Origin of the sequence: Kitasatospora sp. NPDC059646, assembly GCF_042734615.1 — a bacterium.
Classification (GTDB): domain Bacteria; phylum Actinomycetota; class Actinomycetes; order Streptomycetales; family Streptomycetaceae; genus Kitasatospora.
Genome location: NZ_JBHWDS010000065.1, coordinates 1 through 44,415 on the forward strand (window position 1 = coordinate 1; position 44,415 = coordinate 44,415).

General features: G+C 74.9%; 33 protein-coding genes and 1 pseudogene. 14 read left to right on the forward strand and 20 right to left on the reverse strand.

Translation table 11 applies throughout. The annotated features are described in order from the left end of the window. Positions 1 to 62: 62 nt before the first annotated feature. Positions 63 to 884 carry an alpha/beta fold hydrolase gene (locus ACFV1L_RS31980; RefSeq protein ID WP_380372640.1) on the reverse strand — a complete coding sequence of 274 codons (822 nt, stop codon included), beginning with the start codon at positions 882 to 884 and terminating at the stop codon, positions 63 to 65. A gap of 117 nt (positions 885 to 1,001) precedes the next feature. Next, positions 1,002 to 1,589 carry a helix-turn-helix domain-containing protein gene (locus tag ACFV1L_RS31985; protein WP_380372642.1) on the reverse strand — a complete coding sequence of 196 codons (588 nt, stop codon included), beginning with the start codon at positions 1,587 to 1,589 and terminating at the stop codon, positions 1,002 to 1,004. An 81-nt stretch (positions 1,590 to 1,670) separates the two neighbouring features. On the opposite strand from ACFV1L_RS31985, the gene ACFV1L_RS31990 reads away from it, so the two are divergent. Beyond that, positions 1,671 to 2,153 (forward strand): YbaK/EbsC family protein, encoded by a 483-nt coding sequence (locus ACFV1L_RS31990; RefSeq protein WP_380372644.1) that lies wholly within the window; start codon positions 1,671 to 1,673, stop codon positions 2,151 to 2,153. Positions 2,154 to 2,540: 387 nt separating this feature from the next. Here the strand turns inward: ACFV1L_RS31990 and ACFV1L_RS31995 are convergent, their stop codons facing one another. Both ACFV1L_RS31995 and ACFV1L_RS32000 read right to left on the reverse strand, forming a co-directional pair. Further along, positions 2,541 to 3,185: a response regulator transcription factor gene (locus ACFV1L_RS31995; RefSeq protein ID WP_380372647.1), complete on the reverse strand. Its 645-nt coding sequence runs from the start codon at positions 3,183 to 3,185 to the stop codon at positions 2,541 to 2,543. Beyond that, complete coding sequence (locus ACFV1L_RS32000) at positions 3,173 to 4,327, reverse strand: sensor histidine kinase (RefSeq protein ID WP_380372648.1); 1,155 nt, start codon at positions 4,325 to 4,327, stop codon at positions 3,173 to 3,175. Before ACFV1L_RS32000 ends, ACFV1L_RS31995 begins: the two co-directional genes overlap by 13 nt. Before the next feature lie 112 nt (positions 4,328 to 4,439). On the opposite strand from ACFV1L_RS32000, the gene ACFV1L_RS32005 reads away from it, so the two are divergent. Together ACFV1L_RS32005 and ACFV1L_RS32010 are read left to right on the forward strand one after the other, a co-directional pair. Next, positions 4,440 to 5,681 carry a serine hydrolase domain-containing protein gene (locus ACFV1L_RS32005; RefSeq protein WP_380372651.1) on the forward strand — a complete coding sequence of 414 codons (1,242 nt, stop codon included), beginning with the start codon at positions 4,440 to 4,442 and terminating at the stop codon, positions 5,679 to 5,681. A gap of 562 nt (positions 5,682 to 6,243) precedes the next feature. After that, a complete protein-coding gene (locus ACFV1L_RS32010) occupies positions 6,244 to 7,296 on the forward strand; it encodes a TIGR03617 family F420-dependent LLM class oxidoreductase (RefSeq protein WP_380372654.1) in 1,053 nt (350 codons plus the stop codon). 133 nt (positions 7,297 to 7,429) lie between these two features. Here the strand turns inward: ACFV1L_RS32010 and ACFV1L_RS32015 are convergent, their stop codons facing one another. Continuing rightward, positions 7,430 to 10,528, reverse strand: coding sequence for a tetratricopeptide repeat protein (locus ACFV1L_RS32015; protein ID WP_380372656.1), 3,099 nt, complete (start codon positions 10,526 to 10,528; stop codon positions 7,430 to 7,432). Positions 10,529 to 10,630: 102 nt separating this feature from the next. Between ACFV1L_RS32015 and ACFV1L_RS32020 the strand changes: the two genes are divergently transcribed. After that, positions 10,631 to 11,977 (forward strand): DUF2254 domain-containing protein, encoded by a 1,347-nt coding sequence (locus ACFV1L_RS32020; protein ID WP_380372659.1) that lies wholly within the window; start codon positions 10,631 to 10,633, stop codon positions 11,975 to 11,977. Between the two features lie 101 nt (positions 11,978 to 12,078). Here ACFV1L_RS32020 and ACFV1L_RS32025 read toward each other — a convergent pair whose 3' ends face one another. Beyond that, positions 12,079 to 13,026, reverse strand: a complete 948-nt coding sequence (locus ACFV1L_RS32025) for a cytochrome c oxidase assembly protein (protein ID WP_380372717.1) — start codon at positions 13,024 to 13,026, stop codon at positions 12,079 to 12,081. Between the two features lie 291 nt (positions 13,027 to 13,317). On the opposite strand from ACFV1L_RS32025, the gene ACFV1L_RS32030 reads away from it, so the two are divergent. Next, positions 13,318 to 16,644, forward strand: a complete 3,327-nt coding sequence (locus ACFV1L_RS32030; protein ID WP_380372661.1) for a hypothetical protein — start codon at positions 13,318 to 13,320, stop codon at positions 16,642 to 16,644. Between the two features lie 84 nt (positions 16,645 to 16,728). Here ACFV1L_RS32030 and ACFV1L_RS32035 read toward each other — a convergent pair whose 3' ends face one another. From ACFV1L_RS32035 to ACFV1L_RS32060, 6 genes are all read right to left on the reverse strand, one after another. Next, positions 16,729 to 17,724, reverse strand: a complete 996-nt coding sequence (locus ACFV1L_RS32035; protein WP_380372663.1) for a 2-hydroxyacid dehydrogenase — start codon at positions 17,722 to 17,724, stop codon at positions 16,729 to 16,731. Positions 17,725 to 17,855: 131 nt separating this feature from the next. Further along, positions 17,856 to 18,881, reverse strand: coding sequence for a 6-phosphofructokinase (locus ACFV1L_RS32040; protein WP_380372665.1), 1,026 nt, complete (start codon positions 18,879 to 18,881; stop codon positions 17,856 to 17,858). 314 nt (positions 18,882 to 19,195) lie between these two features. Further along, positions 19,196 to 19,924 carry a type 1 glutamine amidotransferase gene (locus ACFV1L_RS32045; protein WP_380372720.1) on the reverse strand — a complete coding sequence of 243 codons (729 nt, stop codon included), beginning with the start codon at positions 19,922 to 19,924 and terminating at the stop codon, positions 19,196 to 19,198. A 221-nt stretch (positions 19,925 to 20,145) separates the two neighbouring features. Beyond that, entirely contained in the window at positions 20,146 to 21,402 is a 1,257-nt protein-coding gene (locus ACFV1L_RS32050) for a MurT ligase domain-containing protein (protein WP_380372667.1), read from the reverse strand. 187 nt (positions 21,403 to 21,589) lie between these two features. After that, a complete protein-coding gene (locus tag ACFV1L_RS32055) occupies positions 21,590 to 22,933 on the reverse strand; it encodes a GNAT family N-acetyltransferase (protein ID WP_380372669.1) in 1,344 nt (447 codons plus the stop codon). Between the two features lie 106 nt (positions 22,934 to 23,039). Further along, the gene (locus ACFV1L_RS32060; RefSeq protein WP_380372671.1) at positions 23,040 to 24,479 is read right to left on the reverse strand and encodes a pyridoxal phosphate-dependent decarboxylase family protein; all 1,440 of its coding nucleotides are present in this window, start codon (positions 24,477 to 24,479) and stop codon (positions 23,040 to 23,042) included. A 102-nt stretch (positions 24,480 to 24,581) separates the two neighbouring features. Between ACFV1L_RS32060 and ACFV1L_RS32065 the strand changes: the two genes are divergently transcribed. Further along, positions 24,582 to 24,968, forward strand: coding sequence for a hypothetical protein (locus ACFV1L_RS32065; RefSeq protein ID WP_380372674.1), 387 nt, complete (start codon positions 24,582 to 24,584; stop codon positions 24,966 to 24,968). A 36-nt stretch (positions 24,969 to 25,004) separates the two neighbouring features. Here the strand turns inward: ACFV1L_RS32065 and ACFV1L_RS32070 are convergent, their stop codons facing one another. Continuing rightward, entirely contained in the window at positions 25,005 to 26,117 is a 1,113-nt protein-coding gene (locus tag ACFV1L_RS32070; protein ID WP_380372676.1) for a hypothetical protein, read from the reverse strand. Positions 26,118 to 26,435: 318 nt separating this feature from the next. Next, the gene (locus ACFV1L_RS32075) at positions 26,436 to 27,518 is read right to left on the reverse strand and encodes a winged helix DNA-binding domain-containing protein (RefSeq protein WP_380372677.1); all 1,083 of its coding nucleotides are present in this window, start codon (positions 27,516 to 27,518) and stop codon (positions 26,436 to 26,438) included. A gap of 78 nt (positions 27,519 to 27,596) precedes the next feature. Between ACFV1L_RS32075 and ACFV1L_RS32080 the strand changes: the two genes are divergently transcribed. Both ACFV1L_RS32080 and glmS read left to right on the forward strand, forming a co-directional pair. Then, entirely contained in the window at positions 27,597 to 27,902 is a 306-nt protein-coding gene (locus tag ACFV1L_RS32080; RefSeq protein ID WP_380372680.1) for a hypothetical protein, read from the forward strand. A 56-nt stretch (positions 27,903 to 27,958) separates the two neighbouring features. Beyond that, positions 27,959 to 29,800, forward strand: a complete 1,842-nt coding sequence (gene glmS / locus ACFV1L_RS32085) for a glutamine--fructose-6-phosphate transaminase (isomerizing) (protein WP_380372683.1) — start codon at positions 27,959 to 27,961, stop codon at positions 29,798 to 29,800. Positions 29,801 to 29,868: 68 nt separating this feature from the next. On the opposite strand, the gene ACFV1L_RS32090 is transcribed toward glmS, so the two are convergent. Further along, positions 29,869 to 30,129 (reverse strand): GlsB/YeaQ/YmgE family stress response membrane protein, encoded by a 261-nt coding sequence (locus ACFV1L_RS32090; protein ID WP_380372686.1) that lies wholly within the window; start codon positions 30,127 to 30,129, stop codon positions 29,869 to 29,871. A 130-nt stretch (positions 30,130 to 30,259) separates the two neighbouring features. After that, positions 30,260 to 31,363, reverse strand: coding sequence for a calcium:proton antiporter (locus ACFV1L_RS32095; RefSeq protein WP_380372688.1), 1,104 nt, complete (start codon positions 31,361 to 31,363; stop codon positions 30,260 to 30,262). A 371-nt stretch (positions 31,364 to 31,734) separates the two neighbouring features. Between ACFV1L_RS32095 and ACFV1L_RS32100 the strand changes: the two genes are divergently transcribed. Next, positions 31,735 to 32,352 (forward strand): polysaccharide deacetylase family protein, encoded by a 618-nt coding sequence (locus ACFV1L_RS32100; RefSeq protein ID WP_380372690.1) that lies wholly within the window; start codon positions 31,735 to 31,737, stop codon positions 32,350 to 32,352. A gap of 18 nt (positions 32,353 to 32,370) precedes the next feature. Here ACFV1L_RS32100 and ACFV1L_RS32105 read toward each other — a convergent pair whose 3' ends face one another. Further along, complete coding sequence (locus ACFV1L_RS32105; RefSeq protein ID WP_380372693.1) at positions 32,371 to 33,654, reverse strand: MFS transporter; 1,284 nt, start codon at positions 33,652 to 33,654, stop codon at positions 32,371 to 32,373. Between the two features lie 122 nt (positions 33,655 to 33,776). On the opposite strand from ACFV1L_RS32105, the gene ACFV1L_RS32110 reads away from it, so the two are divergent. Then, positions 33,777 to 34,673 carry a winged helix-turn-helix transcriptional regulator gene (locus ACFV1L_RS32110; protein ID WP_380372696.1) on the forward strand — a complete coding sequence of 299 codons (897 nt, stop codon included), beginning with the start codon at positions 33,777 to 33,779 and terminating at the stop codon, positions 34,671 to 34,673. 63 nt (positions 34,674 to 34,736) lie between these two features. On the opposite strand, the gene ACFV1L_RS32115 is transcribed toward ACFV1L_RS32110, so the two are convergent. Next, positions 34,737 to 35,330, reverse strand: coding sequence for a DUF6629 family protein (locus ACFV1L_RS32115; RefSeq protein WP_380372699.1), 594 nt, complete (start codon positions 35,328 to 35,330; stop codon positions 34,737 to 34,739). Positions 35,331 to 35,359: 29 nt separating this feature from the next. After that, positions 35,360 to 35,764, reverse strand: coding sequence for a VOC family protein (locus ACFV1L_RS32120; RefSeq protein WP_380372702.1), 405 nt, complete (start codon positions 35,762 to 35,764; stop codon positions 35,360 to 35,362). A gap of 66 nt (positions 35,765 to 35,830) precedes the next feature. On the opposite strand from ACFV1L_RS32120, the gene ACFV1L_RS32125 reads away from it, so the two are divergent. After that, a complete protein-coding gene (locus ACFV1L_RS32125) occupies positions 35,831 to 36,265 on the forward strand; it encodes a MarR family transcriptional regulator (protein ID WP_380372705.1) in 435 nt (144 codons plus the stop codon). Between the two features lie 225 nt (positions 36,266 to 36,490). Here the strand turns inward: ACFV1L_RS32125 and ACFV1L_RS32130 are convergent. Continuing rightward, positions 36,491 to 37,195 (reverse strand): annotated as a pseudogene (locus ACFV1L_RS32130) (ATP-binding cassette domain-containing protein). Positions 37,196 to 37,366: 171 nt separating this feature from the next. Between ACFV1L_RS32130 and ACFV1L_RS32135 the strand changes: the two are divergent. From ACFV1L_RS32135 to ACFV1L_RS32145, 3 genes are all read left to right on the forward strand, one after another. After that, entirely contained in the window at positions 37,367 to 40,594 is a 3,228-nt protein-coding gene (locus ACFV1L_RS32135; protein WP_380372708.1) for an FtsX-like permease family protein, read from the forward strand. Beyond that, the gene (locus tag ACFV1L_RS32140; RefSeq protein ID WP_380372711.1) at positions 40,591 to 43,332 is read left to right on the forward strand and encodes a hypothetical protein; all 2,742 of its coding nucleotides are present in this window, start codon (positions 40,591 to 40,593) and stop codon (positions 43,330 to 43,332) included. Before ACFV1L_RS32135 ends, ACFV1L_RS32140 begins: the two co-directional genes overlap by 4 nt. Before the next feature lie 94 nt (positions 43,333 to 43,426). After that, positions 43,427 to 44,377: an ABC transporter ATP-binding protein gene (locus tag ACFV1L_RS32145; protein ID WP_380372714.1), complete on the forward strand. Its 951-nt coding sequence runs from the start codon at positions 43,427 to 43,429 to the stop codon at positions 44,375 to 44,377. Positions 44,378 to 44,415: the final 38 nt, after the last annotated feature.

Genomic DNA, 44,415 nt, shown 5'->3' on the forward strand with positions numbered 1-44,415 from the left:
CCCCCCCCCCCCCCCCCCGCGGGGGCCCCCCCCCCGCCCCCCCGCCACCGGCGCGTTCCGCCTCAGTCCGGCAGGCCCCGCAGGAACTCGGCCACCAGCCGGTGCAGTTCCGCCGGGCGCTCCAGGTGGACGTCATGGCCGGCACCGGGCAGGCTCGCCGCGTGCGCGTCCGGACGCAGCGTCAGCATCCGGTCCACGTCGGCCCCCGGGACGACGCCGTGCTGGCCGAGCAGCAGCAGTGCCGGGCAGTGCGCCGCGCCCGCCCAGTCCTCCCAGCGGTCCCGCACCGCGTTCTCGGCCAGCGCCGCCACCATCACCTCCGCGTCGAACCGCGGCCACCAGCCGTCGGCGCGCCGCTCCAGGCCGTCCGCCCACGCCTCGCCGAGCGGGCCGCCGCCGAAGAACCGCACCGCCGAGGACCGCTCCGGGAACGGCAGCGGCCAGGCCGCCAGCATCGACCCGACCTCCTCCGGCGCGCCCGGCGACACCCCGGCCGCCGCCTCCACCAGCACCACCCCGGCGAACCGCCCCGGATGCGCGGCCGCGGCCAGCAGCGCGGTGTGCCCGCCCAGCGACTGCCCCACCAGCAGGGGGCGCTCCAGACCGAGGCCGTCCGCGACCGCCAGCACGTCCGCCACGAACGCCGCCCGCCCGAGGTCCGCCGGGCGGCGGGTGGAACGGCCGTGGCCGCGCTGGTCCACGGCGACCACCCGGTGCGCCGGGGCGAGCGCCGACGCCAGCGCGTCCCACTCGCCCGCGTGCCCGGCCAACCCGTGCAGCAGCAGCACCGGCCGCGCGGAGTCCGCGCCGGCCCAGTCCCGGCAGTGCAGTTCGACGCCGGCACCGCCCACCGTGCGGGCCGTCCACGGACTCTGCGTGCTCATGCGATCGTCTCCCAACGCGCTGCGGGGCCGGCCGGCCACGGATGTGAGAGGCGACAATGCCACGCGGCGCGATGTCGATCAATGCCGCTCGCCCCCCGCCCCCGACAATCCGCGCGGTCAGGACTTGGGGTGACGGACCATCAGGAACGCCTCCACGTCCGCCCCCACCGCCTCGTACGAGTGCGGGACGTCCGCCGCCCAGGTGTGGTGCCCGCCCGGGCCGACCGTCACGCCGCCCGCCCGGGCCGTGCCGGACAGCACCACCAGGTGCTCGACGGTACCCGGAGGGTGCGCCGCCGAACGCTGCACCGCGCCCGGCCGGATCCGGATCCGGTACGTCTCGGACACCGCCGCCGCGTCCTCGAACCGCTCCAGCAGCACGGCGTCCAGCACCCGCCCCGAGACGGCCGCCGCGGCCGCCCGGCCCAACTCCGCGTCCCGGGCCGCCGCCTCCGGCTCGTGCAGCGCCGCACTGAGCGGCAGCCCCAAGGCGGTGGTCAGCGCGTACAGCGTCTCCAGCGTCGGATTGCGCAGACCCGACTCCAACCCCGACAGGGTGGCCTTGCCGACGCCCGAACGGCGCGCCAGCTCCGAGAGGGAGAGGCCGCGGGCCGTGCGCAGCTCGCGCAGGCGCAGGCCGATGCGCGCCGAGAGATCCGGGGCGGCGCGGTGGACGGCCCGGGCGGGTTGATCAGGTGCTTGCACGAGGGCTATCGTTCCACATACGGAACGTTCCGTAAATGGAACGGCCGACCGACTGCCCTGCGCCGCGCCCCAGGAGAGTTCATGGAACCGACCGCACTGCCGACCCGCAGCACCCTCGTCGCCGACGCGCTCGCCGCCGCCGGCCTCCCCGGCGCCGTCCGGGTCCTCGACGACTCGGCCCGCACCGCGGCCGAGGCCGCCGCCGCACTCGGCTGCGAGGTCGGAGCGATCGCCAACAGCCTGGTGTTCCACTCCGACGGCGAAGCGGTCCTCGTCCTCACCAGCGGACGGCACCGGGTCGACACCGCCGCACTCGCCGCCCGCTGGGGCCGCGGACCGCTGCGGCGGGCCACGCCCGAGCAGGTCCGCGAGGCCACCGGCCAGGCGATCGGCGGCGTCGCCCCCACCGGCCACCCCCGCCCGCTCCCCACCGTCGTCGACCAGGCCCTCACCGAATACCCCCAGGTCTGGGCCGCCGCCGGCACCCCGCACACCGTCTTCCCCACCACCGCCGCCGAACTCCTCCACCTCACCGGAGGCGTGCTCCTGCCGGTGGGCCCCTGACAGGCGGGGGTGCGCTGCGCGGCTCGGAGCGGGCTACAGCGAGGGGGTGGGTGCTTCTGCCGGTCGGGGTGTGACGGGTGGGGGTGCGCTGCGCGCGGCTGGGGGCAGGTTTCGGGGAGGGTGGCGTGCTCCTGCCGGTGGGCCCCTGACAGGCGGGGGTGCGCTGCGCGCGGCTGGGGGGGCGGGTTTTGGGGAGGTGGAGTGCTCCTGCCGGTCGGCCGCTGACGGACGGATGTGCTGCGCGGCTCGGAGCGGGCTATGAAAGGGGGGCGTGCTCCTGCCGGACGGGCTTTGACAGGTGGGGGTGCGCTGCGCGCGGCTGGGGAGCGGGTGTTGGGAGGGGGCGTGCTGCTGCCGGTCGGGGTTTGGCGGGTGGGGGTGGCGGGGCTACTCGTGGCTGAGGTAGCTGAGGACGGCGAGGACTCGGCGGTGGCCGCTGTCGGTGGGGGAGAGGCCGAGCTTGGTGAAGATGTTGCCGATGTGCTTGTGGACCGCGTTGTCGGTGATCACCAGGCGGGTGCCGATGGTGGTGTTGTCGTGTCCCTCTGCCATCAGGGCGAGGACTTCCCGTTCGCGGGGCGTCAGCGCGGCGATCGGGTCGTGGGCGGGCCGGGTCAGGAGTTGGCCGATGACCTCCGGGTCCATCACGGTGCCGCCCGCCGCGACCCGTCGCAGCGCGTCCACGAATTCGCTGACCCGGCCGACCCGGTCCTTGAGGAGGTAGCCCACGCCGCCGCGCCCGTCGGAGACCAACTCGCCCGCGTACTGCCGCTCCACGTACTGCGACAGGACCAGCACCGGCAGGCCCGGGCTGCGCCGGCGGGCCCGGATGGCCGCGCGGATGCCCTCGTCGCGGAAGGACGGCGGCAGGCGCACGTCGACGATGGTGACGTCCGGCCGGTGTTCGGCGACGGCCGCGAGGAAGCCCGGTGCGTCCCCGGCGACCGCCGCCACCTCGAACCCCTTTGCGGCCAGCAGGAGTTCGAGCCCGCTGGAGAGCAGCACGTTGTCCTCGGCGATCACGACCCGCACGGCAGCCCCACCTCGATCCGGGTCGGTCCGCCCACCGGGCTGTGCACCTCGACGGTGCCGTCCAGCGCCCGCACCCGGTGCCGGATCCCGGCCAGCCCGGTGCCGCGCGTCGCGTCCGCGCCGCCCACCCCGTCGTCCGCGACCGTGACCGTCAACCAGTCGCCGTCCCGGGCCAGTCGCACGCCGGCCCGGGACGCCCCGCTGTGCTTGGCCGCGTTGGTGAGCGCCTCGGCGACGGCGAAGTACGCCACCGCCTCCACCGCCGCCGGGACCGGCCCGAGCGGGCCGACCTCCAGGTCCGCGTCGATCGCCGCCCCGGCCGTCAACGCGGCCAGCGCCCCGGCGAGTCCGCGGTCGGCGAGGATCGGCGGGTAGATCGTCCGGATCACCGCCCGCAGTTCCGCCATCGCGTCCTCGGTGCCCTGCTGCGCCTCCGCCAGCAGCTTCGCCACCAGGTGCGGCTCCTCGTCGAGCAGTTCGCGCGCCACGCCCAGCCGCATCGCGATCGCCACCAGGCGGGCCTGCGCGCCGTCGTGCAGGTCCCGTTCGATCCGGCGCAGTTCGGCGCCGTGCGCGTTCATCGCGTCGGCCCGGGTCTCGGTCAGCGCCGCCACCTGCCGGGCCAGCCGCTCGGCCGCCGACGGCGACAGCAACGCCGTGCACATCCGGGCGTGCTGACGCGCCAGCGGCGGCACCAGCCAGTACGTCGCCGCGGCGAACGCCGCCAACTGGGCCGTCCCCGCCGTCAGCGCGTCGCCCCATCCCGACAGCGGCGCGCCCCAGCCGAACCCGCCCGCCCGGGTGCCCGCCGGGAGGGCCCGCCACAGCGGAATCGTCACGGCCGTGGTCACCGTGTTGCCCGCGCACAGCACCGCGAACGCGCCTCCCGCCAGGCCGCCGGCGGTGCCCGCGACCAGCCAGGCCGCCACCCGCCACCCGCCGACCCGCACCGGGCCGGCCGGCCCGGCGCCCAACAGCCGTTCCGCGCGCGCCCGTTGCAGATCCGCCCAGCCGCGCGCTGCCCGCGGGACGAGCAGCACCGGCAGCGCGACCACGGTGGCCACGGCCGTCCCGAGCGCGCCCAGCAGGTACCCGAGGCCGCGCCACGGGGCCGACCGGCGGTGGTGTCCGAGGAGTTCCATTCGGCACAGTCTGAGCCATCGTCATCGGGGCCCGCACTACAGCCTGCTGCACCCTTTTCCCACCAGTTCGGGGTACCGACCGGGTGCCGCCGCCGCCCCTAGCGTCAACGGCATGACGAGTTCACCGACCGACACTCCCCGACGCACCGGCCGCTCCCGCCGGCGCACCCTGCTGCTCGCCGTCCTCGCGGCCGGTGCGCTGACCGCCGGCCTGCTGGGCGCGACCGCCGCCCAGCGGCACGGAAGCGGGCCGAACGGAGGCCGGCCGCCCGGGGACCGCCGGCAGGCCGCGCTCCAGCGGAACGCCGACGCGCTCCTCGCCCTCGGCGTGACCGGAGTGCAGGCCCGCCTCAGCACCGCCGACGGCCCGGACCTGACCGCCGTCAGCGGCGTCGCCGACCTGGCGGGCCGTCAACCCGTGCCGGCGGACGGTCACTTCCGGATCGCCAGTGTCACCAAGGCCTTCGTCGCCACCGTCGTCCTGCAACTCGTCGCCGAGGGCAGGCTGGCGCTGGACGACTCGGTGGAGAGCCGGCTGCCCGGCGTGGTCGCCGGCAACGGCAACGACGGCCGGGCGATCACCGTCCGCGACCTGCTCCAGCACCGCAGCGGCCTGCACGACGACTACCCCGACCCCGCTTCCGCCGAGGACTTCCAGCAGCACCGCAACGACAGCACCACCGCCGCGCAGACCGTCGCCCGTGCCACGGCCCACCGGCCGGACTTCGCGCCCGGCACGGACTGGGGCTACAACAACACCGGCTACGTCCTGCTCGGCATGATCGTCGAACGGGTCACCGGACACCCCTGGCACCAGGAGGTGCAGGACCGGATCGCCCGTCCGCTCGGCCTGACCCACACCTCCTGGCCGGGCGCCACGCCCACGCTGCCGCAGCCGCACGCCGCGACGTACCAGCGGTTCGGGGACGGGCCGCTGGTGGACGTCACCGAACAGGTCGGCGCGGGCACCAACGGCGAGGCCGGGTTGATCTCCACCACCGCCGACCTCGACCGGTTCTTCCGGGCCCTGCTCGGCGGCCGGCTGCTGCCGCCCGACCAACTCGCCCGGATGCAGCAGACCGTGCCCGTCGGCAAGGACTTCGAGGCGCTGATGCCGGGCGCCCGCGACGGCCTCGGCCTGTTCGCCCGCCCGCTGTCCTGCGGCGGCACGTACTGGGGCCACGAGGGCGGCGACTCCGGCTGGATCACCGCCACCGGCGTCACCGCCGACGGCCGACGCGCCGTCACCGTCTCGCTGTCCGGCGTGCAGATCGCCTCCCCGGACGACGTGCCGAAGATCGCCCAGGCCGAGAACACGCTGGTCGACGACGCGCTGTGCAACGCCGGCCGATGAGCCGTCAGGCAGGCCGCGCGGATCGTCCTTCGCGCCGATGACCCGCCGTCGGGTCGGCGGGCCGGCGCGGGGGACGGTCCGGGGGAGGACCGCGAAGGTGCGGAGCAAGTCGACGGCGCGGGGCGGGTCCCCGGCGATCGGGGCGGGGTTCATCGGCGCCGCGTCCTCCGGCACGGCGGACGGCGGACCCCGAGCCAGGACCGGCCGGTGCACGCCGTGCTGCACTGAAGCCCGGTCAGGTCGCCCTCCTGCTCGCCCGCCGCGCCGGTCGCGCCCACGAGCGCACCCGCCTCCGCTGCGGAGGTGCCGGTGTCCGAGCAGAGCGCGGCGGTCTCCTTCGAGCCGGCCGGCGACACCGCGTGATCAGCTGCGTCGGCCCGGACGAGGTGCACCGGAAGCCGACACCCAGGGGCCACCTCCCTGGTCACCCGCCGTCGTTCACGCCGCCGTTCACGTCGCCCTCCTGAGACCGCCGTCCTGACGGCCCGTCGGCGGGGCCGGGCCGTCCGCGGCATAGCATCGGGTGCGTTCCGACCCGCACTGCCCGCAGGAGCGTCCGTCCATGCGCATCGATCTCGCCGCGCCGCCGTTGCCCGCCACCGCACCCGACCTGGCGCGGGCCGCCGAGGAGCGCGGGGCCGACCGGTTCGTGCTGTCGGAGACCTCGCACAACCCGTTCCTGCAACTGGCCCGCGCCGCCGACCGGACCGGGCGGATCGGCCTCGCCACCGGCGTGGCGATCGCCTTCGCCCGCACCCCGATGACGCTCGCGTACGAGGCGTGGGGACTGCACGAGAGCTCCGGCGGCCGGGCCGCGATCGGACTCGGCACGCAGATCAAGCCGCACGTCGTCCGCCGCTTCGGCATGCCGTGGGACCGCCCGGCGGCCCGCATGCAGGAGTACCTGGCCGCCGTCCGGGCGATCTGGCACACCTGGCAGACCGGCGAACGCCTCGCGTTCCGGGGCGAGTTCTACCGGCACACCCTGATGACGCCGGTCTTCGCGCCCGAGCCGCTCCCGTACGAGCCGCCGCCGCTGCTGCTGGCCGGCGTCGGCCCGTTGATGACCGCCACCGCCGGGGCCGCCGCCGACGGCTTCCTCGCCCACCCGTTCGGCTCGCCGCAGCACCTCGCCACCGCGGTCCTGCCGGCCGTCCGCGCCGCCCGCGCCAAGTCCGAGGCGGACCGGGCCCCGTGGACCGCCCGCCCGTTCGAGGTGGTCGCCAACGTGCTGGTCGCCACCGGCCGCGACGAGGACGAGTACCGGACCAACCTGCGCCTGGTCCGCGAACGCCTCGCCTTCTACGCCTCCACGCCCGCCTACCGCCCCGTCCTGGAGACCCACGGCTGGGGCGCCCTGCAGGACGAGTTGCATCCGCTCTCGGTCCGCGGCCGCTGGGAGGAGATGGGCCGGCTGATCGACGACACCGTCCTCAACACCCTCGCCGTCACCGGCGAGCCCGCCGCCGTCGCCCGCGAACTCCACCGCCGCTACGGCGGATCGGCCGACCGCCTGTGCCTGAGCGGACCGGACGGCTCGGACGCCGCACCCCTGCTCGACGTCCTGTCGGCGGCCGCCGACCGCTTCCGGCAGGAGCCAGGGACGGTGCGCTGACACGACAGCCGGAGCGGGGGCGCGTTCCTGGGCCGAGGACGTCCCCGCGCCGGGCAGAGCCGACCTGCTCACCGCCCGCCCGCCCGGTCCGCGACCGGCGCGGCTGACCGGCCGCGAGCCGGACCCGGCGGCGTCAGCCGGACCCGCGGTGGAGCCGGTCGGCGATCGCCAGGGCCCTGGCGAGGACGGGGCCGAGGACGGCGGGGTCCTGCCGAGCGAGGCCGTCGACGACCGCGACGACCTGGTCGAAGCCGGCCAGCGCCTCGGCCCGGCGGCCGAGGTGGACGAGCCGGTCGGCGCGGTTGGACGCGACGGTGACGAGGTCCGGCAGGTGGGCGGCGGGAGCGAGGTCCGCGACGGCGCGGTAGTGCCCCACGGCCTCCTCGATCGCCGCCAACGCCTCGGTGTGGCGGTCGAGCCGGGCCAGCCGGAGCGAGAGGCTGTTCAACGACGCGGCGAGATGGGGCAGATCGGTGTCGGGACTGCCGGCGGCCAGGGCGCGGCGCAGGGCGACGGCCTCCTGCACGGTGGCGAGCGCTTCGTCCGGGCGCCCGGAGGCGGCCAGGCAGATCGAGTGGAGGTTCAACGAGGACGCCAGCGTGGACAGATAGGTGTCGGGGTCGCGCTCCGCGCGGAGCCGGTAGTGGGCCACCGCCTCCGCGCTCCGGGCGAGCGCCTCGTCGTGCCGGCCGTGGTGGCCGAGCAGCGTCGCGAAGATGGTCAGGGACGCCGCGAGGTCGGTTTCGTGGGCGGCCCGGTCGGCCCGGGCGAGGGCACGGCGGAGCGCGACGGCCCGCTCGGCGCTGGCCAACGCCTCGTCGTCGCGCCCGAGTTCGTTGAGATGGACGGCGATGTTGCTGTGCGCGAGGGCGAGTTCGGCGCGGTGGGCGTCGGGGTCGGTGTCCGCGAGGGCACGGTAGTGGGTGGCGGCCTCTTCGGCCGCGGCCAGCGCGTCGGCGGGCCGGCCCTGCCAGGACAGCCGGTTGGCGAGGTTGTTCAACGTATCCGCCAGGGCGGGGAGATGGGTGTCCGGGTCGGCCTGCGCAAGCTCCCGGAGCAGGTCCACCGCGCGCTCGATCGCGGCCAGCGCCTCGGTGTGCCGGCCGAGTTCGCCGAGCCGGATGGACCATTGGTTCAACGCCCAGGCGAGATCGGGTCGGTAGGTCTCCGGGTCGTCGGCCGCCAGCTCGTCGAACAGCTCGACGAGCCGCCGCGCCACGACCGAGGAGACGGGGCTCAGCCGCCGGCTGAAGTAGGGCAGCACCCGGTACAGCGACGTCAGGTCGTCGAGCGCGGCCGCCGGATCCTCGGCGAGGACGCGCAGCGCGGCGACGAACGGGGCGCCGTGCGCGGCACTGGTCGCCGAAGCCACCAACTCCTCGGCGAGGCGGCCGTGGTGGCGGACGCACAGGGCGGTCAGCTCCGCGTCCAGGCGTTCGCCGAACGCGGGGTGCGCGGCGGCCCGGCCGTAGACGGTGAGCAGGTGCGCGGCCCAGCCCGGGCCGGGGTCGGCGAGCAGCCGGTCGGCGAGCGCCGGATCGGCCATCAGCTCGCGCCCGGCGTGCCGTTCGGCCAGCCGGTCGGGCTGGAGGGACCCCCACGGCCGGCCGGCGGCCGGCCCCGGCGGGTAGAGCGCGGCCAGCCAGGCGGTGACGCGGTCGCGCTGGTCGCGCGGCTGATCGGCCAGCGCGGGCAGCAGTCGCCACAGCCGGTCGGCGTCCTCGCGGTCCGTGACGGTCGTCAAGTGTGCTGCGGCGAGCGCGGTTTCCAGCGTCGCACGACTCAGCGCGGGCACCCGGAACGCCGCGCTGCGGTGCCAGTGCCGGCGCTCGTGGTTCAGCAGGCGGTCCTCGACCTCCTCCGGCTGCCGCCCGTCCGCGCCGGCGGCGTCGAGCAGGTCGGCGAGCGCCGTCATGTGCAGGGTCAGCGCGTTGCCGTACGCGTCGTCCGTCAGCTCGCGCTCCGCGGAACGCCCCAGCGGGGGAGTGCGGTCGGCCCCGGGGAGGGCTGCCGCCAGGGCCCGCAGCGCCGCCCGGTAGTGGGCGGACCGCCGGGCCGGATCGTCCTCCAGCGGGGCCAGCAGGCGGGTGCGGGCGGCGGCCAAGTAGTCCTCGGCGAGCCGGGATTCGGTGCGGGCCTGCCGCCACCAGTCGCCGTCCGTCCGGGCCAGCAGCAGGAGCTTCAGCGGGCTGCCGCCCGGATGGTCGGCCGCCGCCCGCAGCAGCGCGGCGAGCTGACCGGACCGGGCCTCCGCGTAGTCCAGCACCACCAGCAACGGCCGCTCCGCGTACCGCAGTTCGGTCAGCTGCTCGGCCGTGGCGTCGGCGTGCGGCCACAGCACCGTCCAGCCGTCGGCGGTCAGCAGCCGGCCCAGCTCGTGGGCGAGCCGGGTCTTCCCCTGGCCGCCGGGCCCGTGCAGCAGCCAGGCGCCGAACCCGTCCGGCCCGCACCAGGCGCGCAGCTCGGCCAGCAGGCCGTCCCGCCCGTAGAACGGCACCGTCTGCCGCCCGGCCTCCAGCAGCGCCGCCGGCGTGACCGGCGCCGGACGGCCCGCGAACTCCTGGGCGCGGTCCCCGAGTTCCTGGAACTCCACGGCCGTCGGACCCACCCCCGGCCCGGCCCCGTGCGCCTCCAGCACGGCCCGGAACGACGCGTCGTGCAGCAGCACGTACCCGGGCACCACCCCCAGCGCCGCGTGCCCGGAGTACGCCAGGTCGGCGGCCACCACCCCCACCAGCACCCGCCCGCAGTGCACCGCGGCCCCGGACAGCCCCGCCCACGGCGAACCCGCCTCCCGGACCGGCGGGCGGGCGTCCAGGTCGACGACGTACCGGTTGCCGACGAAACCCGTCCCCGGATTGATCCGGCCCGCCAACTGCACCGCCTCGACCGCCCGTTGCGGACGCTGCGCCACCTCCGGAACACCCCACGTCTCGCACCCCGCCCCGGGCCGCCGGGTCACCAGCCGGCCCCAGCGCACCGGCCCGACCGGCGCACCCCACGCAGCCCCGTCCTCGACCAGCACCAGCGCCGCGTCGTCCCGCCCGCCCGGCGTCCCGGCCCACACCACCCGGCCGCCCGCCGTCCCCGCCCGCCCCGGACGGAACACCTCCACCCGGGCGCCCACCGTCCCCGCCACGTGCGCCGAGGTCAGCACCAGCCGCCCGCCCACCGCATACCCCGACCCCGGCCCGCCGGCCCCGTTCACGGCGGCCAGCCGCTCGGTCTCCACCCGCCCCGCCCCCTGACGCCCCGTCGTGCCCGCCGTCCCAACTGTAGGCGGCCGCCCGCGTCCTTACCGGCCCCCGGAGCCAGGGCTGGCTAGCCTGGCGGGATGAGCGAGCAGCACAGCGGGCGGCGCCGGCGGCCGCACTACCGGGCGTTGTCGCCGTTGCGGGAACACCTGCGCGAGTCGTTCTGGTTCGCGCCGCTGGTGGCCTGCGTCGGGGCGGTGCTGCTGGCCGGCCTGACCGACCTGATCGACCAGGAGATCTTCGCCGAGGCGACCGCCGAACAGACCGCCGACACCCTGCTGTCGTTCGCCTCCGCCGCCAAGAGCGTGGTGTCGACGGTCAGCTCCGCGATGCTCACCTTCATCGGCGTGGTGTTCTCGATCTCCCTGGTGTCGCTCCAGATGGCGGCCGGCCAGATGAGCCCCCGGGTGCTGCGCCTGTACGTGCGCAGCCGCCTCACCAAGGCGACCTTCTCCACCTGCCTGGCCACCTTCGTCTTCGCGCTGCTGGTCCAGCTCGGCTACGACGAGACCACCGACCCGAACCGCGCCGTCTCCGTGCCGATCGTCTCGACGGTGGTCGCGCTCGTCCTGGTGCTGCTCAGCCTGGCCCTGTTCGTGCTCTACGTGCAGGCGACGCTGCGGCTGCTGCGGGTACCGCACGTGATCGACCGGGTCACCCGCGAGTCGATGCAGGTGCTGACGGCCTACCGGTGGCTCGCCCCGCAGTCCGGCCCGGCCGCCGCCGGGAGCCCCGGCGGCCCCGGCCGGGACCCGGCTCCGCAGGGCCCGGTGCTGCTGCACGAGGGCCGGGCGGGCGTGCTGCGGGACGTCAACATCCGCCGCCTGGTGCGGGTGGCCCGGCGGCACGGCACGGTGCTGCACCTGATCCCGCGGATCGGCGACTTCATCGCGCCCGGCACCCCGACCGTGCTGGCCGCCGGCGGCACCGCGCCCAGGCCGCGCCGAATCGCCTTCGCGCTGAACGTCGGGGTGGACCGCACCATGCACCAGGACCTCAGCTTCGGCTTCCGGCAACTCGTCGACATCGCCATCCGGGCCCTGTCCCCGGCCGTCAACGACCCGACCACCGCCGTGCAGGCCGTCGACCGGATCCACCAACTGCTCGCCGTCCTCGCCCCGCTGCCCGTCGGCGAGCTGCGCCACCGGGACCGGGACGGCGCGGTGCGGCTGGTGCAGTCGGTGCCCGGGTGGGAGGCGACGGTGGACCTGGCGTTCACCGAGATCCGGATCTGCGGCGCCGGCCAGCCCCAGGTCACCCGCCGCCTCGCCGCCGCCCTCGACGACCTGCTGCGGATCACCCCGGAGCCGCGCCACCCCCCGCTGCTGACCCAGCGCCGGCTGCTGGAGCGCGCGGTCGGCGCGGCCGTCCCGGACGAGCACAACCGGGCGTTCGCCCTCGCCCCCGACCGGCAGGGCATCGGCTGAGCCGCCACGCTGGCCACGGCCGACGCCCCCGGAAACGACGGATCCGCCCGGGCACGGGCCCGGGCGGATCGACACGAGGGGAAAGCGGCGGCGGAAAGCGCTTACCCGGCGGTGCCCCGGTTCAGCGACGCCAGGTACTTGTTGTACGCCGCCAGCTCGGCGTCGCCGTCGCGGTCGGCGGCCCGGTCGCGGCGGCGCGCCTGGCGCTCCTCGGACTTGGCCCACTGGAGGGTGAGCGCGATCAGCACGATCGCGGTCGGGATCTCGCCGAACGCCCAGGTGATGCCGCCGGCCAGCTGCTGGTCGGCGTGCAGGTCGGTGCCGAGCGGGGCCATCTCCTTGGAGAAGGTGGTGACCAGCTGGCCGGAGGCCATCATCACGGCCACGCCGAAGAACGCGTGGAACGGCATGCCCATGAACAGCTCGATGATCCGCATCACGAAGCCGGGACGGTGCGGGCCCGGGTCGACGCCCATGATCGGCCAGAAGAACAGCATGCCGACCGCCAGGAAGTGCAGCATCATCCCCAGGTGCCCGATCCGGTACTGCATCAGGAAGTCGAACAGCGGGGTGAAGTACAGCACGTACAGGCTGGCGATGAACGCCGGGATGGTGAACGCCGGGTGCGAGATGATCCGCACGTAGGTGCTGTGCAGCAGGGCGACCAGCAGTTCGCGCGGGCCCTTGCCGCTGCCCTTGCGGGCCGGGCGCAGCGCGCGCAGCGCGAGGGTGATGGGGCCGCCGAGCAGCAGCAGGATCGGCGACAGCATGGACAGCACCATGTGCTGCATCATGTGCGCGCTGAACAGCACCATGCCGTAGTCGTTCAGCTTGGTGTTGGTGACCAGGAAGACGGTGCCGACGCCGGCCGTCCAGGCCACCGTCCGGCCGACCGGCCACTTGTCGCCGCGCCGCCACAGCCGGACCGCGCCGGTCAGGTACAGCCCGAGGAGCAGGCCGCAGAACACCAGGTACGGCCAGTCCGGCGACCACTCCATCGCCCGGGAGAAGCTGAACGGCGGCAGGGGGCCCCCGCCGTGGTGATGCATCCCGGTCATGCCGTCGCCCATCGGGCGGCCCCGCTTTCGTCCATGCCGTCCGGCGCCGCGCTGCCGCGGCGCCCGTGGTCCGGTCCGGTGCGCCCGCGGGCCCGGCGCGGCCGGGTCCGGTTTGCTCCGGTTTCGTTTTGTTCGGACCCAGCCTAGGCGGCGCTTACGGAGGGCCGGTCAGCGCCCCCGGAGGTCGCGCACCGGCGGCCGTGGGATGTGCGGCAGCCGTCCGAGCTACTTGTCGGATTGTCGTTCAGAGGCGGGTTGCCGGTGGCTGCTGGGATGCGGGACATGAAGATAAGACCACCGTCCCCCGCACCCGACGGGCGGACGTCACGCGGACGGGGCTCCCGTCTCGCCACCGCCGCACTGTCCTTCGCCGTCGCCGCCGCACTGCCCCTGTCACTGAGCGGCGCCGACGCCGGGGCGCACGCCCGGGCCGCCACCGCCCCGGCCGCGCAGGCGCAGGTACAGGCCCGGGCGCAGCTGCGGGCGCTGGGCACCCCGCTGCTCACCGAGACGTTCAAGCAGGCCACCGCCCCGGAGTTCTCGGCCGTCGGCCCGGCCTGCCTGACCGGCGCGGCGCCCGTGGGCTCGCCGCCCGGCAGCGGGAACCACCCGCTGCTCGGCTGCCCGCCGGCCGTCGGGCCGGTGCCCCCGAACAACGCGGCGCCGGACGGCTTCCTGCGGCTGACCGACGCCGGCTACTTCCAGAGCGCCGCCGTGATGTACGACCACGCCCTCCCGGCGGGCCAGGGCCTCGACGTCACCTTCGACCAGTACCAGTACGGGAGCACCACCCCGGCAAGCCCCGCGGACGGGATCTCGTTCTTCCTGGTGGACGGCGCCGCCGCGCTCACCCACCCCGGCGCGTACGGCGGCAGCCTCGGGTACGCCCAGATCCGCCAGGCCGACATCCCGGAGAACCCGCTGCTGCCCGGCGTCGACCACGGCTACCTCGGCGTCGGCCTGGACGTGTACGGCAACTTCTTCGGGGACGGGGAGGAGCGCGGCAACGGCTGTGCCCAGCGGGCGCCGGCCAGGACGCCGTGGCCGCCGCCCGGGCCGAACATGGTCACCCTGCGCGGGCCGGGGAACGACGTGGTCGGCTACTGCTTCCTGACGGCCACCACCAGCAACTTCACCACCACCGGGCCGTGGCCCTCGACCCTGCCGGGCAAGCTCCACGGCCCGTCGACCGTGATGCCCCCGGGCGTCACCCCGGTGGAGGCCGAGGAGATCCTCGAACCGTCCCGCCGCCAGGTGAACGTGCACATCACCGCCGGGGCCAGCCCGGTGGTCACCGTGACGATCGACTTCAACGACGGCACCGGCCCGCACCAGGTGCTGTCCGCCCCCGCGCCGCAGCCGATCCCGGCCACCTACAAGTTCGGCTTCGCCTCGTCGACCGGCTCGTCCACCGACGTCCACCTGATCCGCAACGTGGTCGTCACCAGTGACGTGCCGCTTCCGCAGCTGAACCTGGTGAAGCAGGTCAGGCTGCCGCTGCCCGGCGACCTGGCCCCCGGGTCGCAGGTGCCGTACGACTTCGTGGTGACCAACGCGGGCAACACCGAGATCACCGGCCTGGTCGTCAACGACCCGAAGGTCGGCCCGGTGTCGTGCCCGGTGACCACCCTGGCACCCGGCCAGACGGTCACCTGCACCGCCACGTACACCGTCACCGCGGCCGACGCGGCGAACGGGTCGATCGACAACACCGCCGTCGCGACGGGCATCTCGGGCGGCGAGACGGTCACCTCGCCGCCGTCCTCGCAGAGCGTGCCGCTGGAGAAGCCGCCCGCCCTGGAGATCGAGAAGAACGTGGTGACGCCCGGCCCGTACTCGGTCGGGCAGACGGTCACCTACGCGTACACCGTCCGCAACACCGGCGGGGTGCAGCTGAGCGGCATCCAGGTGCACGACGACCACGTCACCGGCATCACCTGCCAGTCCACCACGCTGGCGCCGGCGGGCAGCCCCGGCGACAGCACCACCTGCACCGGCAGCTACACCATCACCGCGGCCGACGGGGCGACCGGCTCGGTCACCAACACCGCCACCGCGACGGGCACCACCGACGGGACGACGGTCACCTCCCCGGAGACCGACCTGACCGTTCCGGTCGGTACGCCCCACCTCACCCTGACGAAGCAGGTGGTCTCCAGCGGCCCGTACCACGTCGGGTCGACGGCCGAATACTCCTACACCGTCACCAACACCGGCACCACCGACCTGCACAGCCTGACGGTCACGGACACCCGGGTCTCCCCCGTCACCTGCGACGCCACGGCGCTCGCCCCGGGCGCCGGCACCACCTGCCACGGGACGTACACCGTCACCCAGGCCGACATCGACGACTGTCTGGACGCCGACAGCAGCGCCACCCAGTGCGTCATCCCCAACACGGCCCGGGCCGGGGCGGTCGACCCGCAGAACAACGGGATCGCCAGCGACCCCGCCGACGCGAGCATCACCGTCCAGGTCCCGGCGCCGCAGCTGGCGCTGGTGAAGCAGGTGGACTCGACCGGCCCGTTCGAGGTCGGGTCGACGGTCGCCTACTCCTACCGCGTCTCCAACACCGGCAACACCGCCCTGCACAGCCTGACCGTCACCGACGACCACGTCACCGGCATCACCTGCGACGCCACCACGCTCGCCGCCGGCGCGACCACCACCTGCCACGGGACGTACACCGTCGCCCAGCAGGACCTGGTCTGCGACCAGCCCGACCCGAACAGCTGCCGGGTCGTCAACATCGCGGTGGCGTACGCGGCGGACCCGGCCGGGAACCAGGTGGCCAGCGAGGAGACCACGGCCACCATCACGGTGACCCGGAGCGCGCCGGCGCTCGCCCTGACCAAGCGGGCGGACCTGCCCGGCCCGTTCTTCACCGGCGACACCGTCACCTACTCGTACACCGTCCACAACTCCGGCAACACCGCCCTGACCGGCCTGACCGTCACCGACAACCGGGTCACCGGCATCACCTGCGACGCCACCGCGCTGGCCCCCGGCGCGAGCACCACCTGCCACGGGTCGTACGTGGTCACCCAGGCCGACGTCGACGCCTGCGGCCGGACCACCCCGTGCCTCGTCGTCAACACCGCGACGGCGCACGCCACCGATCCGACGGGCGGTCAGGTCGCCAGCGACGAGGCCCGGGCCTCCGTCGAGGTGCGCGCGCACGCGCCCGGTCTCACCGTCACCAAGCGCGCCGACGAGCCCGGCCCGTTCCGGATCGGCGACACCGTCCACTACACCTACACCGTCACCAACACCGGCGACACCGCGCTGCACGGCCTGTCGATCACCGACAACCTCGTCACCGGCATCACCTGTGACGCCACCGACCTCGCCCCCGGCGCGAGCACCACCTGCCACGGCACCTACACGGTCGCCGAGCAGGACCTGCAGTGCGGCGAGCACCGCGGCGGCGGCGGTGGCGGCGCCACCAAGGCCTGCCACATCACCAACGTGGCGGTGGCCGTCGCCCGCGACCCGTCCGGGCGGCAGGTCAGCAGCGGCTCGGCCTGCGCCACCATCACCGTCTGCGTCTGCGTGAAGGGCGAGCACGGCTGGGAGGAGGAGCCGGGCGCGGACCGCCTCGGCAGCTGAACCCCAAGGGCCCGTCCGGCAGTTCACCTCTCGTGCCCCCCTCCGGTCCGCCGGAGGGGGGCACGAGGCCGTGCGGGGCGCGGGTCAGCCGCGCGGCACCAGGGTGTTCTCGTTGCGGCGGCCGGCCGCGAAGTCGTCGATGTTGCGGACGGTGGCGTCGATGATCTGGCCGACGGCGGTGCGGGTGAAGTAGGCCTGGTGGCTGGTGACCAGGACCTGGGGGAAGGTGATCAGGCGGGCCAGGGTGTCGTCGGTGATGCCCTGGATGGACTGGTCGGTGAAGAAGACGCCGGTCTCCTCCTCGTACACGTCCAGTCCGACGCCGGACAGCCGGCCGGCGCGCAGCGTCTCGACCAGGGCGAGACTGTCGACGAGACCGCCGCGGCTGGAGTTGATCAGGATCGCGTCGTCCTTCATGCGGGCCAGCGCGGCCGCGTCGATCAGGTGGCGGGTGGCCGGCAGCAGGGGGACGTGGAGGGTGATCAGGTCGGCGCGGCCGAGGAGTTCGGGCAGTTCCGTGTAGTGCATGCCGAGGTCGAGGCAGGCGGGGTTGGGGGCGATGTCCCAACCGAGGAGGTGGGTGCCGAAGCCGGCCGCGATCCGGGCGAAGCACTCGCCGATCTTGCCGGTGCCGATGACGCCGACCGTCATGCCGTGGATGTCGCGGCCCAGCAGGCCGTCGAGCCGGAAGTCGAACTCGCGGGAGCGGTTGGCCGCGCGGGTGAGCCGGCGGTTGACGGCGAGGGCGAGTGCCCAGGCGTGCTCGGCGACCGCGTAGGGGCTGTAGTGGGAGACCCGGGCGACGGTCAGGCCGAGTTCGGCGGCGGCGTCCAGGTCGATGTTGTTGAAGCCGGTGGAGCGCTGGGCGACCACCTCGGTGCCGCCCGCGGCGAGCACGGCGAGCGTCGCGGCGTCCAGGACGTCGTTGACGCTGCTGCTGACGGCCGGGTAGCCGGCCGCCAGCGGAGCGGTGTCGCGGTTGAGGAACACGGCCAGCGTCCGCAGGGCGTGCCGGTCTGCGAAGGCCTGTTCCAGGAGCGGCTGTTCGTCTGCTTGGACGCCGTACGCGAGGATCTCCATGCCGCGAAGGCTAGCGCCGGGGGCGCGGGCGGCGGACCGCGACGCGCCCCGGAGGGCACCGGTGCACCCGTTGGTCCGAGGGCCGGGACGGCCGACGGACCAACGGGTGCACCGGGCGAGCGGACGGACCGTCAGATGACGGTCTCCGCCTCCAGGTAGCGGTCGGCCGGGACGGTCTTCAGCTCGGCGACGGCCTCGCCCAGCGGGACCAGGCGGATGTCGGTGCCCTGGAGGGCGGTGATGTGGCCGAACGCGCCCTTGTGGGCGGCCTCGACGGCGTGCCACCCGAAGCGGGTGGCGAGGACCCGGTCGTAGGCGGTCGGGGTGCCGCCGCGCTGGGTGTGGCCGAGGATCACCGGGCGGGCCTCCTTGCCGAGGCGGTGCTCCAGTTCGCGGGAGAGCTGGGTGGCGATGCCGGTGAACCGCTCGTGGCCGTACATGTCCTTGCTGCCCTCCTCCCACGGCATGGTGCCGGGCTCGGGCTTGGCGCCCTCGGCGCACACCACGATGGCGAACTTCTTCTGCCGGTCGAAGCGTTCGCGCACCACCTCGGTCAGCTTGTCGATGTGGAACGGGCGCTCCGGGACGACGATGGCGTGCGCACCGGCCGCCATGCCGGCGTTCAGCGCGATCCAGCCGGTGTGACGGCCCATCACCTCGACCACCATGACCCGCTGGTGCGACTCGGCGGTGGTCTTCAGCCGGTCCAGCGCGTCGGTGGCCACCGACACGGCGGTGTCGAAGCCGAAGGTGACGTCGGTGCAGGCGATGTCGTTGTCGATGGTCTTCGGCACGCCGACCACGGGCAGGCCCGCGTCGCTCATCAGCTTCGCGGCCTTCAGGGTGCCCTCGCCGCCGATCGGGATCACCGCGTCGATGCCCAGGTCCGCGCAGTACCGCTTGGCGCGCTCGACGCCGTCCCGCAGGTGGCTCGGCTGGACCCGGGAGGAGCCCAGGATCGTGCCGCCCTGGGCGAGGATGCCGCTCACCGATTCCAGCGTCAGCGGACGGTGCACGCCCTCCAGAAGACCGCGCCAGCCGTCCTCGAACCCGATGATCTCGTCGCCGTGGTCGACCACCCCCCGGTGGACCACGGAACGGATGACGGCGTTCAGGCCGGGGCAGTCACCGCCACTGGTCAGGACACCAATACGCATTGCTTTGCCAACTCCCGAGCAGGATTCGGACGGCCGGACTGGTGGGTGAGAAACGGACATCACGCCCGAATCGGACCTGCTGCACAGCATACGGTTCCTGCGTCCGGCCGGGCCGAAACCGACGCGGGGGCGGCTTCCTCGACGCACCACACGTAACTGCGACCCGACCGCCGAGGAGGGTGTTGCGCCCGGGCTCTCCTTATTCTCCTATGAAGTTGTCCCGCGGCGGACGGCTGACCACATGGCGGTCAGCCGTCCACCGGGCGAAGGGCACGCGTCGCACGGTGAACACCGCGCCCGGCGCGCCGCCCGCGTCACGCCGGGCGGGCCGCCGCGGCGATCCGCTCGGTGCGCAGCGCGTCGTACCACGTGGTGTCGGCCGGCGGCAGCGCGTTGACGTCCAGCGCCAGCTTGATCAGCATGTCGGCGACGGCGGGGTTGCGGGCCATCACCGGGCCGTGCAGGTAGGTGCCGAACACGGTGTCCCGCCAGGCGCCCTCGGTGCCGTCGCCGGTGCCGTTGCCCCGGCCGACCTGCACGGTGGCGAGCGGCTTGACGCCCTCGCCGAGGTGGGTGACGCCCTGGTGGTTCTCGAAGCCGGTCAGCTGGGGAAGGTTCAGCTGCGGATCGACCTCCGCCAGCACGTCGCCGACGCAGCGCGCGCCCTCGCCGCGGGCGGTCCACACGTCCAGCAGGCCGAGGCCCGCCTCGCGCTCGCCGAGGTCGTTGATGAACTCGTGGCCGAGGATCTGGAAGCCCGCGCACACCGAGAAGATGATCGCGCCGTTCTCGGCGGCCCGGACCAGCCCGCCGTCGTTGCGCAGCCGCTCCGCCGCCAGCCGCTGCGGACGGTCCTCACCGCCGCCGATCAGGTAGATGTCGCCACTGGTCGGCACCGACTGGTCGGAGCGCACGTCGATCCGCTGCACCCCGAGGCCGCGCTGCCGCGCCCGGCGCTCCACCACCAGCGCGTTGCCGCGGTCGCCGTACGTGGACAGCAGGTCCGGGTACACCCAGACCACCCGCAGGCTGCTCTCGCTCATCCTCGAAGACCTCCCGTACCGCCCGGCGGGCTGCTGCCCGTCGTACTGCTGGCCGTCGTACTGCTGCTGCTGGTCGTACTGCGGGTCGCCGTACTGCGCCTGCCCGTACTGCTGCTGCGGGGCCTGCTGCTCGCCGTACGACTGCCCGTACTGCTGCTGCTCGCCGAACTGCTGCCCGCCGTAGTGCTGTTCGCCGTACGGCTGGTAGGACTGGTCGCTCATCAGGCCACCACGGCCTTGCGCAACTGCTGGAAGGCCGTGTAGTTGGCGATCGCCTCGATGCGGCCCTCGGGGGCGGCGTCGACGGCCTGCGCCAGCGAGTCGACGACCTGGAACTGCAGGCCGGCGACCTCCAGACGGACCGCCAGGTCCAGCTTGCGCTGGCCCATCACGAAGATCGGGTGACCGGCCAGGCGCTCGTAGTCGACGTCCCACAGCCAGGAGGTGTCGGTGCCGTCGGCGTCCAGCGCGTTCACCGACAGGACCACCGGCGCCGGCGGGCCGTCGATCAGCGAGAAGGTCTCCAGCCAGCCGGCCGGGTTCTTCGCCAGCAGCAGCCGGATGTCACGGCCGCGGAACTGCACCACGTCGTAGCGGCCCGCCACCGCGGCCACCGACTGCATCCGCTGCAGCGCGACCTGCGGGGCCACGCCGAACACCGCGGCGACCGCCGCCGAGCTGGTGGCGTTGGCCAGGTTGGCGCGGCCCGGCAGCTGGAGCTGGATCGGCCAGGCGCCCCGGTGCGGGTCGATCACGTGGGTGCCCTGGAGCGCCCAGTGCGGGTTCGGGCGGCGGAAGCCGCACTCGCCGCAGAACCAGTCGTCGCCCGGACGCTGCATCACGCCGCCGCACGACGGGCACGACCAGGCGTCCTCCTTCCACGCCTGCCCGGCGGCCACCCAGACCACCTTCTTGCAGGACGAGGCGGCCCAGGTCACCAGCGGGTCGTCCGCGTTGGCGATGATCACGGCCTCGGTGTCCTTCAGGCCCTCGCGCCACTTCTCGGCCATCATGCGGGTCTCGGCGGCCCGGTCCAGCTGGTCGCGGGAGAGGTTCAGCAGCGCTATGGCCTTCGGCCGGGTGTCCCGGGCGACCATCGGCAGGTACTTCTCGTCCACCTCGATGACGCCGAACCGGGCGTCCGTGCCGCCCGCCAGCGCCGCCGTGATGCCGGCCGGCATGTTGGCGCCCAGCGCGTTGGAGACCACCGGGCCGGCCGCCCGCAGCGCCTCGGCGATCAGCCGGGTCGTCGTGGTCTTGCCGTTGGTGGCGCTGACCAGGACCACGTCCAGGTGCTCGGCGAGGGTCTTCAGCAGATCGGGGTCGAGCTTGAGCGCGACCTTGCCGCCGATCACCGACCCGCTGCCGCGACCGGCCTTCTGGGACAGCGCGGCCGCCATCTTGCCCGCCGTCACGGCGATCTTTGCGCGAGCGGGCAGCGAGGCGTCGCGCGCGGCTTCCGAATCGGTGCCTGGCATGCTCAGGGGTTCCTCCTTGCTGCGGCACCGCCCGGGCCGTTCGACGACCCACGGGCGGCAGGGACGGACTCAGCCTACCGACTCCCGCCCGCACACTTGAGCAGGGGCGACATACCGGCCCGCGCCGCACCCGGCCGGGCCCCGCGACGACCGGCCCGGCCGGCCGCCGCGGGGACCCGACGGACCGTCAGTGCGCCGCCCACGGCGCGGGCAGCTTCTCCGCCGCCTCCGCCAGGTGCGCGGTGATCACCAGCGTGCCGTCCTCCACCTGGTAGTCCAGCGGCGCGGACAGCCGGCGCATGGTGGAGATCAGCCCGGTGTTCGCCGCCGTGGTCACCGCGTACACGGTGCCCACGCCCGCCTCCAGCGCCAGCGCCGCCATCCGCCGCACCAGGTCCACGCCCAGGCCGCGGCGCTGCCAGGCGTCCTCGACCAGCAGCGCGATCTCCGCGCCCTCGTCGTCCCACATCAGGTGCGACAGGGCCACCAGCCGGCCCTGCGCGGTCTCCACCGCGAGGGTCTGCCCGTGCCGCGGGTCCAGCAGGTGGTCCAGGTAGCGGTCCGCGTCCTTCACCGGCCCGTGGTAGCGGCGGCGCAGCGACTCCGGCGAGCACCGGGCGTGCATCGCCACCGCCGCCGCCTTGTCCGCGGGGGTGGCCCGGCGCACCGTCAGGTCGTCGCCGGCCGGCCGGCTGATCCGGGCCTCGACCTGCGGCACCCGCGGGCCCAGCACGGTGTCCAGCTCCACCAGCGCCCGGGCCCGGGCGAACTCGGTCGGCGTGAACGGCAGGTTCGGCCGGGACAGCTCCAGCAGGTCGCCGTTGGGCAGCGGCAGCCGCATCAGGTGCCCGTCCACGCCCGGCTGCGCCGCCGAGCCCCGACCCGGGTACTGGCGGATCGCCGCCCGCCCGAACAACTGCCGCAGCGCGACCGGCAGTTCGGCCGCGTCGAGGGCGGTGCGGGTGGCCAGCGCGAGCACCTGCCGGGGGACGTCCACCAGCTCGTGGGCGTCGGCCCGGTCGGTCCAGATGTCCCGGCCGCCGCCCGCCGCGACCGCCGCCGTCAGGCCCGCGCGGGGCAGCGCGGCCGGCGCCCGGACGATGAACTCGTCCACCGTGCAGTCGGGCAGCGGGTGCGCCTGCATCGAGACGATGTTCACCTGCCGCTCGGCGAGTGCCGCGCACACCCGGGCCAGGCTGCCCGGGGTGTCCGCGACGGTGGTGCGCAGCCGCCAGAGCACGGACGGCTCGGACTGTCCGGGAGAGCTCACCGCGGACCCGCCCGGTGGTGCGAGGGCGTCCTGGCCGGGCGGGTGCCGGTGCACCAGCCAGCCTCGGAACAGGGCGGTGCCGAGCATCGCCGCGGCCGAGGCGAGCAGCAGCACCGGGCCGTCGTGCCCGTGCACCACCACGTTGGCGACCAGGTCGGCGGCCGCGACGGCGGCGAACACCGCCGCGAGTTCGACCGCCTCCCGGTGCCAGCGGTGCTGTTGCTTCGAAGCGCTTCTGTGGGTGTACGCCGTGTCATCCATGCCTGAATGGTGGCGCTCCGCTGTTTCACGATCACGAACCCCCCGTGACCCGACGGTTAATGTCTGAGCGGGCCCCCGTCGGATCGGCGCTGATCCGCTCCCGCGATCACTCTGACGTGCGGCCCCGGTCCAGGAGTTCCGCGCCGGCCGATTTCACCTCGTCCAGCAGCAGCCGCAGGTCCGCGTCGGTGGTGGCCGGGTTCAGCAGGCAGGCCCGCAGCATCTCCTGCCCGCGGTACACCGCACCCGTCACGAACACCCGGCCGCGCTGCTGGACCGCCGCCGGCAGAAGGGAGTTGAGCCGCTGCACGGCCTCCTCGTCCAGCCCGGCCGGACGGAACCGGAACGCCACGATCGACGTCTCCACGGGGGCCAGCAGCTCCAGCTCCGGGTCCTGCTCGACCCAGGCGCCCAGTCGGCGGGCCTGCCCCGTGCAGTGCGCGATGTCGCGGGCCACGCCCGAGCGGCCGCGGTGCGCGATCGACGCCCACACCTTCAGCGAACGGAACGGGCGGGTCTGCTCGGTGCCGTACTCCGAGAACCAGCCCAGGCCGTCCGCGTCCTCGTCCCGCAGGTACGACGGCACCAGGCTGAAGGTGCCGCGCAGCTCCTGCGCGTCCCGCACCAGCGCGCAGCCGCAGTCGACCGGGACGCCCAGCCACTTGTGCGGGTCCAGCGCGAGCGAGTCGGCGCGGTCCAGCCCCGCGTAGCGGTGCGCGATCCGCGGGTCGAGCACGCCGAACGCGCCGTACGCGCCGTCGACGTGGAACCACAGGCCCTCCCGGGCGGCCAGGTCCGCGATCGGCTCGAACGGGTCGACGGCGCCGGTGCCGACCGTTCCCGCGGACGCCACCACCAGGAACGGCAGCCGGCCCGCCGCGCGGTCCTCGGCGATCGCCGCCTCCAGGGCGTCCGGGCGCAGGCGGCCGTCGGCGTCCGAGGCCACCACCCGCAGGTGCTTCGACCCCAGCCCGAGCAGCTCCGCCGCCTTGCGCACGCAGCTGTGCGCCTCGCCCGTGACGTAGCCCACCAGCGGGGGCATCCCCGCGAGGCCGTCCTCGCGGACGTCCCACCCGGCGCTGCGGGCGGCGCGGTCGCGGGCCGCGGCGAGGCAGACGATGGTCGCCATCGAGGTGCCGGAGGTCAGCAGACCGCCGCCCGCCGGGTGCGGGAAGCCCACCAGCTCGGCGATCCACCGCACCACGGCCCGCTCCAGGTGCACGTCGGCGTGGTCGCCGCCCGCGGAGCTCGGGTTCATCGCGGACGCGGCCAGCGTGGCGAGGACGCCGGCGGGCTGCGGCGCGGAGTTCACCCACCCGAAGAACCGCGGGTTCCCGTTGCCCATGGGGTGCGGCATGATCGTCCGCTCGACGGTCTTCAGCAGCTCCTCGAAGCCCACCCCGTCCTCGGGCAGCGCCAGCTCCAGCAGCGCGGAGCGCTCCGCCGGGTCCATCGGCTGCCACACCGGCCGCGAGGGCAGGGCGTCGAGGTAGTCGGCCACCAGCTGCGCGGTCGCCCGCGCGGCACTTCTGAAGTCGTCGTTCATGAGACCGGATGGTACGCGCGGCCCCTTCGCGCCCCCCCGGGCCGTCCGCCGGCCGACCCGGCCGGTAGATTTTGAACGCGTTCAATGTCGAGGGGGGAAGTCGTGGAGCAAGCGAACACCGGCGCACGGCGGGTACCGGGAGCCGCCCGGGCCCTGGCCGCACTGGCGACGGCCTGCACCGGGCCGGCCCTGGTGTGGTGGTTCGGGAACGTCCGGGTCTTCTGGCAGCCGCTCCTGGTCGGGGCGGTGCTGACGCTCCTGCCGCAGGTGGCCCGGCGGGCGCGGGCCTTCCGGGTGATCTGCTGGACGGTCGTCGGCCTGCTCCTGGTCGTCCAGCCCCCCGGCATCTGGTTCGGCCTCTTCCTGCTGCTCCCGGCGGGCCTGATGCTGGCGACCGCCGGGGCGCGGGCGAACAGCGAGGGCAGCGCGGCGACCGTACTGCTGGCCGCCCTGGCGCTGGCCGGGTCCTGTGCCGTGCTGTTCGCCTAGCGCCGCCGGGGTTGCGGACGGGCTCCGGGCGGCGGGTCAGTCGAGGGTGCTCGACAGGCCGCCCGCGGAGCGGCAGTAGCCCTGGATCTCCTTGTTGGTGATCTTGTCGCAGAGGCGGCCGGCCGCGCCGTTGTCGGTGTAGTTGACGGTGTAGTAGCTGACCAGGCCCTGGGCGCAGGCCTTGCGCTGCCAGGCGTCCTTCGCGGTGGCGCACTGCTGGGCGGCCCAGTCCTCGCGGTCCAGGTTGTACTTCATGGTGCGTGAGCCGACGCCGCGGGAGCAGTCGTTCGCGCCGCCGCTGGCCTGGGCGTTCAGGCACCACTGGAGGGCCTGGGAGAAGGCCTCGGGGTGATTGGCGTAGTCGTGCGAGGAGAGGAAGTAGGTGGGGGCGTAGAAGAAGCAGGCGGACTGGTAGAGCGCGGGCTGCTCGGGGCAGGGGTAGAGCGGTTCGGCGGCGAGCTTGTCCGCGGGGAGGTTGGCCTTGGCCTTCTCGTCCTCCTCGTCGGGCGCGAACAGCTGCATGAAGACGCCCTCGGAGCAGGTGATGCGGCGGCTCTCGGAGGGGAACTTGTTGCACAGGTCGCGGGCGGCGGGGATGTCCTGCTTGGTGACGAACATGATGCCGTGGCCGACGCCGTGGATGCAGGGGCCCTTGTTGGACGGGGCGCACAGGGTGAGGATGTCGTGCTGCGGGTCCTTGGAGTTGGCGAGCATCTCCTCGACCGCGCCGTGCAGGTAGCCGGCCGCGCAGGTCTCGTGCGGGAACGAGATGACCTTCTGGAAGTCCTGGTGGTAGCGCTGCACCGCGGCGTGCCCGAGCTCGTGCGCGATCGGGTGGCAGAACCGCACGGTGTACGGCTTGTCCTTGGAGATCCTGTCGAGGTCGGCGAGGGCGACGCCGGGGTCGGCGGCGTCCATCTCGGCCATCAGCTTGTTGCGCAGCGTGGAGCGGGTCCACACCGCGGGGTCGCCGGTGGGGGAGGGGGCGGCGGTGGCCGGCGCGGGCGCGGTGCGGCCCGGGGTGCCGCCGGCGGCCGGGGCGACGGCGGCCGTGGCGGTCTTCGGCGTCCAGTCGGTGACCAGGACCGAGCCGAGGCCGAGCGCGCCCAGCAGGACGGCGGTGACGACGGCGAACACACGCGGTTGCATGACGGACGGTCCCCCTGTGATCGACACGGACAGTACGCGGCCCATCCTGCGGGGTGACCGCCGGAAACCCCGGACGGGACACCGCCGTCGGACGCAAGTGCCGGGCCACGATCACCCGAACACCGTCTGCACACCGTCCTTCAACGACGGCCTCACATCATAGGTGCGCCCCCTGCTCACCCGTTCGGCCGACGTCCCTCACTACGCGCCGTGCGGCCGATCGGTTGCGCCGGGCGGACCGGCGGTTCCGGGGCGCCCGGAAACCGACGGCCCGTCGGATCGGAGGTGCCGGACGGGAACCGTGCGGCCCGGGCCGGGTCAGGGCGTCGCGAGGAAGCGGGCGACGGCGGCGGACTCCGCCGCGATGCCCTCGGCGAGGCCGGCCGCGTCCGCCGGGTCGAACAGGGTGGCCTCGGCGCGCTCGCGGCGCCAGGCCCAGGTGCCGCGGGCGAGGCCGTCGGCGAGGACGGCGGCCCGGATCTGGCCGCCGCCGGGCCGGACCCGCTTCTCGTCCTCGGCCGGCACCGCGAGGGCCGAACTGCGGTGCGCGACCAGGTAGTTGTCGTACATCGGCAGCAGTCGGACGTCGGGCGCCGGGCCGGGGGCGGCGTCGAGTTCGTCGGCGCGGTCGGCGGGCAGCGCGCAGTCCTGGTCGCGCACCCGGACGGGCAGCAGGTCGAGGGAGCGCCAGGCGCGGCGGGCGGCGGTGGCGGGCAGGCCGGACCAGCCGGCGAAGTCCTCGGGGGCGGCCGGGCCGTGGGCGCGCAGGTAACGGCGGGCCAGCGCGGTGACGGCGGCCTCGCCGTCGGGGCCGTCGGGGGCGTCCGGCAGCCAGTCGGAGAGCAGGACGAAGGTGGCGTCGCCGTCGCGCTCGGGGCCGAAGCAGATCCGGCCGCGCAGCGCCGCCCGGCGGATCAGGTGGAACGGGGCCTGGCCGTCCGCCGGGAGTCCGGCCGCGGCGAACCGCTGCGTCAACTCGGCGCGGGTGGACGGGCCGTGGGCGGCCAGGGTGTCGGCGATCACGGTCTCGGCCCGGTCGCACAGCTCCTCGTCGAGGCCGAGTTCGCGGTGGCGGCGGGCGCTCAGGCGCAGGAACTGCGGCCCGAGCAGGGCGAGCAGCCAGCGCAGGTCGGCGGTGGTGACGGTGTGCAGGGTGCCGCGCAGGAGCCAGCTCCGGACCAGGGTGCGGTCCGCCTCCAGCGCGCGCCGGAGGTCCGCCGCGGCGAGCCCGCCGGTGCGGACCCGGACGCCCAGCGCCCCGGCCCTGGCGTCCTGGGCCTGGATGCCGACGACCCGTTCGACGGCCTCGTCGGCGGTGCGGAAGCGGACGCCGGCGCCGAGGCCCTGCCCGCGGGCGCGGAGGGACCGCACCAGGTCGTCGTCGAGCAGCGGTGAGTGCATGCGCTCACCGTACCGACGCGGCCGTTGCGAGGGCGTGCGGTCGCGATCCTGCCCGAAATCGGGCAAGATCTTTGGCAAATGGACACTTCACGCCTAGGCTCCCCGATCGTGCCTGTCTCACCGCACCCTCATGAGGACCTGCTCGCCCATCTCGCCCGGACCACAGCGCTGGCCCCCGGGGAGGCGGCGCGGGTCGTCGCGGAGGTGCTGGCGTACTTCTCCGAGACCACGGAGGAGTACGTGCGCCGCCGTCACGGTGAGTTGCAGGCCAGGGGACTGACCAACGATCGGATCTTCGCCCGGATCGGTGCGGAGCTGGCCGTCCGCCGGGTCGCCGCGCCGGAGCTGTCGGCGCGTCAGCTGCGCCGGATGGTCTACGGCTGACCGCCGCCCGTCCCCGAGTCCACCCGCAGACCCACGAACCTCAGGAGTCCACGCCCATGTGCGGAATCGTGGCCTACATCGGCCCCAAGGACGCGTCCCCCTTCCTGCTGGAAGGCCTGCAGCGACTGGAGTACCGGGGATACGACTCGGCGGGCGTCGCGGTGATCGCCCCCGCCACCAAGTCCGTCCCGGCGAAGCTGAAGGTGTGCAAGGTCAAGGGCCGGGTCGCCGACCTGGCGGCCGCGCTGCCGGCCCGGTTCAAGGGCGGCGCCGGCATCGGCCACACCCGGTGGGCGACCCACGGCGTGCCGTCGGACGCCAACGCGCACCCGCACACCGACAACGAGGGCCGGATCGCGGTGGTGCACAACGGCATCATCGAGAACGCCGACGAGCTGCGCGCCAAGCTGGCCGCGGACGGCGCGCTGTTCCGCTCGGAGACCGACACCGAGGTGCTGGCCCACCTGATCGCCGCGCACCGCGCGGACGGCGGCGAGCTGGAGGACGCGGTGCGGGCCGCGCTGAAGCTGGTCGTCGGCACCTACGGCATCGCGGTGCTGGACGCCGAGCAGACCGACCGGATCGTGGTGGCCCGCAACGGCAGTCCGATCGTGCTCGGCATCGGCGAGAAGGAGATGTTCGCCGCCTCCGACGTCTCCGCGCTGGTCCGCTACACCCGGCAGGTGGTGCACCTGGAGGACGGCGAGCTGGCGACGGTCCGCGCCGACGGCTTCCGGACCTTCACCGAGGACGCCCGGACCGTCACCCGGCAGCCGTCCACCGTGGACTGGGAGATCGGCTCCTACGACACCGGCGGCTACGCGCACTACCTGCTGAAGGAGATCCACGAGCAGCCCGGCGCGGTCGAGCGCACGCTGTCCGGCCGGCTCGACGAGCGGTTCAGCACCGCGCACCTGGGCGGGCTGAACCTGGACGCCCGGGAGCTGCGGGAGATCCGCCGGGTGAAGATCCTCGGCTGCGGGTCGGCGTACTACGCGGGCGAGATGGGCGCGCAGCTGATCGAGGAGCTGGCCCGGATCCCCGCGCACTCCGAGCCGGCCTCCGAGTTCCGCTACCGCAACCCGGTGATCGAGGCGGACACCCTGTACGTGGCGGTCAGCCAGTCCGGCGAGACCTACGACACGCTGGCGGCCGTGCAGGAGATCAAGCGCAAGGGCGGCCGGGTGCTGGGCGTGGTGAACACCGTCGGCTCGGCGATCGCCCGCGAGTGCGACGGCGGCATCTACCTGCACGCCGGGCCGGAGATCTCGGTCGCCTCCACCAAGGCGTTCACCTCCACGGTGGTGGCGTTCGCGCTGCTGGCCCTGCACTTCGGCCGGATCCACGACCTCTCGCCCGCCGACGGCCGCCGCATCGTCGCCGCGCTGAAGGCGCTGCCCGAGCAGATCCGCGACATGCTCGGGCAGGAGCGGGAGATCGAGAAGCTCGCCGCCGAGTACGCGCAGAGCCAGGGCATGATGTTCATCGGCCGGGTGCGCGGCTACCCCGTGGCCCGCGAGGGTGCGCAGAAGCTCAAGGAGATCTCCTACGTGCACGCCGAGGCGTACCCCGCCAGCGAGTTGAAGCACGGCCCGCTGGCGCTGATCAGCCCCGAGCTGCCGACCGTCGCGCTGGTGCCGGACGACGAGCTGCTCGACAAGAACCTCACCGCGCTCGGCGAGATCAAGGCCCGCTCCGGCCGGGTGCTGGCCATCGCCCACCGTCCGATCGAGGCGCGGCTCGCGGACCACTGCGTGGTCGTCCCGAAGAGCGAGCCGGAACTCGACCCGCTGCTGCTCAACATCCCGCTCCAACTGCTGGCCTACCACGCCGCGGTGGCCCTCGACCGGGACGTCGACAAGCCGCGCAACCTCGCCAAGAGCGTCACCGTGGAGTGACCCGACGGCGGAACGCGGACGGAGGCGGGCGCCCGCGGGCGCCCGCCTCCGTCGTGCGTGACGGGGCGTCAGGCCCCGCGCCGCGCCCACAGCGGGGTGATCAGGAGGATCAGCACGGCGGCGGCGCCGATCTGGAAGAAGTGCCGGATCCAGTCGATGCCGCCGGTGTCGGCGACGCCGAAGGCGCCCGCCAGCGCGTTGCCGATCAGGCCGCCGACGATGCCCAGCAGGACCGTCAGCCAGAGCGGAATGGGCTGGCGGCCCGGAATGACCAGCTTCGCCAGCAGGCCGATGACCAGACCGGCGATGATCGCCCACAGGATCGTCATGCTTCCTCCTCGGTTCGGGATGCGCGCCGCTCGCGGAGCGGCACGGCCGTCAGTGCGACACCGCCCGCCTACCCCGCGATCGCCCGTCGATGCCTGACGGCCCGACGGGTGACGGGCCGCCGGCCGGGCCCTACGGGCTGACCGCGAGGACCAGGTACGCGCCGAGGATGGCCAGGTGGACGCCGCCCTGGAGCGGGGTGGCGCGCTTGGGGATGACGGTGAGGGTGCCGACGGCGACCGTCAGGGCGAGCAGGATCATGTGGTTGGCGCCGAGGCCGAGTTCGAGCGGCCCGCTCAGCCAGGTGGAGGCGATGGCGACGGCCGGGATGGTCAGGCCGATCGAGGCGAGCGCCGAGCCCAGCGCCAGGTTGAGGCTGATCTGCACCCGGTTGCGGACCGCCGCCCGGACCGCCGCGATCGACTCCGGCAGCAGCACCAGCAGCGCGATCACCACGCCGACCACCGCGTTCGGCAGGTCGGCCGCGGCGACGCCGCGCTCGATGGTGGGGGAGACGCCCTTCGCCAGGCCGACCACCGCGACCAGGGCGACGGAGAGCAGCGCGACGCTGAGCAGCGTCGTCCGGAGCGACGGCGGCTCCGAGTGCTCGTCCATCGGGTCGACCACCTCGCCCGCCGGGGTGACCGGCAGGAAGTAGTCCCGGTGACGGACCGTCAGGGTCGAGACGAACAGGCCGTAGATGACGATCGACGCGCCCGCGGCGAACGCCAGCTGGGTGGCGGAGAACTGCGGGCCCGGCTTGGAGGTGGTGAAGGTCGGCAGCACCAGGCTCAGCGTGGCCAGGGTGGCGATCGCGCCGAACGCCGCGCCGGTGCCCTCCGCGTTGAACACCGCCACCCGGTACTTCAACGCGCCGACCAGGATGGACAGTCCGAGGATCCCGTTGCAGGTGATCATCACCGCCGCGAACACGGTGTCCCGGGCCAGGCCCGCGCTCTTGTCGCCGCCGTCCGCCATCAGCGTCACGATCAGCGCCACCTCGATGATGGTGACCGCCACCGCCAGCACCAGCGACCCGTACGGCTCGCCCACCCGGTGGGCGATCAGCTCCGCGTGGTGCACGGCGGCCAGCACCGACAGCGCCAGCGCGCACGCCACCAGCGTCACCACCGGCCACGGCAGGTCGCGGTGCCAGGTGGCCAGGAGCAGCAGGAACGCCATCACCGGGGCGACGGTCGTCCACTGCAGGTAGTGCGGTCGCTCGGAGGAAGCCATACGGCCGAGCTTCGCAGATGGCACCCGCACGGCCCGGAAGTGACACTCGTGGCGGTGGTCACGATGAACGGTGACGGACAGTCAGGAGCGGCGCGATGGTCGGACGGCGGACGGTACTGGCGGTGGCCCTCGGACTCGCGGCGGGATGCGCGCGGCCGGCGCAGCCCGGCGGGAGCCCGGCAACGACCGCCGCACCCCGGTCCGCCGGGGCCGAATCCGCGTCCGGGGCCGAGCCCGGGGCCGGGTCCGTATCCGGGTCCGGGTCCGCATCCGGGTCCGGGCCCGCGACGTTCGCGCCGCCGGGCCGGGAGGAGGAGGCCGCCCGGTACGCCGGGCAGCGGCCCGAGCAGTGGGGCACCGACCTGCCGGGGGTGGTGGCGGACGTCCCGGGCGGGGCCCTGGCGCTGACCTTCGACGCGTGCGGCGGGCCCGGCGGGGACGGGTACGACGCGGCGCTGATCGACACGCTGCGCCGCCACCGGGTGCCCGCCACGCTGTTCCTGAACGCCCGGTGGATCGACGCCAACCCCGGGCCGTTCGCCGAGCTGGCCGCCGATCCGCTGTTCGAACTCGGCAACCACGGCACCGCGCACCGCCCGCTGTCCGTCACCGGCCGCTCCGCGTACGGCATCACCGGGACCGCCGACGCCGGAGCCGCCTACCGGGAGGTGGCGGACAACGCCGCGAAGCTGGCCGGGCTGCTCGGGCGGCCGCCGCGCTGGTTCCGCTCCGGGACGGCGCACTACGACGAGATCGCGGTGCGGATCGTCGGCGACCTGGGCGAGCGGGTGGCCGGGTTCGCGGTGAACGGCGACGGCGGGGCGACGTTCGACGCCGGCCAGGTCGCCCGGACGGTGCTCGCGGCGCCGCCCGGAGCGGTGGTGATCAGCCACCTCAACCACCCGGACGCGGGCACCGGCCCCGGCTACGCACAGGCCCTGCCCCGGCTGCTGGACGCCGGACGGCGTTTCGTCCGGCTGTCCGACTGACGGCCCGTCACACCACCGTCACACCGCAGGCGTGTCCAGCTCGTCCAGGCTGCGCAGGCCGCGCACCCGGGAGCAGAGCAGCACCGCCGGGGCCACCGCGGTCAGCGCGCAGGCCGCCCACAGTGCGGTGCGGGCCCCCCACAGCGAGGCCGCGGAACCGGCCAGCACCGCGCCGACCGGGATCGCTCCCCAGGACACGAAGCGAACGGTGGCCATCACCCGCGGCAGCAGCTCGGCGGGCACCGTGGACTGGCGGTGCGTCCGGGTGACGATGCTCAGCACCACCACGCCCGCCGCGAACCCCGCGTTGCCGACCGCGAACAGCAGCAGTCCCGGCCCGGCGGTGGCCATCGGCATCAGCATCGCCAGCGCCGCACCCACCACCGGGGCCAGCAGCAGCGTCCGGGCGCTGCCCAGCCGCGAGCCGAGCCGAGGAGTGAGCGCCGCACCCAGCAGGCTGCCGATCCCCTCGGTGGCCATCAGCACGCCGACCACGCCGGCCGGGGCCCCCAGGGTGCGGACCAGGAACACCGGGGTCAGCGTCATCAGCGCGCCGCACACGAAGTTCACCGAGGTCGCCATCGCCACGCACGGGCCGACCACCGGATGCCGGGTGACGTACCGCCAGCCCTCGCCGATCTGCGCCGCCACCGACGGCACCGGGCCCGGTGCCGTCCGGTCGGCCGACGCCGCCCGGGGCAGGGTGCGCAGCAGCGCCGCCGACAGCAGGTAGCTGACCGCGTCGGTCACCAGCGCGGTGGCCGCGCCCAGCAGTTGGACCAGTGCGCCGCCGACCGACGGGCCGGCCAGCTGGTTCACCGCGTGCGTCCCGGAGGTCAGGCTGTTGCGGGCGGTCAGCTGCTCGCGCGGCACCACGGTCGGCAGGAAGGTCGAGTTCCCGACGTCGAACACCACGCTCGCCAGGCTCACCACCAGGGCCACGACGCCCAGTTGGACCAGGCTCAGGGCGCCGAACGCGGCCGCCAGCGGCACCGAGCCGATCGCGGCGGCACGCACCAGGTCCATGGCGATCTGGGTGCCGCGCAGCGGCAGCCGCTGCACCAGCACCCCGGCGGGCAGGCCGATCAGCAGCCAGGCGACGAAGCCCGCCGCCGTCACCAGGCCGACCTGGAAGCCGCCGGCGTGCAGGACGGACACGGCGGTGAGCGGCAGCGCGACGGAGGTGACGGCGTCGCCGAGCCCGCTGACCGCCGAAGCCGACCAGTAGCGCCAGAACGCCGACGCGGACGGCACGGCGGCCACCGGTGGTCGGGTGCCGGTCTCGGTGGTCGTGCTGGACATGGCGCCCCCGTCGGTCGAGCGAGTGGATTCCGGATTCCGCAGCGGGTGCCGAGCGGAACCGAGTGAGTTCCCTTGGGGAACTCACTATGGAGCAGCGAGGACGCAAGTGGCAAGGTGGTTCCATGCGCTACACCGACGTCGGCGACACCGACTGCTCCATCGCCCAGGCGCTGTCCGTGGTCGGCGACTGGTGGACCCTGCTCCTGGTGCGCGACCTCGCCGGCGGCACCCACCAGTTCGACGCCCTGCACGAAGCCCTCGGCATCAGCCGCAAGGTGCTCACCGCCCGGCTGCGCTCACTCGTCGAGGACGGCGTCGTCGAGAAACGCCTCTACCACGCGCACCCGCCGCGCTACGCCTACCACCTGACCGAGAAGGGCTGGGGCCTGCTGCCCGTCCTGGTCGCCCTCCAGGACTGGGGCGGCCGGCACCTGCTCGGCGACGGCACCCTCACCGCCACCGCCGAACCCGACTCCGCCGAGGCCCGCCGCGTCCACGCCCTGATCGGCACCCGCGTCCCCGAACTCGCCCTGCCCGTCGCCTCCGCCGAGCCCCATCCGCACGCCGCCGACCCCGTCGGCGACACCCCCTGGACGGTGCTGTACTGCTTCCCCGGCGCGTACGCCCCCGGCACCCACGGCCACCCGCCGGACTGGGACGAGATCCCCGGCGCCGTCGGCTGCACCCTGGAGTCCTGCACCTACCGCGACCGCCTCGCCGACTTCACCGCCCGCGGCGCCACCGTCCACGGCGTCTCCACCCAACGCCCCGACCAGCAAGCCGCGTTCGCCGCCCACCAGAACATCCCGTTCCCGCTCCTCTCCGACGCCGCGCTGCGCTTGACCGGCGCCCTCCGCCTCCCCACCTTCCGCGCGGGCGGCGCCGAACGGCTCAAGCGACTCACCCTGCTGATCGACGCCGACCGGACGGTACGCGGCGTCCTCTACCCCGTCCCGGACCCGGGCGGCTCGGTGCAGGACGCGCTCGCGCTCATCGACGCTGCGGCGGACGCTGACTGACGGGACGCCAGGGTGTTCGCACCGTGGCCAACGATGTTGCGGCGGACCGGAATTGACGGTATGTCAGTCGACCGGGTGGCGGGCCCAGCGGTGGAGCAGGAGGGAGGTCAGGGCGGCGAGGGCGCACCAGGTGGAGAGGAAGGCCAGGCGCCAGAGGAGGGCGCAGGCGAGTGCGCCCAGGGCGATGGTCGTGCCGAGGCGGCGTAGGCGGGGGTCGCCGGAGGAGAGCAGCGGGCCGATGGTGGCGGCCAGGTAGCCGATGAGCAGCAGGGCGGGGGCCGGGACGCCGATCGCGTAGGTGAGGGTGTGGCCGTGCCGGTGGGCCGTCACCGGGTGGCGGGCGAGTGCGACGGCGAGCGGGACGGCGACGGCCGCGCCCAGTGCGGTGAACCAGGCGGCAGAGCGGCGCCGCGTCGCGCACCACACCGCCGCCGGGACGTACACCGGAAGCAGCGGCAGCGCGATCACCGCCCACAGGGTGGTGGCCCACGGCAGACCCCACCAGACGCCCGCCTCGATCAGCTGGTGGACGCCCAGCAGCAACGGCAGTGCGGCCAGCGGCAGTCGGCGCCCCGGGCCGGCGCGCAGCACCGCGGCGACCCCGACCGCCGAGACGGCGCTGCCGACGATCAGATCGGCCCCGGCGCTCCAGCACACCCGGCCAGCGTACTGACCGCTCCCCGCGATCAGTACGACTGAAGCTCGATCAGCGTGCCCTGCGGGTCGCGCAGGTGGGCGCTGCGCAGCGTCGGCCCCCACTCCGGGCGGTCCGCCGGCGGTTGCACGGGAGTCGCCCCGTGGGCCAGGCAGAGCGCGTAGCCCGCGTCGACGTCCGTGACCCGGCAGACGAACATGCCGGTGTCGGTCGGGGGAGCGTCCGCGGGCGCCGGGGGAGTGCCGAGGGTGGCGGCCATCGCGGCCCGGTCGAAGAGGGCGAGGAGGCCCTCGCCGTCCACGTCCCAGTTGGCGTACGGGCCGGCGGCCGTGCCCTTGACCAGGTGCGCGCCGAGCAGCGGCGGCAGGACGGCGTCGTAGAAGGCGAAGCAGGCGGCGAAGTCGGCGACCAGCAGGCGGGGGTGGAGCGCGTCCACGGCGGATCCCTCCGAGACGAATCGTGGGTGTGGACCCACTATAGGTCGGCACCTACCATGGACGCCATGGCCGACCCCACCGAAACCCCGCCCGCGCTGCTGGAGCTGACGACCTATCTGCTCTCCAAGGTCGGCAAGGACGCCCGCAACCGGCTCGCCGAACTCCTCGCCGCCGACGGGCTGCGCCTCCACCACCACGCGGCGCTCGCCGCCCTCGCCGACTTCGGACCGCACACCCAGCGCGACCTGGCCGTCCGCCTGCGCCTCGACCCCAGCGACCTCGCCAAGGCCGCCGACCAACTCGCCGCCGCCGGCTGGCTCGACCGCACCCGCGACGCCGCCGACCGCCGTCGCCTCACGCTCTCCCTCACCCCTGCCGGGGCCGCCCGCCTCGCCGACCTCGACACCCTGGCCCGCGAGGTGCAGAACGACGTCCTCGCCCCGCTCGCCCCGGCCGAACGCGCCACCCTGCACGGGCTGTTGCTGCGCCTGCACAGGTAGCCGACGGCCTCGGTGCGACGCGGCGCGGCGACGGCGAACAGCCGCCAGCGTCCCGAATCCCTGCCGAACTCTGCTGTCTCGCGCGGGAGTTGCCCGCTCGGGGCATCGGGGGTGCGGGTGCGCCGGCCCCCTGCGGTGGCCGGCGGGGCGGCCTTGCTCGGCGCAGGCGCGGCGAACTCCCGGCTCGTGCAGGGGAGTCGCCCGCCCCGGCGGCTCAGGTCGAGGTCAACTCCTGCCGTCGGGCGCGGAGTCCGCGGTCGCCGGGGCGTCCTCGACGGTGCCGTCGTGCAGGGGGATGACGCGGTCGGCCCGGGCCATCAGGGCCGGGTCGTGGGTGGCGACCGGGCGGTGACCTGCCGGGAGCGGACCAGGGCGCGGAGGAGGTCCATGACGGCGAGGCCGGTCTCGGAGTCGAGCCGGCCGGTGGGCTCGTCCACGATGATCGGAGCGGGGGCGTTCGCCGGCGCGCGGGCGACGGCGACGCGTTGCTGCTGGCCGCCGGAGAGTTCGGTGGGCCGCTGGTCGGCGCGGTCGGCCGGGCCGGCCAGGGCCGGCAGGGTGCGGACCCGCTCCTCGCGTTCGGCGGCGGGCAGGTTGCGCAGCCGCATCGGGACGCCGACGTTCGCGGCGGCGGTGAGCCTCGGCAGCAGGCCGAAGGACCGGAAGACGAAGCCGATCCGGCCCCGGCGCGGCGCCGGCCGGCCGGTCTCGTCGGGGGCGGACAGGTCGCTGCCGTCCAGGGTGATCCGGCCGCTGGTGGCGGTGTCGAGCCCGCCGACCAGGTTGAGCGGGGTGGTCCTGCCGGAGCCGGACCTGCCCTTCGGGGCCGGTGAGTTCGCCGCGGGCGGAGGTGAACGAGACCCCGCGCGGTGCGTGCACCGTGCGCGGTCCGGCGCCGGAGCCGCGCCACCGATCCTCGACCACCGCCATGGCCGAATGTGTACCCGTCAACTCCGTTGTCGCCCTTGGCAGTCCGGTGCGAAGCTGCACGATTCTGCTCCCGGGCAACCCGGTTCACGCAAGACCCTTCCCCTTCGTGTTCGACTCTGACAGAGTCGTCCGCTATCCGGTACAGGGTGGCCGGAACGGGGGGAATGGATCATGCTCGGCTTCGTCCTGCGTCGGCTGCGCGGCCAACTGCCGCTGGCGGCATCGGTGCTGTTCACCGTACTGATCGCCACCACAGTGCTGACCACGCTGGTGGCGTTCGACCGGACGGTGGCCGAAGCCGGCCTGCGGCGAAATCTGGACGGCGGCAGCCGGGTCGGCGTCCTGCTGGCCGCGGACCACGCGCTGGACGCCAGGACGGCGGACGACGCCGGCGCCGCGGCCCTCGGCGCCGAACTGTTCGACGGACTGCCGGTCACCGCCCAGTCCCTCGCCCGCAGCCGCTCCTACGGCCTGCCCGGTCAGGCCGGGCCCGCCCGCGAGGTGGACCTGACGGTGCTCGCCTCGCTGGACCGCACCCGGGTCCGGCTGACGGCCGGCCAGTGGCCCACCGCCGACCCGGCCGGCGGCGTGCAGACCGCCGTACCGCAGAGCACCCTGCCCCGGCTCGGCCTGACCGCGGACGCGCTGCCCGCCCGGGTCACCCTCGCCGACCGGTACGGCGGCGCCCCGCTCACCGTGCGGATCACCGGCGTCTACCAGGTCGCCGACCGGGACTCGCCCTACTGGCGGCTCGACCCGCTCGGCGGACGCGAGATCCAGGTCCGCGGCTTCACCACCTACGGGCCGATGCTGGTCGACGACGGCGCGTTCACCGCCGGCCTGCTGCCGCAGGGCAGCCGCAGCACCCTGCTGACCGCCGACTTCTCCGCCGTCGACCCGGAGCGCTTCGACCGGGTCCGCGCCCGCGCCGCCCACCTGGCGGACCTCGCCAAGCAGTACAGCCCCGGCCTCCAGCCGCAGACCGAACTGCCCGCCCTGCTCGACGAGTTGCACTCGGCGACGCTGGTCGCCAAGTCCAGCCTGCTGATCGGCGCGCTGCAACTCGCCGTCCTGGCCGGCGCCGCCCTGCTACTGGTGGTGCACCTGGTCGCGGACCGCCAGTCCCGGGAGAACGCGCTGCTCGTCTCGCGCGGCGCGACCCGGCGCCGACTCGCCGCCTGGACGGCTCTCGAAGCACTGCTGCTGGCCCTGCCCGCCGCCGTCCTCGCCCCCCTGCTCACCGGGCCGCTGCTGCGCCTGCTGACCACCCGCGGCCCGCTGGCCGGACTGCCGCTCGACCACACCGACACCGCCGTCCGCCGGCCGGTCGCCGCGCTCGTCGCACTGGCCTGCGTGCTCCTCGCCGTGCTGCCCACCGTGCTGCGCCGCGACGGCGGACGGGTGGTGACGCGCCGCCAGGCCGTCGTCAGCACCATGGCCCGCTCCGGCGCCGACCTGACCCTGCTCGCCCTCGCCGTCGTCGCCTACCAGCAGCTCGCCGCCCGCACCGGCGGCCTCTCCGCGGACTCCGCGGGGCAGTTGGGCATCGACCCGGTACTGGTCGCCGCCCCCACCCTCGCCCTGTGCGCCGGAACCCTGCTGGTGCTGCGCCTGCTGCCGTTCGCCGCCCGCCTCGGCGCCCGACTGGCCGCCCGCGGCCGCGGCCTCGGCCCGGCGCTCGGCGGCTGGCAGCTGGCCCGCCGCCCCGGCCGGGCGAACGGCCCGGTGCTGCTGCTGGTGCTGGCCGTCGCCACCGGCGTCCTCGCCCTCGGCCAGCACGCCGCCTGGCGCGACTCGCAGCACGACCAGGCCGACTTCGCCTCGGCCGGCGGCCTGCGGATCCAGGGCTCCGCACTGCCCCCGCTCGGCCAGGGCGGCCGGTACACGACCCTGCCCGGCGGCGACCGGCTGCTGCCCGTCGCCGCACTCGACCAGTGGCTCCCCGGTGAGAAGCGCGGCCGGGTCCTGCTCACCGACACCACCCGTGCCGCCGCCGAACTGCACGCCAGGCCCGACCTGTTCGACAACCGGCCGGTCGGCGCGCTGTTCGCGCCGCTGGCCGAACCGCAGCCGCCCGGCCTCCGCCTGCCCGGAAAGCCCGCCCGGATCGACCTGACCGTGGCCGTCCGGGTCGACGACCGACCCGCCGCCGAGGCCCTCCCCTGGACGCCGCCCCTGGCAGCACCGGACCTCTGGCTCCAACTGCGGGACGGCACCGGAGCCGGCTACCGCATCCTGGTGCCGCAACTCCCGGCCCGCGGCGAGACCGCCGTCTCGGTGGACCTCGACAAGCTGGCCGCCGCCCCGCTCGGCTCGGTCGCCGCCCCGCTGACCCTGACCGGCATCGAGCTGATGTACGGCGCCAGCTCGAACGAGAACGGCAGCGAAGTGACCATCCGCCACCTCGCCGTCTCCGACACCGCGAACGGCCCGGCCGCGCCCGTCGCCGCACCCGCCGGCAGCTGGACCGGCACCGGCGCCCCGGTCCAGGTCACCAGCGCCCCCGCCGAGGACCGGCTGGTCACCGTCGCCTACACCCCCGCCGCCCCCGACGGCCAAGACCGCCGCGACGGCAAGCACGCCCTGGTGCTCGCCCCCGGCGGCACCCCGTCCGGCCCCGAGGTCAAGGCCCTCGCCACCCGCGGCTACCTGACCGCCGCCGGCGGCAAGGTCGGCGACCTGATCAAGATCCAGCTCGGCAACACCACCCTGCCCGTCCGCATCACCGACGCCGTCGAGGCGCTGCCCGTCCACGGCGACACCGCCCTGCTGCTCGACCTGGCCACCACCCACCGGTGGCTGAACGACCGCAGCGCCGACCTCCCGCCCGTCACCGAATGGTGGCTGCCCGCCACCGGCCCCGACGACCGCACCCCGGCCGAAGCCGCCGCCGCCCTGCGCGCCGGCCCCACCGCCCAGCAGCTGACACTCCGTGAGGAGGACGCCGCCGCCCGGTCCACCGACCCGCTCAGCGCCGCCCCGCAGAGCGCCCTGGCCGCGCTGGCCGTGGCCGCCGCCGTCCTCGCCACCATCGGCTTCGCCGCCGCCGCGGCCGCCTCCACGGGCGAACGGGCCGCCGAGTCCGCGATCCTGATCGCCCTCGGCACCCCCCGACGGCTGCTGCGCCGGACCGCCGCCGCCGAACAGGTCGTGCTCGTCGGCATCGGCACCGGCGTCGGCCTGCTGCTCGGAACTGCCCTGGTCCACCTGGTGGTGCCGCTGGTGGTGCTCACCCCGGCCGCCCGCCCGCCGACGCCCGACGTCCTGGTCGGCCTGCCCCTCGGCCAGGTCCTCGCCCTGGCGGCCGGAACCGCCGCGCTGCCCCTGCTGTCCGCCTTCCTGGTCGGCGGACGCCGCCGGGACCTGGCCGCCCGGCTCCGGTTCGTGGAGGACAAATGAGCACCCCCGCCCCCTGGATCCGCACCAGACTGCGCACCGCGCCGCTGGCCGCCCTGCTCACCGCCGCCCTGGCGCTGACCGTGGTCTTCCTCGCCGCCGCCCTGCCCCGCGCCCAGGACCGGGGCGCGGACCGCGCCCTGCACAGCTTCCTGCGCGCACCCGGCCCCACCGCCACCAGCATCAACGTCACCGCCGCCGTGCCCAAGGACGGCGACCCGGTACGGCAGTTGGACGACACCCTCGCCCGACTCACCGCCGCCGTCGGCCCGGTGCTCCCGATCGACCCCAGCGGCCCGGTCTCCGGACGCCGCGGCACCCTGCCCCGCTCGCTGGGCGACCCCACGCTGGCCCGCCCCGACGGCGTCGCCCCCGAGATCGCCGTGCAGTACCAGCGCGGGACGACCGACCACGCCCGTCTGACGGACGGTCAGTGGCCCGGCGCCGCCGCCGACGACGAGCCCGTCCCGGTCGCCCTCTCGGCCTCCGCCGCCCGGACCCTCGGCATCAAGCTCGGCGCCGTCTACGACGGAGGCAGGTCGGTGCTCGGCCGCGGCCTCGTCCCGCCGCCCCGGCAGATCCGGGTGGTCGGCCTGTACACCGTCGACGACCCCCGGGACCCGTACTGGGACAACCTCGGCTGCGCGGTCAGGAGCTGCCTCAACCTCACCCCCAGCAGCGGCCCGTCCGACCCGCCGGAGCTCTACTGGTACGCCGTCGCGATGACCGGCCCGCAGACCATGGCCGCCGTCGGCTCCTGGGGCTCCGGCAGCGAGGACTACTGGCGACTGCCCGTCCGGATCGACGCCCTGCGCGCCGACCGCCTCCAGCAGACCTCCTTCGACCTCGCCACCGTCACCAACGGCCCGATCGCCGTCAAGGTGACCACCGGCCTCGGACGCTCCAACGTCCGGATCACCACCCAGCTGCGCACCCTGATCGACAACGCCTGGAAGCGGCAGAGCGCCATCGACTCGCTCGCCTACGTCGGCCCGGCGGGCGCGGCCGGCGTCGCCGCGGTGGTGCTCTGCCTCGCCGCCGCGCTCACCGCCGAACGGCGCACCACCGAACTGCGGCTGCTCCGGGCCCGCGGCGGCTCCCTCCTCGGAACCGGCGGGATCGGCCGACTGCTGCTCGGCGAAGGCGCGTTGACGGTGCTGCCCGCCGCCGCCCTCGGCGCGCTGCTGGCCTTCGCCCTGCTGCCCACCCCGCGCTGGCTGCCCGCCGCCGTCGCCGCCGGCTCCGTCACCCTGCTCGCCCTGCTGGCCTTCCCGGTCCGCGCCGCCCTGCTGCTGCGCGACCGGCCCCACAACGGCCGGCCCGGCCGCCGCCGCCTGATGGCCGAACTCGCCGTCCTCGCCGCCACCGCAGGCGCCGCCACCCAGGTCGCCCGGCGCGGCGTCGCCCCGCAGGGCGAAGGCGTCGACCCCCTGCTGGTCGCCGCCCCGCTGCTGCTCGCCCTCACCGGCGCCCTGCTGCTCGCCCGCCTCCAACCGCTCCTGATCGGACTGCTGGCCCGCTGGGCCGCCCGACGACCCGGCGCCATCGCCTTCCTCGGCCTGACCCGGGCCGCCCGCGGCAGCGGCCGGAACGCCCGGCCCTCGGTGCTGCCACTGCTCGCCCTGGTCCTCGCCGTCACCTGCGGCGCGATCGGCGCCACCGTCCTCGCCTCGGTGAAGGCCGACCGCGCCGGGATCGCCCGCTACAACATCGGCGGCGACGCCTCGGTCGCGGCCCGCCTGGACAGCACCCTGCCGGAGGCCTTCCTCACCGCCGCCGACCGGCTGCCCGGCGTCCGCACCGCACTGCCGGTCTGGATCGAGGACGACGTCACGATGTCCATCGGCAGCGGCAATTCGGTCCGCGTCAACGTGGTGGTCGCCGACCCCGCCAAGTACGCCGAAGTCGCCCGGACCGCCGGGCGGGGCCGCTTCGACCCCGCGGTGTTCGCCAACGCCCCCGGCAACCGGGTGCCCGCCCTGGTCAGCAGCGACCTGCCGGAAGGCGACTTCGAACTCCGCCTCGGCGGCGGCGAAGCCGTCCCGATCCACACCGTCGGCACCTCCGACGGCACCCCCGCGCTGAACGGCGCGGTCGGCGTCAACGTCCTGCTGCCGCTCGGCCCCGCCACCGACCTGCTGCCCCGACTCGGCGGCCCCGACAAGTGGATCGCCACCGGCACCGTCGACGACGCCCGACTCCGGGCCCTCGCCGAGCAGTTCCTCGGACCGGCGGCCACCGACAGCAAGGCCGGGCACCAGGTGCGGACCACCGCCGGCGAGGCCGCCGCCATCGGCGCCGACCCGCTGCAGACCTCCGCCGAGCGGATGTTCTGGGTCTCCGTCGCCGCCACCGCGCTGTTCGCCCTGCTGTCCGTCCTGCTGACGCTCCTTCGGGCCGGACCCGAACGCGCCGCCACCCTGGCCCGGCTCCGCACCATGGGCCTGCGGCCCCGGCAGGGCCTCGCACTGATCCTCGCCGAGGTGCTGCCGCAGGCCCTGGTCGCCGCCCTCGGCGGGGCCCTGACCGCCGTCGGCTGCGTCCTGCTGATCGGCCCGGCCGTCGACATCGCCCCCCTGGTCGGCGCGGCGAACCCGACCGGACTGCGACTCACCGCCGCACCCGTCCTCCAACAGGCCGTCGGCCTCGCCCTGCTGATCACCCTCACCGTGCTCGCCGAGACCGCCGCCACCGCCCGCCGACAGATCACCACCGAACTGCGGGCCGGAGACACCCGATGAGCACCCCGCCCACCACCGCGCCGCCCGCGCCGGCCGGGACCGCGCGTGCCGTACGTCGGCAGCTCACCACCGAGCGACGAGCAGGAGACACCCGATGAGCACTCCGCCCCCGAGCCTGGACGAACTGCGGGCCAGGGCCCTGGCCGCCAGCGCGCCCCGCACCGTCCGCGCCGACCTGGCGATCAGCTGCGAACGGCTGGTCCGGATCTTCAGCACCGACGGCATCGAGGTCCAGGCCCTCCAGGGCCTCGACCTGACCGTCGACCGCGGCGACCTGGTCGCCCTGGTCGGCGCCTCCGGCAGCGGCAAGTCCACCCTGCTCAACATCCTCGCCGGCCTCGACACCCCCACCGCCGGCACCGCCACCGTCGCCGGCAGCGACCTGCTCGCCATGACCCCCAAGGACCGGCTGCGCTACCGCCGCGACACCGTCGGCTTCATCTGGCAGCAGACCGCCCGCAACCTCCTGCCCTTCCTCACCGCCGCCCAGAACATCGCCCTGCCCATGCAACTGCGCTCCGGGCACCGCGCGGCCAAGCAGCGGCGCGCCCGGGTCACCGAACTCCTCGACGCCCTCGACATCGGCCCCCTCGCCGACCGGCGCCCCGCCGAACTCTCCGGCGGACAGCAGCAGCGCGTCGCCATCGCCGTCGCCCTCGCCAACGACCCCGCCGTCCTGCTCGGCGACGAACCCACCGGCGAACTCGACTCCGACACCGCCACCGGCATCTTCGAGGCCTTCCGCACCGTCAACCGCGAACTCGGCACCACCGTCGTCCTGGTCACCCACGACCCCATGGTCGCCGGCGAGGTCCGCCGCACCGTCGCCATCCGCGACGGCCGCACCAGCAGCGAAGTCCTCCGCCGCACCGTCACCGACGAACACGGACAGGAGACCGTCACCGAACGCGAGTACGTCATGCTCGACCGCACCGGCCGGGTCCAACTCCCCGCCAAGTTCCTCACCGCCCTCGGCATGGAACACCGGGTCGCCGCCGACCTCGCCGCCGACCACATCGCCCTCCGCCCCGACGACGCCGACTGACCCCGCGGCCCGCCCGTGCCCGGGCCGGGGCCGCGGGC

Bases quoted from the DNA above. Each gene is read 5' to 3' on its own strand.
- ACFV1L_RS32060 (WP_380372671.1), bottom strand. From the start codon at position 24,479: ATGAACGACGACTTCAGAAGTGCCGCGCGGGCGACCGCGCAGCTGGTG.
- ACFV1L_RS32140 (WP_380372711.1), top strand. From the start codon at position 40,591: ATGAGCACCCCCGCCCCCTGGATCCGCACCAGACTGCGCACCGCGCCG.
- ACFV1L_RS32090 (WP_380372686.1), bottom strand. From the start codon at position 30,129: ATGACGATCCTGTGGGCGATCATCGCCGGTCTGGTCATCGGCCTGCTG.
- ACFV1L_RS32050 (WP_380372667.1), bottom strand. From the start codon at position 21,402: ATGCCAGGCACCGATTCGGAAGCCGCGCGCGACGCCTCGCTGCCCGCT.
- ACFV1L_RS32025 (WP_380372717.1), bottom strand. From the start codon at position 13,026: ATGCATCACCACGGCGGGGGCCCCCTGCCGCCGTTCAGCTTCTCCCGG.
- ACFV1L_RS32125 (WP_380372705.1), top strand. From the start codon at position 35,831: ATGGCCGACCCCACCGAAACCCCGCCCGCGCTGCTGGAGCTGACGACC.
- ACFV1L_RS31980 (WP_380372640.1), bottom strand. From the start codon at position 884: ATGAGCACGCAGAGTCCGTGGACGGCCCGCACGGTGGGCGGTGCCGGC.
- ACFV1L_RS32005 (WP_380372651.1), top strand. From the start codon at position 4,440: ATGACGAGTTCACCGACCGACACTCCCCGACGCACCGGCCGCTCCCGC.
- ACFV1L_RS32040 (WP_380372665.1), bottom strand. From the start codon at position 18,881: ATGCGTATTGGTGTCCTGACCAGTGGCGGTGACTGCCCCGGCCTGAAC.
- ACFV1L_RS32020 (WP_380372659.1), top strand. From the start codon at position 10,631: ATGAGCGAGCAGCACAGCGGGCGGCGCCGGCGGCCGCACTACCGGGCG.
- ACFV1L_RS32095 (WP_380372688.1), bottom strand. From the start codon at position 31,363: ATGGCTTCCTCCGAGCGACCGCACTACCTGCAGTGGACGACCGTCGCC.
- ACFV1L_RS32045 (WP_380372720.1), bottom strand. From the start codon at position 19,924: ATGAGCGAGAGCAGCCTGCGGGTGGTCTGGGTGTACCCGGACCTGCTG.
- ACFV1L_RS32000 (WP_380372648.1), bottom strand. From the start codon at position 4,327: ATGGAACTCCTCGGACACCACCGCCGGTCGGCCCCGTGGCGCGGCCTC.
- glmS (WP_380372683.1), top strand. From the start codon at position 27,959: ATGTGCGGAATCGTGGCCTACATCGGCCCCAAGGACGCGTCCCCCTTC.
- ACFV1L_RS32110 (WP_380372696.1), top strand. From the start codon at position 33,777: ATGCGCTACACCGACGTCGGCGACACCGACTGCTCCATCGCCCAGGCG.
- ACFV1L_RS31990 (WP_380372644.1), top strand. From the start codon at position 1,671: ATGGAACCGACCGCACTGCCGACCCGCAGCACCCTCGTCGCCGACGCG.
- ACFV1L_RS32080 (WP_380372680.1), top strand. From the start codon at position 27,597: ATGGACACTTCACGCCTAGGCTCCCCGATCGTGCCTGTCTCACCGCAC.
- ACFV1L_RS32010 (WP_380372654.1), top strand. From the start codon at position 6,244: ATGCGCATCGATCTCGCCGCGCCGCCGTTGCCCGCCACCGCACCCGAC.
- ACFV1L_RS32070 (WP_380372676.1), bottom strand. From the start codon at position 26,117: ATGCAACCGCGTGTGTTCGCCGTCGTCACCGCCGTCCTGCTGGGCGCG.
- ACFV1L_RS32105 (WP_380372693.1), bottom strand. From the start codon at position 33,654: ATGTCCAGCACGACCACCGAGACCGGCACCCGACCACCGGTGGCCGCC.
- ACFV1L_RS32030 (WP_380372661.1), top strand. From the start codon at position 13,318: ATGAAGATAAGACCACCGTCCCCCGCACCCGACGGGCGGACGTCACGC.
- ACFV1L_RS32055 (WP_380372669.1), bottom strand. From the start codon at position 22,933: ATGGATGACACGGCGTACACCCACAGAAGCGCTTCGAAGCAACAGCAC.
- ACFV1L_RS32035 (WP_380372663.1), bottom strand. From the start codon at position 17,724: ATGGAGATCCTCGCGTACGGCGTCCAAGCAGACGAACAGCCGCTCCTG.
- ACFV1L_RS32135 (WP_380372708.1), top strand. From the start codon at position 37,367: ATGCTCGGCTTCGTCCTGCGTCGGCTGCGCGGCCAACTGCCGCTGGCG.
- ACFV1L_RS32075 (WP_380372677.1), bottom strand. From the start codon at position 27,518: ATGCACTCACCGCTGCTCGACGACGACCTGGTGCGGTCCCTCCGCGCC.
- ACFV1L_RS32145 (WP_380372714.1), top strand. From the start codon at position 43,427: ATGAGCACTCCGCCCCCGAGCCTGGACGAACTGCGGGCCAGGGCCCTG.